This is a genomic window from Amycolatopsis viridis (genome assembly GCF_011758765.1).
In the GTDB taxonomy this organism is placed as follows: Bacteria; Actinomycetota; Actinomycetes; order Mycobacteriales; family Pseudonocardiaceae; genus Amycolatopsis_E; species Amycolatopsis_E viridis.
Genome location: NZ_JAANOU010000001.1, coordinates 2,752,244 through 2,807,415 on the forward strand (window position 1 = coordinate 2,752,244; position 55,172 = coordinate 2,807,415).

General features: G+C 73.1%; 56 protein-coding genes (2 of these 56 running past the window's edge). 36 read left to right on the forward strand and 20 right to left on the reverse strand.

The features are described 5' to 3' along the window. Together FHX46_RS13590 and FHX46_RS13595 are read right to left on the reverse strand one after the other, a co-directional pair. Window positions 1-75, reverse strand: the start of a protein-coding gene (locus tag FHX46_RS13590) for a cytochrome P450 (RefSeq protein ID WP_167114031.1). Its footprint begins 1,158 nt before the window's first position; 75 of the gene's 1,233 nt are visible here — the first part of the coding sequence; it begins with the start codon at window positions 73-75; its stop codon lies off the left edge, out of view. Next, complete coding sequence (locus tag FHX46_RS13595; RefSeq protein ID WP_167114034.1) at window positions 76-1,605, reverse strand: prenyltransferase/squalene oxidase repeat-containing protein; 1,530 nt, start codon at window positions 1,603-1,605, stop codon at window positions 76-78. A gap of 214 nt (window positions 1,606-1,819) precedes the next feature. On the opposite strand from FHX46_RS13595, the gene FHX46_RS13600 reads away from it, so the two are divergent. Beyond that, window positions 1,820-2,728, forward strand: coding sequence for a proteasome assembly chaperone family protein (locus FHX46_RS13600; RefSeq protein WP_167114041.1), 909 nt, complete (start codon window positions 1,820-1,822; stop codon window positions 2,726-2,728). Window positions 2,729-2,749: 21 nt separating this feature from the next. Here the strand turns inward: FHX46_RS13600 and FHX46_RS13605 are convergent, their stop codons facing one another. After that, window positions 2,750-4,081 carry a carboxylesterase/lipase family protein gene (locus tag FHX46_RS13605; protein ID WP_167114044.1) on the reverse strand — a complete coding sequence of 444 codons (1,332 nt, stop codon included), beginning with the start codon at window positions 4,079-4,081 and terminating at the stop codon, window positions 2,750-2,752. Window positions 4,082-4,205: 124 nt separating this feature from the next. On the opposite strand from FHX46_RS13605, the gene hmgA reads away from it, so the two are divergent. The 3 genes from hmgA to FHX46_RS13620 all read left to right on the forward strand — a co-directional run bounded on the left by hmgA (window position 4,206) and on the right by FHX46_RS13620 (window position 7,367). Beyond that, the gene (gene hmgA, locus FHX46_RS13610) at window positions 4,206-5,528 is read left to right on the forward strand and encodes a homogentisate 1,2-dioxygenase (RefSeq protein WP_167114048.1); all 1,323 of its coding nucleotides are present in this window, start codon (window positions 4,206-4,208) and stop codon (window positions 5,526-5,528) included. 118 nt (window positions 5,529-5,646) lie between these two features. Beyond that, entirely contained in the window at window positions 5,647-6,987 is a 1,341-nt protein-coding gene (locus FHX46_RS13615) for a phosphoribosyltransferase family protein (protein WP_167114050.1), read from the forward strand. A gap of 203 nt (window positions 6,988-7,190) precedes the next feature. Continuing rightward, window positions 7,191-7,367, forward strand: coding sequence for a hypothetical protein (locus tag FHX46_RS13620; protein ID WP_167114053.1), 177 nt, complete (start codon window positions 7,191-7,193; stop codon window positions 7,365-7,367). Window positions 7,368-7,386: 19 nt separating this feature from the next. Here FHX46_RS13620 and FHX46_RS13625 read toward each other — a convergent pair whose 3' ends face one another. After that, window positions 7,387-7,962 (reverse strand): NUDIX hydrolase, encoded by a 576-nt coding sequence (locus tag FHX46_RS13625; RefSeq protein WP_313886123.1) that lies wholly within the window; start codon window positions 7,960-7,962, stop codon window positions 7,387-7,389. Between the two features lie 77 nt (window positions 7,963-8,039). Here FHX46_RS13625 and FHX46_RS13630 point away from each other — a divergent pair, with 77 nt between their 5' ends. Continuing rightward, window positions 8,040-10,043, forward strand: coding sequence for an acyltransferase family protein (locus tag FHX46_RS13630; protein WP_167114056.1), 2,004 nt, complete (start codon window positions 8,040-8,042; stop codon window positions 10,041-10,043). Between the two features lie 31 nt (window positions 10,044-10,074). Here FHX46_RS13630 and FHX46_RS13635 read toward each other — a convergent pair whose 3' ends face one another. Together FHX46_RS13635 and FHX46_RS13640 are read right to left on the reverse strand one after the other, a co-directional pair. Then, window positions 10,075-10,488, reverse strand: coding sequence for an STAS domain-containing protein (locus tag FHX46_RS13635; protein ID WP_167114059.1), 414 nt, complete (start codon window positions 10,486-10,488; stop codon window positions 10,075-10,077). A 106-nt stretch (window positions 10,489-10,594) separates the two neighbouring features. Further along, window positions 10,595-11,272: a GNAT family N-acetyltransferase gene (locus tag FHX46_RS13640; RefSeq protein ID WP_167114062.1), complete on the reverse strand. Its 678-nt coding sequence runs from the start codon at window positions 11,270-11,272 to the stop codon at window positions 10,595-10,597. Between the two features lie 158 nt (window positions 11,273-11,430). On the opposite strand from FHX46_RS13640, the gene corA reads away from it, so the two are divergent. Next, entirely contained in the window at window positions 11,431-12,402 is a 972-nt protein-coding gene (corA, locus tag FHX46_RS13645) for a magnesium/cobalt transporter CorA (protein WP_167114065.1), read from the forward strand. A gap of 19 nt (window positions 12,403-12,421) precedes the next feature. Here corA and FHX46_RS13650 read toward each other — a convergent pair whose 3' ends face one another. Further along, window positions 12,422-12,967 carry a L,D-transpeptidase gene (locus tag FHX46_RS13650; protein ID WP_313886124.1) on the reverse strand — a complete coding sequence of 182 codons (546 nt, stop codon included), beginning with the start codon at window positions 12,965-12,967 and terminating at the stop codon, window positions 12,422-12,424. A 521-nt stretch (window positions 12,968-13,488) separates the two neighbouring features. Between FHX46_RS13650 and FHX46_RS13655 the strand changes: the two genes are divergently transcribed. From FHX46_RS13655 to FHX46_RS13675, 5 genes are all read left to right on the forward strand, one after another. Then, window positions 13,489-15,039 carry an APC family permease gene (locus FHX46_RS13655; RefSeq protein ID WP_167114067.1) on the forward strand — a complete coding sequence of 517 codons (1,551 nt, stop codon included), beginning with the start codon at window positions 13,489-13,491 and terminating at the stop codon, window positions 15,037-15,039. After that, a complete protein-coding gene (locus tag FHX46_RS13660; protein ID WP_208400141.1) occupies window positions 15,036-16,247 on the forward strand; it encodes a GNAT family N-acetyltransferase in 1,212 nt (403 codons plus the stop codon). The genes FHX46_RS13655 and FHX46_RS13660 overlap by 4 nt, the downstream gene beginning before the upstream one ends. Window positions 16,248-16,407: 160 nt before the next feature. Further along, window positions 16,408-17,658, forward strand: coding sequence for an acyl-CoA dehydrogenase family protein (locus FHX46_RS13665; protein WP_167114070.1), 1,251 nt, complete (start codon window positions 16,408-16,410; stop codon window positions 17,656-17,658). Between the two features lie 48 nt (window positions 17,659-17,706). Further along, on the forward strand, window positions 17,707-18,552 hold the full coding sequence (locus FHX46_RS13670; RefSeq protein ID WP_167114073.1) for an LLM class flavin-dependent oxidoreductase: 846 nt from the start codon (window positions 17,707-17,709) through the stop codon (window positions 18,550-18,552). A 22-nt stretch (window positions 18,553-18,574) separates the two neighbouring features. Further along, window positions 18,575-19,867 carry an NtaA/DmoA family FMN-dependent monooxygenase gene (locus tag FHX46_RS13675; RefSeq protein WP_167114077.1) on the forward strand — a complete coding sequence of 431 codons (1,293 nt, stop codon included), beginning with the start codon at window positions 18,575-18,577 and terminating at the stop codon, window positions 19,865-19,867. Between the two features lie 32 nt (window positions 19,868-19,899). Here the strand turns inward: FHX46_RS13675 and FHX46_RS13680 are convergent, their stop codons facing one another. Beyond that, complete coding sequence (locus FHX46_RS13680) at window positions 19,900-20,529, reverse strand: LUD domain-containing protein (protein ID WP_167114081.1); 630 nt, start codon at window positions 20,527-20,529, stop codon at window positions 19,900-19,902. Between the two features lie 110 nt (window positions 20,530-20,639). On the opposite strand from FHX46_RS13680, the gene FHX46_RS13685 reads away from it, so the two are divergent. From FHX46_RS13685 to FHX46_RS13705, 5 genes are all read left to right on the forward strand, one after another. After that, window positions 20,640-21,035 carry a winged helix-turn-helix transcriptional regulator gene (locus FHX46_RS13685; RefSeq protein WP_167114084.1) on the forward strand — a complete coding sequence of 132 codons (396 nt, stop codon included), beginning with the start codon at window positions 20,640-20,642 and terminating at the stop codon, window positions 21,033-21,035. A 221-nt stretch (window positions 21,036-21,256) separates the two neighbouring features. Further along, window positions 21,257-21,727, forward strand: coding sequence for a zinc-binding dehydrogenase (locus tag FHX46_RS13690; protein WP_313886125.1), 471 nt, complete (start codon window positions 21,257-21,259; stop codon window positions 21,725-21,727). Window positions 21,728-21,861: 134 nt separating this feature from the next. Next, entirely contained in the window at window positions 21,862-22,848 is a 987-nt protein-coding gene (locus FHX46_RS13695; RefSeq protein ID WP_167114087.1) for an L-threonylcarbamoyladenylate synthase, read from the forward strand. 362 nt (window positions 22,849-23,210) lie between these two features. Further along, window positions 23,211-23,867: a GntR family transcriptional regulator gene (locus FHX46_RS13700; RefSeq protein ID WP_167114090.1), complete on the forward strand. Its 657-nt coding sequence runs from the start codon at window positions 23,211-23,213 to the stop codon at window positions 23,865-23,867. Then, the gene (locus FHX46_RS13705; protein ID WP_167114093.1) at window positions 23,864-24,658 is read left to right on the forward strand and encodes a carbon-nitrogen family hydrolase; all 795 of its coding nucleotides are present in this window, start codon (window positions 23,864-23,866) and stop codon (window positions 24,656-24,658) included. The genes FHX46_RS13700 and FHX46_RS13705 overlap by 4 nt, the downstream gene beginning before the upstream one ends. Before the next feature lie 88 nt (window positions 24,659-24,746). Here FHX46_RS13705 and FHX46_RS13710 read toward each other — a convergent pair whose 3' ends face one another. Then, entirely contained in the window at window positions 24,747-26,003 is a 1,257-nt protein-coding gene (locus FHX46_RS13710; protein ID WP_167114095.1) for a DUF6986 family protein, read from the reverse strand. After that, window positions 26,000-27,397, reverse strand: coding sequence for an NAD-dependent malic enzyme (locus FHX46_RS13715; protein WP_167114098.1), 1,398 nt, complete (start codon window positions 27,395-27,397; stop codon window positions 26,000-26,002). The genes FHX46_RS13710 and FHX46_RS13715 overlap by 4 nt, the downstream gene beginning before the upstream one ends. On the opposite strand from FHX46_RS13715, the gene FHX46_RS13720 reads away from it, so the two are divergent. From FHX46_RS13720 to FHX46_RS13775, 12 genes are all read left to right on the forward strand, one after another. Next, window positions 27,387-27,593 (forward strand): hypothetical protein, encoded by a 207-nt coding sequence (locus FHX46_RS13720; protein ID WP_167114101.1) that lies wholly within the window; start codon window positions 27,387-27,389, stop codon window positions 27,591-27,593. The genes FHX46_RS13715 and FHX46_RS13720 overlap by 11 nt on opposite strands. A gap of 68 nt (window positions 27,594-27,661) precedes the next feature. Next, complete coding sequence (gene uraD, locus FHX46_RS13725) at window positions 27,662-28,156, forward strand: 2-oxo-4-hydroxy-4-carboxy-5-ureidoimidazoline decarboxylase (protein WP_167114104.1); 495 nt, start codon at window positions 27,662-27,664, stop codon at window positions 28,154-28,156. Next, window positions 28,153-28,482, forward strand: a complete 330-nt coding sequence (uraH, locus tag FHX46_RS13730) for a hydroxyisourate hydrolase (protein ID WP_167114107.1) — start codon at window positions 28,153-28,155, stop codon at window positions 28,480-28,482. The genes uraD and uraH overlap by 4 nt, the downstream gene beginning before the upstream one ends. Before the next feature lie 6 nt (window positions 28,483-28,488). Further along, the gene (pucL, locus tag FHX46_RS13735; protein WP_167114110.1) at window positions 28,489-29,394 is read left to right on the forward strand and encodes a factor-independent urate hydroxylase; all 906 of its coding nucleotides are present in this window, start codon (window positions 28,489-28,491) and stop codon (window positions 29,392-29,394) included. 23 nt (window positions 29,395-29,417) lie between these two features. Next, complete coding sequence (locus FHX46_RS13740; RefSeq protein ID WP_167114113.1) at window positions 29,418-30,860, forward strand: nucleobase:cation symporter-2 family protein; 1,443 nt, start codon at window positions 29,418-29,420, stop codon at window positions 30,858-30,860. A 31-nt stretch (window positions 30,861-30,891) separates the two neighbouring features. Then, window positions 30,892-31,716, forward strand: coding sequence for a hydroxypyruvate isomerase family protein (locus FHX46_RS13745; RefSeq protein ID WP_313886126.1), 825 nt, complete (start codon window positions 30,892-30,894; stop codon window positions 31,714-31,716). Between the two features lie 34 nt (window positions 31,717-31,750). Continuing rightward, window positions 31,751-32,635, forward strand: coding sequence for a 2-hydroxy-3-oxopropionate reductase (locus FHX46_RS13750; RefSeq protein ID WP_167114119.1), 885 nt, complete (start codon window positions 31,751-31,753; stop codon window positions 32,633-32,635). 53 nt (window positions 32,636-32,688) lie between these two features. Continuing rightward, the gene (gene gcl, locus FHX46_RS13755; protein WP_167114122.1) at window positions 32,689-34,464 is read left to right on the forward strand and encodes a glyoxylate carboligase; all 1,776 of its coding nucleotides are present in this window, start codon (window positions 32,689-32,691) and stop codon (window positions 34,462-34,464) included. Between the two features lie 18 nt (window positions 34,465-34,482). Next, window positions 34,483-35,619, forward strand: coding sequence for a glycerate kinase (locus FHX46_RS13760; protein WP_167114125.1), 1,137 nt, complete (start codon window positions 34,483-34,485; stop codon window positions 35,617-35,619). After that, a complete protein-coding gene (gene allB / locus FHX46_RS13765) occupies window positions 35,616-36,947 on the forward strand; it encodes an allantoinase AllB (protein ID WP_167114128.1) in 1,332 nt (443 codons plus the stop codon). The genes FHX46_RS13760 and allB overlap by 4 nt, the downstream gene beginning before the upstream one ends. A gap of 38 nt (window positions 36,948-36,985) precedes the next feature. Next, window positions 36,986-37,801 (forward strand): bifunctional allantoicase/(S)-ureidoglycine aminohydrolase, encoded by an 816-nt coding sequence (locus FHX46_RS13770; RefSeq protein WP_167114131.1) that lies wholly within the window; start codon window positions 36,986-36,988, stop codon window positions 37,799-37,801. Between the two features lie 23 nt (window positions 37,802-37,824). After that, on the forward strand, window positions 37,825-38,292 hold the full coding sequence (locus FHX46_RS13775; protein ID WP_167114134.1) for a peroxiredoxin: 468 nt from the start codon (window positions 37,825-37,827) through the stop codon (window positions 38,290-38,292). A gap of 11 nt (window positions 38,293-38,303) precedes the next feature. Here the strand turns inward: FHX46_RS13775 and FHX46_RS13780 are convergent, their stop codons facing one another. Beyond that, window positions 38,304-38,738 (reverse strand): ester cyclase, encoded by a 435-nt coding sequence (locus tag FHX46_RS13780; RefSeq protein WP_167114137.1) that lies wholly within the window; start codon window positions 38,736-38,738, stop codon window positions 38,304-38,306. A 119-nt stretch (window positions 38,739-38,857) separates the two neighbouring features. On the opposite strand from FHX46_RS13780, the gene FHX46_RS13785 reads away from it, so the two are divergent. From FHX46_RS13785 to FHX46_RS13800, 4 genes are all read left to right on the forward strand, one after another. Next, window positions 38,858-41,338, forward strand: coding sequence for an ATP-binding protein (locus tag FHX46_RS13785; protein ID WP_167114140.1), 2,481 nt, complete (start codon window positions 38,858-38,860; stop codon window positions 41,336-41,338). Between the two features lie 85 nt (window positions 41,339-41,423). After that, on the forward strand, window positions 41,424-41,792 hold the full coding sequence (locus FHX46_RS13790; protein ID WP_167114142.1) for a hypothetical protein: 369 nt from the start codon (window positions 41,424-41,426) through the stop codon (window positions 41,790-41,792). Next, the gene (locus FHX46_RS13795) at window positions 41,789-42,397 is read left to right on the forward strand and encodes a hypothetical protein (RefSeq protein WP_167114145.1); all 609 of its coding nucleotides are present in this window, start codon (window positions 41,789-41,791) and stop codon (window positions 42,395-42,397) included. The genes FHX46_RS13790 and FHX46_RS13795 overlap by 4 nt, the downstream gene beginning before the upstream one ends. Before the next feature lie 67 nt (window positions 42,398-42,464). Further along, the gene (locus FHX46_RS13800; protein WP_167114148.1) at window positions 42,465-43,289 is read left to right on the forward strand and encodes a thioesterase family protein; all 825 of its coding nucleotides are present in this window, start codon (window positions 42,465-42,467) and stop codon (window positions 43,287-43,289) included. 281 nt (window positions 43,290-43,570) lie between these two features. On the opposite strand, the gene FHX46_RS13805 is transcribed toward FHX46_RS13800, so the two are convergent. Next, a complete protein-coding gene (locus FHX46_RS13805; RefSeq protein ID WP_167114151.1) occupies window positions 43,571-44,947 on the reverse strand; it encodes a glycosyltransferase family 2 protein in 1,377 nt (458 codons plus the stop codon). Further along, window positions 44,944-45,480: an exosortase P gene (gene xrtP / locus FHX46_RS13810; protein WP_167114154.1), complete on the reverse strand. Its 537-nt coding sequence runs from the start codon at window positions 45,478-45,480 to the stop codon at window positions 44,944-44,946. Before xrtP ends, FHX46_RS13805 begins: the two co-directional genes overlap by 4 nt. Window positions 45,481-45,678: 198 nt before the next feature. Here xrtP and FHX46_RS13815 point away from each other — a divergent pair, with 198 nt between their 5' ends. From FHX46_RS13815 to wecB, 3 genes are read left to right on the forward strand one after another with little or no spacing between them, the layout of a single operon-like run. Further along, window positions 45,679-46,440: a choice-of-anchor P family protein gene (locus tag FHX46_RS13815; protein ID WP_167114156.1), complete on the forward strand. Its 762-nt coding sequence runs from the start codon at window positions 45,679-45,681 to the stop codon at window positions 46,438-46,440. A gap of 13 nt (window positions 46,441-46,453) precedes the next feature. Continuing rightward, window positions 46,454-46,633 carry an LPXTG cell wall anchor domain-containing protein gene (locus tag FHX46_RS13820; protein ID WP_167096142.1) on the forward strand — a complete coding sequence of 60 codons (180 nt, stop codon included), beginning with the start codon at window positions 46,454-46,456 and terminating at the stop codon, window positions 46,631-46,633. A gap of 59 nt (window positions 46,634-46,692) precedes the next feature. Further along, complete coding sequence (gene wecB / locus FHX46_RS13825) at window positions 46,693-47,853, forward strand: non-hydrolyzing UDP-N-acetylglucosamine 2-epimerase (RefSeq protein ID WP_167114159.1); 1,161 nt, start codon at window positions 46,693-46,695, stop codon at window positions 47,851-47,853. 190 nt (window positions 47,854-48,043) lie between these two features. Here the strand turns inward: wecB and FHX46_RS13830 are convergent, their stop codons facing one another. From FHX46_RS13830 to FHX46_RS13855, 6 genes are all read right to left on the reverse strand, one after another. Then, window positions 48,044-48,277: a biotin/lipoyl-containing protein gene (locus tag FHX46_RS13830; RefSeq protein ID WP_167096144.1), complete on the reverse strand. Its 234-nt coding sequence runs from the start codon at window positions 48,275-48,277 to the stop codon at window positions 48,044-48,046. Next, window positions 48,274-49,320: an alpha-ketoacid dehydrogenase subunit beta gene (locus FHX46_RS13835; protein ID WP_167114162.1), complete on the reverse strand. Its 1,047-nt coding sequence runs from the start codon at window positions 49,318-49,320 to the stop codon at window positions 48,274-48,276. Before FHX46_RS13835 ends, FHX46_RS13830 begins: the two co-directional genes overlap by 4 nt. A 33-nt stretch (window positions 49,321-49,353) precedes the next feature. Continuing rightward, window positions 49,354-50,343: a thiamine pyrophosphate-dependent dehydrogenase E1 component subunit alpha gene (locus tag FHX46_RS13840; RefSeq protein ID WP_167114165.1), complete on the reverse strand. Its 990-nt coding sequence runs from the start codon at window positions 50,341-50,343 to the stop codon at window positions 49,354-49,356. 97 nt (window positions 50,344-50,440) lie between these two features. Then, window positions 50,441-51,178: an IclR family transcriptional regulator gene (locus FHX46_RS13845; RefSeq protein WP_167114168.1), complete on the reverse strand. Its 738-nt coding sequence runs from the start codon at window positions 51,176-51,178 to the stop codon at window positions 50,441-50,443. Between the two features lie 119 nt (window positions 51,179-51,297). Continuing rightward, window positions 51,298-52,743, reverse strand: coding sequence for a glutamate decarboxylase (locus FHX46_RS13850; RefSeq protein WP_167114171.1), 1,446 nt, complete (start codon window positions 52,741-52,743; stop codon window positions 51,298-51,300). A 25-nt stretch (window positions 52,744-52,768) separates the two neighbouring features. Next, window positions 52,769-53,638, reverse strand: a complete 870-nt coding sequence (locus FHX46_RS13855) for a class II glutamine amidotransferase (protein ID WP_167114174.1) — start codon at window positions 53,636-53,638, stop codon at window positions 52,769-52,771. A 138-nt stretch (window positions 53,639-53,776) separates the two neighbouring features. On the opposite strand from FHX46_RS13855, the gene FHX46_RS13860 reads away from it, so the two are divergent. Further along, on the forward strand, window positions 53,777-54,886 hold the full coding sequence (locus tag FHX46_RS13860) for a sodium:proton exchanger (RefSeq protein ID WP_167114177.1): 1,110 nt from the start codon (window positions 53,777-53,779) through the stop codon (window positions 54,884-54,886). 6 nt (window positions 54,887-54,892) lie between these two features. Here the strand turns inward: FHX46_RS13860 and FHX46_RS13865 are convergent, their stop codons facing one another. Then, on the reverse strand, window positions 54,893-55,172 hold the final stretch of the coding sequence (locus FHX46_RS13865; protein WP_313886127.1) for an SDR family oxidoreductase. The gene runs 728 nt beyond the window's last position; only the last 280 of its 1,008 coding nucleotides appear in the window; the start codon falls outside the window, past its right edge; its stop codon occupies window positions 54,893-54,895.

Sequence of the window (55,172 nt, forward strand, 5' to 3'; positions counted from 1 at the left end):
CCCGGCCGGGTCGTCGGCGTGTCTGTCCAGGAAGGACAGTGGAGCCAGGGTGAGCGCGAGTTCGACGCGGCGCATTCACGCCGTCCGTTCGGCCGGCGCCGGTTCGAGCTGCGTCAGCAGTGCCGCCACCTGGGGGCGGGTGCGGGCCAGGTACAGAGCCGCGATCCCCTCGGCCCGCACGATCCGGTCGGGGGTGTACAGATCCTTGTCGTGCCACAACGGGGGATGCGCCGCGTTCTCCGGCCAGGACAACAGGAACGCGCACCCGCGGGCGGCGGCCTCGTCCGCCCAGGGCGCACCGGCCCGGATGAGGACCTGGACGGCGTAAGCGGTCTCTTCGAAGGTGCCGGACCACCGGCCCCACGAGCCGTCCGGCCGCTGGGTCCGCGCGATCCACTGCAACGCCCGTGCGCGGGCCGCCGTGGCGTGCCCGCTCGCGGTCAGCGCGAGGAAGCAATGCGCGGTCGCGTAGTACGGCGACGCGTGCCACTTGTCGGTCCAGCTGCCGTCGGCGTGCTGCCGGCCGGCGACCCACCCGGCGAGGCGCCCGGTCACTTCGGACGGTCCGGCGGTGTGCAGCGCCTGCAGCACGTGGGCGTTCGTGGTGACCGAGGGGGTGCGTTCGTCGGGGTAGGTGCAGAAGTGCCGGTCCACCCGGTAGCAGTCGAGGCAGTCCAGCGGGACCGCCCTGCCGTGCGCCGCCAGCGCGCGCAGCGTCGTGGCGGTGTCGTCGGCGTCCGGGGGCAGGCCGGCACCGCCCGCGGCGCCGTCCGCCCCGACCGCGGCGGACAGCCCGTCGAGCACCTCCCCGGGCACGGCGATCCGCAGGCCCGCCCCGGCGAACGCGGACAGCACCCAGGACCGTTCGAACACCGTCAGCGGGGCGGCCACCGGGACCGCACCGCCGTGGCGGGCCTGGATGTTCTCCAGGTACCGCGCCCCGGGGCCGGTGACGATGCCCCCGAGCCAGGCGGCCGTGGCGGCGGGGGAGCAGCCCAGCCCGTGCGGATCCGGACGGACCGGACCGGCGCCGTGCACCGCCGCACCCAGGGCCTCCAGCGAGTGCAGGATCTTTTCCGGCAGCGGCCGCCCGTCCGCGGCCAGGCGGCGCAGTCCGTCCAGCACGTCGGGCCGGGTACCCGGCGGGTGCGGCAGGCGGCGCCCGGCGGTCAGCGCGATGCCGTCGGCCGCGAGCGCGTCCAGGTGCGCGTTGACCGCGGACACCAGCGACGGCACCAGGATCTCCACCGCGACGGTGTCCGGCAGCTCGACGCGCAGCTCCGGGCCCCACCGCGTGGCGAGTGACCGCAGCCCCCGCTGGGCTGCGGCCAGGACCGGGGACGCGCGGCCGCGGCGGAACTCGGTCAGCAGCGCTTCCGTCGCGCTCAGCGTGGGCAGCAGGCCGTAGCCCTCCGGGCCGCCCCAGCTGCCGTCCGGTGCCTGCTGGGTCAGCAGGAACGCGACCCGGTTGGCGTGCCCGGCCAGGTCCGGGATCAGGGTGACCAGGCGGGCGGTCTCGTAGACGGACGGGGAGAAGTCCCCGTCCGGATCCGAGGCCATGGCGTGCACCAGGTGCTGTGCCAGCTCGGCGAGGTCGGCGGTCATGGGCGGTCCCCCGTGGTTCAGCGGTGGCGATGATCACGCTCCGCATACCGGCCGTGACAATGAGGAGATCGAATCTAGCAGCTTTGAACAATGTTTTACAGGGGGTTCGCTCGGGTGGCCCAGTAGCCCGGTGGAAGTAAGCCTGTCGGCGGGATGGATCGCGGCCCTCGCTACGTTGAGTGTCGAGGAGAGGTGGCCAGACAGGCAGGAGGCTGTGGTGTTCGATCCGACGGATCTCTACGAGGTGGACTCGGAGCTCCCGGAGTTGAGCGGTGCGGTGCTGCTGCACCAGCTCGACGGCTTCATGGACGCCGGCCAGGCCGGGGCGCTGGTCAGCGAGCACCTCCGGTCGAACTGGGACAACCGGGTGGTGGCGCGCTTCGACGTGGACCGGCTGCTCGACTACCGGGCGCGGCGGCCGGTGATGACGTTCGACACCGACCACTGGGCGAGCTACGACACCCCGGAGCTGGCGGTGCGGCTCTTCCACGACGAGGCCGGCACGCCCTTCCTGTTGTTGAGCGGGCCGGAGCCGGACGGGTTGTGGGAGCGCTACGCCGCGGCGGTGCGGTCGCTCGTGGAGCGGTGGGACCTGCGGATGACGGTGTCGTTCCACGGGATCCCGATGGGCGCGCCGCACACGCGCCCGCTCGGGGTGACCGCGCACGCCACGCGGCGCGACCTGATCGGCGACTACGAGCCGGTGCTCAACCGGCTGGAGGTACCGGGCAGCGCCCTCAACCTGACCGAATACCGCCTCGGGCGGGCCGGGCACGACGCGGTCGGGTTCGCCGCGCACGTGCCGCACTACCTCGCGCAGTCGCGGTACCCGGCCGCCGCGCTGACCGTGCTGGGCTCGATCACGCGGCTGGCGGGCCTGTCGCTGCCGGACGAGGCCCTGCGGGCGGCCTCCCGGCGCACCGACGCCGAGATCGCCCGGCAGGTGGCCGAGTCGGACGAGGTGGCCGAGGTCGTGCACGCGCTGGAGCGGCAGTACGACCTGTTCGTCGAGGCGATGGACGGCAAGAAGACCCTGCTCGCCGACGAGGGCTCGATGCCCACGGCCGAGGAGCTGGGCGCGGAGTTCGAACGCTTCCTGGCCGAGCAGGATCGCCGCGAGTAACCCGCGCGGGCTCGCCGGGTGCTACGGCAGGCGGTGGGGCGCGCGCCTGGGTGCGTGCCGCGGCCAGCCGGGCTCCGGTGTGCCGGTCCGGGCGAAGGACAGCCACGCCGCCCGCAGCGTCCGGCCCGTCTCGGTCACGGTGCTCCACTCGGCGCCCGCCAGCATCGGCGCGTCCCGCCAGGCGGCTTCGTCGCCGAGCAGGAACGGCAGCTCGATGCAGTGCCCGGCGCCGAACACCGACTCCGGTGCGGCCCAGTCGAACACGTAGCTGTACACCCGTCCGCCGCGCGCGGCGAGCTGGTCGGCGAACGCGCGGGAGGGCCCGGCGAACATCCAGCGCGTGACGCCGGCCTTGACCGCCGCCACCGCGCGCGCGGTGACCGGGAACCGGTCCAGCTGCGCGATCCCCGGCTTGCCGGTGAGGAACGAGTTCATCTCCGCCGCCGTGGTGCCGATCAGCACGTCCACCTCCGGTGCGAACCGGGCGCGCTGCGACAGCCAGTGCGCCACGCTCGGCAGCGGCGGCGCGTCGGCCACCGGGCAGAACGGCGGCACCGAGTACAACCCGCCCGGGCCGGCCGCGCGCACGACGGTCGCCACCTGCGCGCGGAGGATCTCCGCGACCGGCGCGGTGCGCGGATCCGTCCCCAGCGCCGCGGTGAACAACCGCGCGGTGCGGGCGGCCGTGCGGGCACCCGCCAGGCGCAGGCCCAGCGGCGCGCTCTGCAGGATCGCCCGCCGGAACAGGCCGCGCGCCTGCGGCAGCGCCATCAGGCACGCGATGGAGTGCGCGCCGGCGGACTGCCCGAACACCGTCACGTCGTCCGGATCGCCGCCGAACGCCGCCGCGTTGTCCCGCACCCAGCGCAGCGCGGCGAGCTGGTCGAGCAGCCCGAGGTTGCCCGGGGACACCCCGGGCAGGTGCAGGTACCCGAGCGCGCCGAGCCGGTAGTTGGGCGCCACGAACACCACGTCGCCCTCGGCGGCCAGCCGGTGCCCGCCGTAGAACCCGAACGAGTTCGCCCCGGTGACGTACGCGCCGCCGTGCAGCCACACCATGACCGGCCGCTTGCGGTCGTCGGCCGCGGGCGTGACGACCGTGAGGTTCAGGCACTCCTCGTCCTGCTCCGGCAGGTCCGCGGGCACCCCCAGGGCACCGTCCGGGCGCACCGGCGGTTGCGGGCTCACCGGGCCGTGCCGGGTGGCGTCGCGGACCCCGGTCCACGGCTCGACCGGCTCGGGCGGGGCGAACCGGGGCGCGCGGGCGAAAGGCACGCCCCGGAACTCGGCGAGACCGTCGCGGGTGACGAATCCGCGAAGCTTGCCGCCCCCGGCGGCCACCACGGTGTCCACTCCACCACTGTAACGGCGCCCGGTGTCGCATGATCGTGTCGCGGCGGGCGCCGGAGTTGCCCCGCGCCGGGAGCGGCACCACGCTGGAGTGACCTCAGCAGCCGACGAGGGCAGGGTGGGCACGATGACGAGCACGGTCGAGCCGGACGTCCGGACGGGCACCGAACTGGCGTACCTGGCGGGGTTCGGCAACGAGCACCACAGCGAGGCGGTTCCCGGTGCGCTGCCGGTCGGGCGCAACTCCCCGCAGCGCGCCCCGCTCGGGCTGTACGCGGAGCAGCACAGCGGCACGGCCTTCACCGAACCGCGGGCGCACAACCGGCGCAGCTGGGTGTACCGCATCCGGCCCTCGGCTGCGCACCCGCCGTTCCACCCGGTCGAGCACCCGGCCCTGCGCAGCGCGCCGGTCCCCGGTGGCCTGCCGGACCCGAACCGGATGCGGTGGGACCCGGTGCCCTTCCCCGGCGAGCCGGCCGACTTCGTCGACGGTCTCTACACCGTCGGCGCCACCGGCGACGTCCTGCAGCGCGCGGGCATCGGCATCCACGTCTACCGCGCGAACCGCAGCATGACCGACCGCTGTTTCGTCGACGCCGACGGGGAACTGCTCCTGGTGCCGGAGCTCGGCGGCCTGCTGCTGCACACCGAGTACGGCAGGTTGCGCGTGGAACCGGGGGAGATCGCGGTGATCGGCCGTGGCGTGCGGTTCCGGGCCGACCTGCTCGACGAGAAGGCGCGCGGCTACGTGTGCGAGAACTACGGGCAGCCGTTCACCCTGCCCGAACTCGGGCCGATCGGCGCCAACGGCCTGGCCAACGCGCGCGACTTCCTCTACCCGGTCGCGGCGTTCGAGGACCGGGAGACCACCACGGAGGTGGTGCAGAAGTTCGGCGGGCGGCTGTGGGCGGCCGAATACGACCACTCACCGTTGGACGTGGTGGCCTGGCACGGCAACCACGCCGCGTACAAGTACGACACCGCGCGGTTCGCCGTGATGGGCACGGTCAGCTTCGACCACCCCGACCCGTCCATCTACACGGTGCTCACGTCGCCGTCGGAGCTGCCCGGACAGGCCAATGCGGACTTCGTGATCTTCGCGCCGCGCTGGCTCGTCGGCGAGGACACCTTCCGCCCGCCCTGGTACCACCGGAATGTGATGAGCGAGTTCATGGGCCTGGTCAAGGGCGCCTACGACGCCAAGGCCGAGGGGTTCGTGCCGGGCGGGGCGAGCCTGCACAACATGTGGTCGGCCCACGGCCCGGATGCGGCCACTTACGAGAAGGCGAGCACGCAGGAGCTGGTGCCGCAGAAGATCGGCGACACGCTCGCGTTCATGTTCGAGACCCGGTGGCCGGTGGTGACCACGGACTTCGCGGCGTCGGCCGCGCACCGGCAACCCGGGTACGACGAGGTGTGGCGCGGCATCCGGCGTGAGTTCACCCGGTGATCACGGCTCGGTGCGGTGGCCTTCGCCCGCCGGCCGGCCACTGAGGCCCTCCGACCCTCGCCGCGGGACCGGCGGCGCCGTTACGGTCGCCGGAGAACTTCGCGGAGGAGGTGTTCCGATGCCGTTCACCGACCGCAGGGACGCCGGGCGCCGCCTCGCGGCGCGACTGGACCGGTGGCGGAGCCGGGACGTGGTGGTCCTGGCGATCCCGCGCGGCGGGGTGCCGGTCGGGTTCGAGGTGGCCGGGGCGCTCGGCGCGCCGCTCGACGTCGTCCTGGTGCGGAAACTGGGGTTGCCGTTCCAGCCGGAGCTCGCGCTGGGTGCGATCGGCGAGGGCGGGTTGCGGGTGGCCGATGCGGATCTGGTGCGGCGGCTCGGCGTCAGCGCCGCCGACCTGGCCGCGGTGGAGGCGGCGGAACGGTCCGAATTGGAGCGTCGCGCCGCGAGGTTCCGGGCCGGCCGGGAGCGGGTGTCGCCGGCCGGGCGCACCGCGATCGTGGTCGACGACGGGCTGGCGACCGGATCCACTGCGCGGGTGGCGGTGACCGCGGCGCGCGCGGCCGGCGCGGCGCGGGTGGTGGTGGCGGTGCCGGTCGGGGCGGCGCAGGCGGTGGCGGCGCTGCGCACCGGCGCAGGAGGCGCAGCAGGCCCAGAAGGTGCCGATGACGTGGTGTGCCTGGAGTGCCCGCCGGAGTTCACGGCGGTGGGGCAGTGGTACGCGGACTTCACGCAGACCCCGGACGAGGAGGTGACGCGGCTGCTGGCCGGTGAGGACTGCGTCTCCGGCCGGGCACCCGGCGACGAGGACGTCACCGTGTTCGCCGGGGCGGTGCCGCTCGCCGGGCGGTTGACCGTGCCGGAGCGGGCGGGGGGAGTCGTGGTGTTCGCGCACGGCAGCGGCAGCGAGCGGTACAGCCCGCGCGCCCGGTCGGCCGCGGACACGCTGCACCGCGCCGGGATCGCGACGCTGCTGGTGGACCTGCTCACGCCGACCGAGGAGGCCGACCGGGCCCGCTTGTTCGCGGTGGAGCTGCTGGCGAACCGGCTGGTGGAGGTGACGCGCTGGGTGCGGGCCCGGACCGGGCTGCCGGTCGGCTACTTCGGCACCGGCACGGGCGCCGCGGCGGCCCTGTGCGCGGCGACGGACTACCGGGTGGAGGTGGCCGCCGTGGTGGCGCGCGGCGGGCGGCCCGATCTGGCGGGCAAGCGCCTGGGCTGGGTGCGGACGCCGACCCTGCTCATCGCGGGTGCGCAGGACACCGCGCTGCGCGAGCTGCACCGGGACACGTGTGCCCGGCTGTCCGGTGAGGCTCGGCTGGCGGTCGTTCCCGGCGCCACCCAGCTGTTCGAGGAACCCGGTGCGCTGGATGCCGCGGCCTGTCTCGCGCGCGACTGGTACCGGGAGCATCTGACCCCGGTCCCGGTCCAGCGGGCCGCCGGGCGGCATCTGCCGCGGTGATGAACCCCACGCGTGCGGCGGGTCGTCCGGTACTGCCGACGGCCAGCGGTTTTCCCGGCGGCACGATGGTCCAGTGTGGACGATCGAATTTTCCCGGGTGCCGCCCGGCGTGTCGGCTTGCTGTCGTCGAACAGGTGTTCTACTGTGCGCCGTGACCGGTCGGGGAGTGACGGGTCACCACGCACGACAGCAGGGGAGAACCGATGGCCTACAAGATCACGCACGTGTCCCGGGCGCAGGAGATCCGGTTCCCGACCCAGGCGGCGGCCGAGCACTACGCCGACCGGCTCGGTGGCGGCCTGGACAAGTGGCGGGTTCGCGAGGCCGGCGCCGGAGCGGCGGCCCCGGCCCGGCTGCCGGAGCCCGCGAACCGCGGCTGATCACGGGCGCGGGGAGGCGTCACCGCCAGGCGAACACGGGTTGCTCGAGGTGCGCCACCCGCGTCGTGCGGCCGTACAGCGCCGCCTCCCGGAACTGGTAGAGCACCGCGGCGGTCGGGGCGTGCACGAGGTGGCCGGCCAGCGGCAACTGGATCACCGGCCGGTCCGACTCGGGGATGGTCAGGAACCGCGGCTCGACCGCGAGGTCCCGCACGCCGATGACGTGCACGTGCGCGACCTCGGCGGGATTGGGGCGGGGCTCGGCCTCGCGGTCGAGCCGCAGCACGACCGGCGTGATGACGTAGCCGGAGCGGGTCGGGTAGTCGTCGAGCACGCCCAGGCAGTCCGCGCGCGCGGCGGTCACACCGAGCTCCTCCTCCAGTTCGCGCAGCGCGGCGCCCACCGCGTCCTCGCCGGGATCGAGCCGACCGCCGGGCAGCGCGAACTGCCCCGGGTGGGCGCGCATCCCGCTCGCCCGCCGGGTCAGCCAGATCGCCGGATCGTCGCCGGTGACCACGACGGCGACCGCGGCCGCGCGCCGTCCGTCCGGCGGCACCGCCATCCTGGGGAACTGTTCGATCACGTCGGTCCGCACCAGCCGACCCTAACCCGGCCCCCCGCCGGCGCTGGGTAATCTCGGGCGGACCAGGAAGGCCGACCAGGAAGGTGCCGATGACCTCGCCCGACCTGCCTGCCCGGTTCCGCCCCGAGGTCGAGGGCCTGCGTGCGCTGGCCTGCGTCCTGGTGGTCGTCTACCACGTGTGGCTGGGCCGGATCTCCGGCGGCGTCGACGTGTTCTTCTTCCTCACCGGGTTCCTGATCACCGGGCAGCTGTTCCGGGCCGGGCTGCGCGGGCGCATCGAGATCCGCGCGCTGTGGCGCCGCGCGATCACCCGGCTGTTCCCCGCCGCGCTCGCCGTGCTGCTCGTGGTGATCGCGGCCGCGGCCCTGGTGCTGCCGCAGTCCCGCTGGTTCCCCACGATCCGGGAGGTCTTCGCCGCCGCGCTCTACCTGGAGAACTGGCAGCTGGCGGCGAACGCCACCGACTACTTCGCCCGGCACAGCGACGCCAGCGTGGTGCAGCACTTCTGGTCGCTGTCCATCCAGGGGCAGTTCTACCTGGTGTGGCCGCTGCTGGTGGCTGCCGTCGCGTACGCGGCGCGGGGGCGCCTGCGCCGCGCGTTGACCGGTGTGCTGCTCGCCGTCACCGCCGGGTCGCTGGCGTACTCGGTGTGGCTGACCGCGGCCGACCAGCCGGTGGCCTACTTCTCCGCGCTGACCCGGATCTGGGAGTTCGCGCTCGGCGGCCTGCTCGCGCTGGCCATCGACGCCATCGCCCTGCCCCGGCCACTGCGGATCGCAGCCGGCTGGCTCGGCGTCGCCGGGCTCGTCGCCTGCGGGCTGGTGCTGCAGGTCGGGACGGTGTTCCCGGGTGTCGCCGCGTTGTGGCCGGTCGCCGCGGCCGCGCTGGTGCTGCTGGCCGGCACGACCGGCAGTCCGGCCGGTGCGGACCGGCTGCTCACCGCCCGGCCGCTGACCTGGCTCGGCCGGATGAGCTTCCCGTTGTACCTGTGGCACTGGCCGGTGCTGGTGCTCTACCTGGTGTACCGGGGCCGGAGCGAGGCCGGCCCGCTCGGTGGCGCGTTCGTCGTCGGCCTGTCGCTGGCCCTGGCGGTGGTCACGCACCACCTGGTCGAGGCGCCGGTGCGCCGCTCGCCGCTCGCCGACCGGGGCGCCTACCGCTTCGCCGTGCTCGCGATGATCCCGGTGTTCGCCGCCGCCGGGGCCTGGCAGATCACCGGTCTCGCCCGCTCCGGTGCGCCCGCCGCCGGTGGTCTGGACCACCCGGGTGCGCTGGCCCGCACGCCCGGGTTCGTCTACCGCGGTGCCGCCGGTGTGGCACCGGTGCCCTCGCCGCTGGAGCTGCCGCGGGACTGGGCCTGGATCGACCACTGCGCGAGTTCCCCGCGCGGCGGCGAACTCCAGGTGTGCACCAGCACCCCGGACGGCCCGCCGGAGAAGACCCTGGTCGTCGTCGGTGACTCGCACCCCACCCAGTTCGTCGCGGCGCTGGAACCGGTGGCGCAGCGGCGGAACTGGCAGCTCGTGGTCATGTCGCGCGGTGGCTGCCCGTTCTCCACCGAGTCCGAGATCGACCCGGACGACCAGGTGTGCCGCGACTGGAACGCCGCGGCCGCCGACGAGATCCTCGACCTGCGGCCGGATGCGGTGTTCACCACCGCGACCCGCAACGTGCGGGCCGGGCTGACCGAGTGGACGCCACCCGGGTTCGTCGCGCAGTGGCGGAAGATCTCCGCCGCCGGGATCCCGGTGCTCGCGGTGCGGGACAACCCGCGCTACGACTACGCGCCGTCGGAGTGCGCTGAGCTGCGCGGCGCGGACGCACCGGAGTGCAACCCGCCGCGTGCCGAGTTCTACGCGGACGATCCGCCGTGGCTCTTCCTCGACGACGTCCCGCCGGACGTGAAGTTCGTGGATTTCAGCGACTACTACTGCGACCGGGCCGTGTGCCCGCCGGTGATCGGCAACGTGCTGGTCTACCTCGACGACAACCACGTCGGGGCGACCTACCTGAGGACCATGGACACCATCGTCGAGCAGGCGATCGACGCCGCGCTGGGGCCGCCGGACCCGGAGCCGCCGGCGCCTGCCTGATCCGTCGTCCGGGTGATCGGCTGCGCCCCGCTCAGCAGGCGCTGAGGGCTTCGTCGCGGCTGGCGTAGACCGGCAGGAGCTGGTCGAGACCGGTGATCGAGAACGGCCGCGCCGTCCGCCGCGTGGGCGCGACCACCCGGACGTCGGCCCGTTCGCCGGCGTGCGCCAGCGCGGCCAGGCCGGTGGAGCCGAGGAAGTCCACCCCGGACAGGTCGACCACGGCAACGCGCGGCCGGTGCGCGGTCAGCTCCTCCAGCGCGCGGTTCAGCGGCGCCGCCGTGGCGGCGTCGATGTCGCCCGCGACCTTCAGCACCGCGACCCCCGGGACCGGCCAGAACACCTGCAGGCGCAGGGCTCCCGGCGCGGCGCGTGGCGCGGGCACCTGCGGCCCGTGCTGGGCCGCCCTGCTCGCGGCACCGGTGGAGTTGCGCGCCGGGTGAGTCATGACTCTCCTCCCGTCGGCCGGTCTGGCCAGGTCTCTTCTCGTAGGGTAATCACCCTCGCACGGAATGCACCAGATCGCAGGTGGTCACGCGGGTGGGCGAACTGTGTCAGCCGGGCACCCGCACGGAGACGAAATCCACGTCGCGGCGGAGCCGGAAACCCAGCGCCCGGTAGAGCCGGACGGCGCCGGTGTTCGCCGCGGCCGCGTGCAGGAACGGGGTCTCCCCGCGTGCGGCGATGCCGTGTGCCACCGCCAGCACCAGCCGGGTGCCCAGGCCCTGCCCGCGGAACGCGGCGTCGGTGCAGACGGCGCTGATCTCGGTGTACCCGGGCGGGTGCAGGCGCTCGCCGGCCATCGCCACCAGCCGTCCCGCCCGCCGGAACCCGAGGTAGGTGCCCAGCTCCACGGTGCGCGGCAGGAACGGCCCGGGCCGGGTGCGCGCGGCGAGGGTCAGCATCTCGGGCACGTCCGCCTCGGTCAGCCGCACGGCCTCCGGATCCGGCGCGGTCCGCACCGTCTCCGCCACCAGCTGCACGCCGGGCACGACCCGCTCGACGGTCCAGTCCACGGGCGGCGGCAGCGGCGGTGCGGGCAGCGAGAGCACCCCGCCCGGCCCGGCCAGCTCGGCGAGGTCCTTCCACGCGGTGTCGTCCGCGGTGCCGGGCACACCCGCCCACGGCGAGACCGCCGGCTGGTACCGCACCGCGCCGCCGTGGGTCTCGGCGAACCGGGCGTGCGGACCGGTCAGCGACGCGTACGCCGGGTTGTCCAGGGGCAGATCCACGCTCCCGACGGTACCGGTCACGGCCCCGCTCCCGGCCGTCCACGTGAGCCACGTCCCGTTGCTGCACGCGCGGCCCGGAACCCCTGGGCGGTAAGCGGTTTCCGGCGCGGCGGCAGGCTGGTGCGCGGCCGCGGCGCGCACCGCCTAGCGTGAGCGCCATGGCCCGCACCCGCGTCTACCGCCACGGCGTTCTCGAAGCCGAGAACTTCCCCGCGGCCGAACTGTCCGACTACCTGCAGGATCCGGCGACGGTGGTGTGGCTCGACCTCGCCGAGCCGACCGCGGCCGACCTCGCCACCATCAGCGAGGAACTGGGCCTGCACCGCCTCGCCGTCGAGGACGCCGTGTCCGAGCACCAGCGGCCCAAGCTGGACCGCTACTCCAGCCACTCGTTCCTCACCGCCTACGCCGTGCGGCTGGACACCGGAACCGGGACCCTCACCGAAAGCGAGCTCGCCGCGTTCATCACCGACCGTGCTCTGGTGACCGTGCGCAAGGACGACCGCTTCGACATCGAGGAGGTGGTGCGGCGCTGGGACGGCTCGGACGATCTCACCAAGAGCGGTACCGGCTTCCTGGTGTACGGACTGCTGGACTACATCGTGGACACCCACTTCGATGCGGTGCAGGCGATGGACGACCAGATCGAGGAGCTCGAGGACGGCGTGTTCGCCGACCACGTGGACCACACCGGCATGCAGCGCCGGTCCCTGCGGCTGCGCAAGAGCCTGGTGTCGCTGCGGCGGTTCGTGCTGCCGATGCGCGAGGTGGTGAACTCGCTCATGCGGCGCGACCACCACCTCGTCGACGAGGCGCTGATGCCGTACTTCCAGGACGTCTACGACCACGTGCTGCGCGCGTCGGAGTGGACGGAATCGTTGCGGGACCTGGTGACCACGATCCGCGAAACGCAGCTGAGCCTGCAGGGCAACCGGTTGAACATGATCATGAAGAAGGTGACCAGCTGGGCCGCGATCATCGCGGTGCCGACCGCGATCACCGGCTTCTACGGTCAGAACGTGCCCTATCCCGGGTTCGGGCAGCCGTGGGGCTTCTGGCTGTCCACCGCGGTGATCGTGGTGCTCTCCGCTGCGCTCTACGTCATGTTCCGGCGGCGGGACTGGCTCTGAAACCGGATTCCGCGGAGGGTCAGAACACGGCCACCTGAGCGCCGACCGGGAGGGCGTCGTAGAAGAGGGCCGCATCCCGCGCGGAGAGGTGGACGCAGCCGTGGGACGGGGTGTCCAGACTGCCTTCGTGGAAGGCGATCCCGCCCGGGGCGAAGAACACCGCGTGGTTCATCGGGTCGCCGAACTCGGCGCTGACGTGGTCGGCGTCCTTCCACGAGACGCGGAAGACGCCGCGCGGGGTGGCCACCGAGTCCGGCGCGTCGGCGGTGCCCGGCATGACGGGCACCGGGCCGTGCGTGATCTCACCGTCGCGCTGCAGCCAGCCGACCCGCCGGTCCTCGTCGACGCAGGCCCGGGCGGTGTCGGGGCACAGCTCGGTGCGCGGGCCGGGGGAGAAAGCGCTGACCGCCGGCAGCGGCCGTGGAACCGGCCGCGGCGCGGGCGACAGGACGGTCCCCGCGGGCGCGGCCGCCAGCACCGCCCAGCCGGACAGGACCGCGACCGCGGCGATCACCGCCCAGCATGCCGCGTACCGCCGGCCGCCGGTGATCCGGAGCGAAGCCACGGACGCACTGTATCGGCTGCGGCCCGGTTCGTCCGTGATTCACCTGATATCCACGACTTCGGGTGAATTTTCACCGAAGGGTGTGCGGGCCGGGCACCTCCGTCGCGTGCGATCGGCGTCGGCGACGGCCGGGGCCTTGACGGCCGGACGCAGTGCCGGAGGCCCGGCCGCCCGCCACGGACAGCGGAGCGGAAGCCAGCCCGGCACGGTCCGTGGACAACGCCTGTTTCACCCAGTGGGCGCCTGGCCGGATTGCTGGTCGATCCTGGTGCCGTCAACTACTGTCGCGATCATGTCCCAGGCAGTCGCCCTGGCCGGCAGGCGGTACATCGACCTCTGCCGGCTCTTCGGTTCCCTGTGTCACTGACCTGCCGAGTGCTGCTGAGCGCGCACCGGTTCTTCGTGGCGTAGCTGCCAGTTTCCTTTTGTCCCACACGTTTTTCGCCGGGCGCTTCGTCCTTCCCGGCGAAACCCGCCAGGTTCCCCCATGTCGTTTTCCCCACCAGGAGGCGGTCTTTTCCATGACTGCAGAAGGATCCATCCCGAGAACGTTGCACAGCCCCGCCGTTCTCGATCCCCCGGAGCGCGAATTGCGCGCCGGTGCGGTGTCGGGACTGGGAGTTTTCGCTCAGGGGCTGGCCGCCGCGGCACCGAGTGTCGCGATCGCGAGCGTGCCGGGTTCCCTGTTCCTCGTCGGCGGCAAGGGCGCCCTCTGGGCGGCGATCATCGGTGGTGCACTGGTGTACCTGGTCGCGACCGTCATCGCGCTGCAGGCGCGCCGGACCGTCTCGTCCGGTTCGCTCGGCACGTACGCGGGCAACGGTCTCGGCCCGGTCGCCGCTTTCGTGACCGGGTGGGCGCTGATCCTCGGCTACATCGGTTTCGCTGCGGGCGGTGTACTCGGTGCGGTCCTGTACTTCAACTCGTTCCTGCAACAGGTCGGGTTGCCCACCGACCACCTGCTGTTCAAGATCCTGCTCCTCGTGCTGGCGACCGCCGCGGCGTTGTACATCCCGCTCCGCGGCGTGAGCGTCTCGGTGAAGCTGGGGCTGGGATTCGAAGTCGTCTCCCTCCTGGCGATCGCGGTCATCCTGGTCGCGTCGTACCTGACCTACGGCGCGCGCATCGATGCCGGGCAGTTCGACCTGGCACATCTGGGGCAGAGCAGCACCCTGATCGCCGCGGTCACGGCCGTCGGGTCCTACGCCGGATTCGAAAGCGCCGCCGCTCTCGGGCACGAAGCACGCGATCCGCACCGCAACGTCCCGCGCGCGATTCTGCGCCTGGTGATCGGGCTGGCGGTGCTGTACCTGCTGGCCACCTACCCCGAGGTGCTCGGTTTCCAAGGGCCCGAACAACTCGGCACCGACAGCACTCCGTTGCCGGTGGTGGCCCGCAACGCCGGGGTCGGGTGGGTGACCTACGCCGTCGACCTGTCGCTCGGCACCGCGATGATCGTGTTCTCCTCGGCGGTCCTCAACTCCGGCGCCCGCAGCCTGTTCACCCTGGCCCGGGAGGGTGCGCTACCGCGCGGGCTGGGCCGCGTGCACCCGCGGTTCCGCACGCCGCACACAGCCATCGCGCTCCTCGGACTGGTCGGGTTCGTGATCGGGCTGATCGGCACCGTGACCTCCATCGGCCGGTTCCAGTGGGACGTCTACGTCAGCGTCGTGTCCAGCTACGCATACCTGTTCGCCTATCTGCTCGTGGCGATCGCCACGCCGCTGTGGCTCCGCCGGATCAGGGCGCTGACGCCGGGGAGTCTCGTGCTGTCGGTGCTCGCGACCCTCGGCATCCTGTACGTGATCTACAAGAACCTGGTTCCGGCGCCGGCGGGCGCCTACCGGTACCTGCCCTACGTCTTCCTCGTGCTGTTGCTGGCCGGGCTGGTCCGCTTCCTCTGGTTGCGGGTGGCCCGTCCCGAAGTCGCCGCCAGGGTGGGGTCCATCCAGACGCTGTCGGAACCGGAGCAGGCGCGGCTCGCCGGGCTCGGCATCCTCGGCACGGTTCAGCCCGGTCCGGCCACGTCAGGTGGCGTCGCCGCGGCCCCCGAGACTGGGACCGGCCGGTGAACGGGCGGCACGACATCGAGATCCGGCCGCTGACCAGCGGTGACGAGGTCACCGCCGGCTTCCGCGTCTTCCTCAGGGCCATGGTCGGGCTGCCGCTGCGCGAGGTGGACGCCATGGAGGTGACCGAGCGGGGACGCTACCTCGGTGCCCTGGACGGCAGCGAGGTGGTCGGCGGCGCCGACTCGTACCGGAGCTGGCTCGCCGTGCCGGGGTCGGCTCGCCTGGCCCACGCGGCGGTCACGCACGTCGGTGTGCTGCCGACCCACCGGCGGCGCGGCATCCTCAGCAGACTCATCGCGCGGCAGCTGGAGGACATCGCCGCGCGGGGCGAGGTGGTCGCGTCGCTGCGCGCGTCCGAGGCGGTCATCTACGAACGGTTCGGGTACGGGGTCGCGACGTCGGCGCGGTCCGCACGGGTGGACCTGCGCCGCGCGGAACTCCGCCCCGAGGTGCCGCCGGGCGGCCGCGTCCGGCTCCTCGACGAGGCGGTGACGACGGAGGCGCTCGCCGGGATCTACGACCGTGCATCGTGGACGGGGGCGATCGGCCGTCCGGCCGGCTGGTGGAGGCTGCAGGAGATCGGCCGGGCAGCGGACGCGGTCCGGCACTACGTCGTCGTGCACAGCACGGACGGCGTCGACGACGGGTACGCGGTCTACCACCCCCTCGACACCGGTGGCTGGTTCACCAGCCGGCAGAAGACGGTCAGCGTGACCGATTTCGTCGCGCTCACCGGTTCGGCACGGGCCGGGCTGTGGCGGCACCTGCTGTCCCTGGACCTGGTGGATGTCATCGCGATCGAATCGCTGGCGCTCGACGACCCGCTGCCGCTCGCCGTCGTCGATCGCCGGTCGGTGGAGCTGGGGCCCGAGCGCGATGAAACCTGGCTGCGCCTCGTCGATGTGGAAACCGCGTTGCGCGAGCGCGCGCGGGGCGACGAGGAACCGGTCGTGCTCCGGGTCAGCGACGCGCTCCTGGAGGCCAACAACGGCACCTTCGAGGTGAGCCGGAAGACCGTGGCGCGCACCGATGCCGCTCCGCATCTCACTGTCGACGTCGCGACGCTGGCCGCCGTCTACCTCGGTGGCACCCGGTGGCGGCACCTGGCCGCCGCCGGCCGGGCCGCTGTCCACGATCCGGATGCGGTGCGGCGTGCGGACATCCTGTTCGGCACCACGACATCGCCGTTCTCCGGCACCGTGTTCTGAGTGCGGATGCCAACGTGTTTCCCACTTCCTGAGCGTCCTCGGCAAAGTTCCGCCGAGGTATTACATTCGGATCGACGGCACGGTCCGTTGTGGACCGATTCTCCGGATCTCCTCAGTTCGCCGCGATCCCGATCGCATCCGCCCGCGCCAGAGAGGCATCATGACCGCAACCAGTGAACGCATCGCACTCACCTACCTGCGCCCCGCCACGGCGTCGGGTGCGCAGCTCTCCGCCCGTTTCCAGCCGGTCTTCGACCGCGTGGCGGAGGGCAACGTCGAGCGCGAGAAGAACCGCGTGTTTCCCCACGAACAGGTGCGGTGGCTCAAGGAGGCGGGCCTGGGCCGGGTGCGGATCCCGGTCGAACACGGCGGTTTCGGAGCTTCGCTCGAGCAGACCTTCGCCCTGCTCGCCGACCTGGCCGAGGCCGACGCGAACGTCGCCCACATCTGGCGCAACCACCTGGCGTTCGTGGAGGACCGGCTGAACGCGGCGCCCTCGGCGACCAACGACCGGTGGATCCGGCGGTTCCTCGACGGCGACTTCGTGGGCGGCGGGTGGACGGAAGCCAACAACGGCACCTTCGCCGACCTCAAGACCACGGTGCGCGCGGACGGTGACCGGTGGCGGGTGGACGGCGCCAAGTTCTACGCCACCGGAAGCCTGTACGCCGACTGGCTCGACGTGCTCGGGAAAGGCGAGGGGGACAGCGTGCTGACGGCGCTGGTGCGCCGGGACGACCCGGGTGTCGAACTGATCGACGACTGGACCGGCTTCGGCCAGCGCACCACGGCGAGCGGCACCGCGAACTACCGGGACGTCCCCGCCGAGGACGGGGACGTCTTCCCGGCGCGGGAGCGGTTCGTCTACCAGGGGCAGTTCTACCAGACGGCGATGCTGTCGGTGCTGGCCGGGATCACGCGCGCGGTGTTGCGGGACGGGGTCGCGGCGCTGAAGGCACGCGCCCGCAACTACCCGCAGGCGCTGTCGCCGAAGCCGGCCACCGACGCGCAACTGTTGCAGGTCGTCGGCCAGGTCTCGGTGCACGCGTTCACCGCACGGGCCGCGTTGAACGAGTCGTCGCGCACGCTCGATCTGGTGGCCGCGGCGCATGCGGCCGGAGACGAGGCGGCACGGGAACGGCGCGTGCTCGAGGCCGAGGTCGCCACGGCGCAGGCCCAGCTGGCGATCATCGATGCCGCGCTCCAGGCGACCACGACGGTCTTCGACGCACTCGGCGCCTCCGGGGTGTCCGAGAACCTGCTGCTGGACCGGCACTGGCGCAACGCGCGCACGCTCGCCTCGCACAACCCGCGCGTGTACAAGGCGCGCATCCTCGGCGACTGGCTGGTCAACGGCACGGACCCGGTTCCCGACCTGGCCGCACTCGGCCGCGGCGGCCAGGGCGATTGACCCGTCGCCGGCGTCCGCACCGAAACGTGCCTGGAGAAAGGAACACCGATGCCCGCTCCCTATCTCGCCCTCGGCCTCACCGGGCCGCACCTGGTCGAGCTGACCAGCAGCGCCGCACTGCTCGCCCGCTGGGACGCGCTGCCGGCGGCGTTCACCGTTCTGGGCGTCGAGCGGGTCGACGGCAGCCCGCCGGCCGCACGGACGTTGGACAGCAGTGCCGTCGGCGCCGCCCTGGCCGGCCAAACCACCCGGGGGCGGTTCCTGATCGTGGCGAGCCCGCAGCGCGACCACCCCTACAACCTCGCTCGGCGCGTCGCCTCCCTCGGACACCTGTCACGAGGCCGCAGCGGACTGCTCGTCGGTGTCCGCGACGCCTACGCGGCGCCGGACCGGGCGACCGCGGCCAGGGCGCGCGACGCGGCGCGCGCCGTCCGGGCGCTCGAACAGAGCTGGCCCCACGAGTCGATCATCGGCGACCGGGAGACCGGGATCCTGGTGCGGTCGAACGAGATCGTGCACGTCGACATTGGTGGGGAGTTCCCGATCGCGGGACCGCTGACCGTGCCCGAGCCGCCCACCGGTGCGTCGGTGATCGCGTGGTCCGGCAGCGCGGACGCCCCGGACGCCGTCGACCTGGTCATCGGCGAGGGTGGGGCCGTGGCCGTCGCGGTGCTGGGTGAGCGGCCACCGCGCGGCACCGCCGGTGTGCTCCTGCGCGCGGAGGCCGAGCACAGCGTCGACGACGTGCTGACGGCCGCCGAACGGCTGCTGGCGGGCGACTTCCGGCCCCTGGCCGCCGGTCCGTTGCGTGCGGCCCTCGGGCTCGCGGCGCCACCGCCCCGGGCGAACGGGCGCGCTGCGTTTCCGGTGCCCCAGCCCCACCCGTCCCTGTGAACCCGACCCGGAGGAGCTGCTCATGACCGACCGACGTACCGGACACGTGATCCTCGGCATCAACGCGCTGGTCCTGGGATACCTGCCGGCCGCCTGGCAGTCGCCGCTGCTGGGCAAGGACTCCTTCGTGGACCCCGCGTACTGGGAGACGATCGGCCGGACCGCGGAACGCGGCACGCTGGACGTGGTCTTCCTGGCCGACGCCCCGGTGCTGGGTGATCCGGCGCACGACGCGAACCCCATCCGCCTGGAGCCCACCGTGACGTGGGGCCACGTTGCCGCGGCCACCCAGCGGATCGGGCTGGTGGCGACCGCGTCCACGACCTTCAACGACCCGTTCGAGCTCGCCGAGCGGCTGCTGTCGTGGGACCACCTGTCGGGTGGCCGCGCCGGGTGGAACATCGTGACCACCCGCGGGGCGGATGCGGCGCGGAACTTCGGCCTGCCCGACGTGCCGCTGCGTGACGACCGGTACGACCGCGCCGCGGAGTTCGTCGACGTGGTGCGCGCGCTCTGGGACTCGGCCGCCACCGGTGCGGACATCCGCCACCACGGCGACCTGTTCCAGCTGGAGGGGCGGCTGCGCGTGCCGCCGTCGCGGCAGGGCCGGCCGGTACTCCTGCAGGCCGGCGGCTCCCCGAAGGGACGAGAACTGGCCGGACGGGTCGCCGAGGGCGTGTTCGCGGCCGAGCTCACCAAGGACAAGGCCATCGAGCACTACCGCCTCGTCAAGCGCCTCGCCCGGGGCAACGGCCGGTCACCCGACGACGTCAAGATCCTGCCCGGTCTGCTGCTGAGCCTGGGCAGCACCGAGGAGGAGGCGCGCCGCCGCAACGACGAGCTCCACGACGCCGGTCCCGCGGCGTACTCGGTGCAGTGGCTGTCGCAGTCGATCGGGTACGACGCCTCGAAGCTCGAACTCGACGAACCGTTCCCGGAGGAGGTGCTCGCCGCCCCGGCAGACCCCCAGACGTTCCAGGGCAGCATGGGCTTCCGGGAGTCGATCGTCGCGCAGATCCGCCGCACCAACCCGACCGTGCGCGAATACCTGCGGCAGACGCGCTCCACCGGCTCCGGGCACGCGGGCTTCGTCGGCACCCCGGAGCAACTGGCCGATCACATCGAGGACTGGTTCCACTCGGGCGCGATCGACGGGTTCAACCTCCAGCCCGACGTGCTGGCCGACGGGCTCGCGGTGATTGCCGACGAGCTGGTGCCCATCCTCCGCCGGCGCGGGCTCTACCGGCACGAATACCAGACCGACACCCTGCGCGGGCACTTCCGGGCGGCCGCGGCCACCCCGGATTCCGCGTAGGGCGGGGCGGCCGCGCCGGCAGCGGCCCGTCCTCAGAACCCGATCGTCTCGCGGATCAGGACCACCGTGCCGCGTTCCGGTAGCGCCTCGCGCTCGACGATGAGGATCTTGCCGACGAACGAGGTCTGGCCCGCGAGTTCGTCGAGCCGCCGCCACTCCTTCGGCAGGCTGTACTCGTGGATGCGGCGCAGCGCCGTGTCCAGGTCCGGCACCACCTTCTGGGCGCCGGCCACCCAGATCACGCGCCGTGCGCCGGACGCGTAGGGCGCGAGCTGGCTGCCGCTCGCGGAGGCGATCGCCAGCCGGCCGTCCTCGGTCACCGCGTGCACACTGCCGACCACCACGTCCGGCGTGGCACCGAGGCGGATCGCCGCGTGCACGTCGCGCACGTCGGCGCCCGACTCGCGCCGCACGGACCGGTAGTCACCCGACTCGTCGATGTCGGCGGCGATCCCGGAAATGCGCAACGTCTCGCTGGAGGCGGTGAACACGGTCTCGTCGGCGGTCAGCAGCGTGCGGACGAGGGCGCGCGCCTGCTCGACCGTGTCCACGACGTGCACGGCGAAACCGCGGTCCAGCAGGGACTTCGCGGCACGCTCGAGCTGTTCGGCCGGCGCGGGGCCGGCGAAGGCGGGGTCGAGGGGAGGGGCCTGCACGGTCATCGGTGTCCTTTCACCCTGTGGACCGGGGTGGTCCTGGAACGAATTCTGGGGAAGGCTGGGCACCGGCGGAAGACGGCACCTTTTCCTGCCTCAGTGAGCCGGAGGTAACGATGACCGTGCACGAGCAGGACCGTGCCACGCCTGCCGGCGTGTTCGAGCGGCGCGACGACCGGACCTGCCGGGTGCGCGACGTGCTCGACCGCGTGGGCGACAAGTGGTCGCTCACGGTGGTCGCCGAGCTCGGGCGCGGCACGCTGCGGTTCGGCGAGCTCAAACGCCGGATCCCCGGCATCAGCCAGCGCGTGCTGACCTCGACCGTGCGTGCCCTCGAACGCGACGGCCTGGTCAGCCGGACCGTCCACCCTGTGGTTCCCCCTCGTGTGGACTACGAGCTGACGCCGCTGGGCCACACCCTGCTCGACACGGCGTGGGCCCTCATGAACTGGGCACTGGAGCACACCGACGACATCGATCGCGCCCGGGCCGCCTACGACGCACCATCCTGACGCCGGGCCCCGCGGGACGGATGTCGGTCCACTGTGGACACCTGCTGCCGGGTCGCTCCCGCACGCCCACTTCGTCCACACGGGACTCGGTGATACACCGCCAGCTGTCGTGCCCCAATTCATCCGGGCTCACCCCGCTGTGATCGTCTCGGCGGTGGCCGCCCAGCCGGCCAGCAGCCGGAGCCGCGCTGCGGAGGGAGAGTCCGGTTCACTTGGTGCCGGTGCGGCTCGGACCTGTGGCCCTACCCGGGGGAAGCCGCCACGAGCCGCGGCAGAAGCTGGCCGCCGGGTTCGGCGCGACCGACATCGTCACCGCACGAGGTGACGAGGGTGTGGCCGCGGTCAAGGAATTGACCGGCGGGCTGGGTGCGCACTCGGTCATCGAGGCCGTCGGCACCCAGGAGTCGATGATGCAGGCCATCCGGTCGGCCCGGCCGGGCGGCTCGGTGGGCTACGTCGGCGTCGGCCACGAAGTCAGCCTGCCCGGGGAGGAGCTCTTCTTCTCCCACGTCCGCCTCCTCGGCGGCCCGGCCCCGGTGCGGCGCTTCCTGCCCGACCTCGCCGACCGCATCCAGCGCGGCACGATCGACCCGGGCAAGGTGTTCGACCTCGAACTACCGCTCGACCAGGTCGCCGAGGGCTACCGCGCCATGGACGAGCGCCGTGCCGTCAAAGCTCTCCTGCACCCCTGACCCGGAAACCAGCGCCGGCCGGGCGGCGCGAGTGCGGCCTGCGGGACCTCGACGACCCGGGCTCCCCGCCGCGGTCCCGGCGTGCTACCGGAGCCCGGCTGGCCGGCCGGCGCGCCGGTGAGAGGATTGGTCCCGTGACGGCGAGTACCAGTGACATCGAGAAGGCGGCCGGGCTGCTGCGTGCCGGCCGCCTGGTGGCCATCCCCACCGAGACGGTCTACGGTCTGGCGGCCAACGCCGAGGACCCCGCGGCCGTCGCGCGCGTCTTCCAGGCCAAGGGCCGCCCGCCGTCGCACCCGCTGATCGTGCACCTCGGTGGCGCGGACCAGCTGGGCGACTGGGTCAAGGACGTGCCCGCCACGGCGCGTCTGCTGGCGGAGCGCTTCTGGCCGGGTCCGCTGACGATGGTCCTGCAGCGTGCGCCCCGGGTGCCGCTGGAGGCGACGGGCGGCCTGGAGACCGTGGCCGTGCGCGTGCCCGGCCATCCCGTCGCGCTCGCGCTGCTGTCGGCCTTCGGCGGAGGTGTTGTCGCCCCCTCCGCCAACCGGTTCGGCTCCGTCAGCCCCACCACCGCCGAGCACGTCCGGGCCGAGCTCGGCGACGCGGTCGACTTCGTGCTGGACGGCGGTCCCTGCGAGGTCGGCGTCGAGTCGACCATCATCGACGTCACTGGCGTCACCGGCGGCACCCCGAGCGTGCTGCGGCCCGGCGGGGTGACGCGCGAGGACCTCGAGGAGGTGCTGGGGCGCCCGCTCGCCGTCCCGTCGGCGAGCCCCATCCGGGTTCCGGGCCAGCACCCGTCGCACTACGCGCCGCGGGCGCGGGTCGTGCTCGTCGAGCCCGGGCAGGTCGTCGCCGAAGCGGAGCTCGCGCAGGAACAGGGGCACCGGGTCGGCGTGCTGCTGCCCGCCGCCGTGGCCGGCGCTCCGGTGCGGGCGCACGCGGTGGTGGCCGTTCCCGGGTCGATGTCCGCCTACGCGCGCACGCTCTACGGGTTCCTGCGCGAACTCGACCAGCGGGGGTGCGACGTGATCGTCGCGTCCTTGCCGCCGGAGCAGGGGCTCGGGCTCGCCATCGCCAACCGGCTCCGCCGCGCCGCCGGGCCCCGATCCGCGGACTGACCGGCACGCTCCGGACGTCCTGAGGCGGTCGCGGCGCCGCCGTGCCGTGGCGTAGCCCCAGGTCGTGGAAGATCTTCGGCTGGGTGCACCGGCCACGGCGTGGGAGGTGTGACGCGGGGTCAGCCGATGCACGCCTGCGGTGTCCGGTGATCGCCGCGCAGGGCACGACCGGATCTCGCCGCCGGCGACCGCGGAGGAGTGGTTCCAGACGTTGGCCGGAGTCCGGCTGGGGCGGTGATCGTCCGCGTCGCGGGTGGCGCAGGAACCACCGCGCACCGGGCGGCTGCTGTCGTGCCAGCTACCCGCCGATCATGCCGCACGTCGTGCTTGTCACCGTTGTGGACAAGATGTATACATCTTGTATGACGAGCTTACGAGAAGGTGGGCGGCGGCGTTCGGCCCAGGACGTCACGTACCGCTTCCTGAAGCAGCGCATCGCGGAGCTCCCGAGGGACGGCGGCACGTTCCTGACCGAGTCCGAGGTCGCGCAGGAGGCGGGCACCTCGCGGACGCCGGTGCGGGAGGCGCTGCTCCGCCTGGAGGCGGAGGGCTTCCTGGAGATCGTGCCGAAGAAGGGCGCGTTCGTGCCGCCCATCTCCGATGCCGAGGTCCGCGCCGTGATGGAGGCGCGTGAGCTCGTCGAACACTGGTGCCTGCGCCGCCTCCTGCCGGCCGGCGAGGACTTCCTCGGCGAGCTGGACCGGCTGGTCGAGCGGCAGCGGGAGCTGATCGAGGACCCGGTCGGCTTCATCGACTGCGACCGGGCCTTCCACCGCGCGATCGTGCGCAGGGCCGGCAACGCGGTGCTCGCGGAGTTCTACGAGGGCCTGCGTGACCGGCAGGTGCGGATGGGCCTGCGTGCCGTGCGCACCGGGGATGACCGGGCGGCGCGGGTGCTCGCCGAGCACGCCGCGATCGTCGACACCCTGCGGTCCGGTGACCCGGCGAAGGCCGGCGAGGCGCTGTCGGCGCACCTGGCGAGCACGATGGCCGCGCTGCGGCTGGAGGAGCAATCATGAGAATCGCGATGGTCCAGCTGGCCAGCCCGCCCGAGGAGTCGCCGGAGGACCGGCGCGTGCGCGCGGGTTCGCTGGTCGCCCAGGCGCGTGGTGCCGACCTGGTGGTGCTGCCCGAACTCTGGGCGGCCGGCTACTTCGCCTTCGACCGTTATCCCGAGCGTGCCGAGCCGCTGGAGGGCCCCACCGTGGCGGTGGCCCGCGAGTGGGCGCGTGCACTGGGCGCCTTCGTGCACCTCGGCAGCATCATCGAACGCGACCAGCACGGCCGCCTCGCCAACACGGCCGTCCTGCTCGCCCCGGACGGCACCATCGCGCACACCTACCGCAAGATCCACGTCTTCGGCTACGCCTCCCGGGAGGCCGAGCTGCTCACCCCCGGGGACCGGCTCGAGATCGCCGAGACACCGTTCGGCAGGTTCGGTGCCACCACCTGTTACGACCTGCGCTTCCCCGAACTGTGGCGCGGACTCGTCGACCGGGGTGCGCAGACCGTGGTCGTGCCCGCCGCGTGGCCGGCCGCCCGGCGGGAGCACTGGCGCCTGTTCACCACGTGCCGCGCGGTGGAGGAACAGGTGCTGGTGGTGGCCGTCAACGCCGCGGGCCGCCAGGACGGCGGGGTGGAACTCGGCGGTCACAGCCGCGTGGTGGACCCGTGGGGCACGGTGCTGGCCGAGGCGGGCGCGGGCGAAGAGGTGCTGTGCTGCGACGTCGACCCCGCGGTGGTGGACAGGGTGCGCGCGGAATTCCCGGTGCTCGCCGACCGCCGCTGGCCCCTGGCCGGGGTGCGGTGACCGGGCCGTCGTGACCGGGCCGTCGTGACCGGGCCGTCGTGACCGGTACGCCCGGGGCCGGTACCGCCCCGGGCGTACCGGTGCCGCCTCACCGCGGCCGGGGGTGGGCCAGGACGGTGAGGCGGTCCAGGTCCAGGCCGGTCCGCTCGGTGACCTCCGCGGCGCTCACCCCGCCGCAGTCCACGCCGCGCAGGACGAAGCGTGCCAGTGCGGCGGCGGTGGCGGGTTCGTCCAGGTAGGCCGAGTCGCCGCCGCCGGTGTAGGCGTGCAGGCGGGTCAGCGCGTCCGGCAGGCCCTGCCGGTAGAACGCGTACGTGGCGAGGTAGCGCGTCGGCAGTTGCGCGGGGTGGAGGTCCCAGCCCTGGTAGAAGCCGCGCTCCAGGGACCGGCGGACGAGCCGGGTGTGCAGCCGCCAGGCTGCCTGCACCTGGGACGGGCCGCCGACGGGCAGCACGTTCGTGGAACCGTCGGACAGGTGGACGCCGGTGCCGGCGGCAGCCACCTGCATGACCGCCTTCGCGTGGTCCGCGGCGGGGTGTTCCATGCTCTGGTAGGCCGCCGCGATCCCGCAGGACGCGGAGTAGTCGTAGGTGCCGTAGTGCAGGCCGGTGCACCGGCCGTCCGCCGCGTGCAGCATCCGGGCGATCGGCACCGAGCCGTCCGCGCCGACGACGCACTGCGGGGTCTCGACCTGGATCTCGAACCGCAGGCTCCGCGTGGCCAGGCCGAGCGCGGCTTCCAGCCGCTCGCACACCAGCACCATCGCCTCGACCTGCTCGGCCGACGTCACCTTCGGCAGCGTGACGACGAAACCCTCGCCGAGGCCGCCGGCCCCGTGCAGCGTCTCGACGAACCGGACCAGCGTCCGCAGCCCGCGCCGCCGGGTGGGCGCCTCAAAGCTTTTGAACCGGATACCGTGGAACGGGGGTGCGGTTCCGTCGCGGACCGACTCCGCCAGCACCTCCGCGGCTGCGGCCACGGCGGCGTCTTCCGCGTCCCCGCCCGCGGTGAACCCGTCCTCGAAGTCGATCCGCAGGTCCTCGATCGGCTCCCGGGACAGTTTCTCCCGCACCCACGGGTACACCTCGGCCGCCGCCTCCGCGGCGGCACCGGTGATACCGGCGAGCTCCTCCGCGGTGGGGGCGTGCCGGTCCAGGGCCGCCAGCGCCTGCTCGCCCCAGGTACGCACGGTGCCGGCGGTGTACCGGTCGCCCGGCACGTAGACGGTGTGCACCGGCTGCCGCACGCCCCGCTCGCCCGGGTACCGCCGGGCGAGTGCGGAGTCCGCACCGGCCAGGCGCTCGTCGAGTTCGGCGCCGATCGCGTCCAGCTCGTGGTCCCTCACGTCCGGTCCCCCTCCCGGCTCGCGGCCCGCTGGACCGCGGCGGCGACCTCGGGCGCGACCTGCCGGTCGAACACCGACGGGACGATGTAGCTGGCGTTGAGCTCGTCCGGCCCGACCCGGTCGGCGATCGCGGTGGCGGCGGCGAGCATCACCGCCTCGGTGATCTCGTGCGCTCCCGCGTCCAGCATCCCGCGGAAGAAGCCGGGGAACGCGAGGACGTTGTTGATCTGGTTGGGGAAGTCCGACCGGCCGGTCGCGACGACCGCGGCGTGAGCGCGGGCGGCGAGCGGGTCGACCTCCGGGTCCGGGTTGGCGAGCGCGAACACGATCGCGTCGTCGGCCATCGCCGCGATGTCGTCTCCGGTGAGCAGGTTCGGCGCGGACACGCCGATGAACACGTCGGCGCCCCGCAACGATTCGGCGAGCGTGCCGGTGAGCCCCCGCGGGTTGGTGTGGTCGGCGATCCACTGCCGCGCCGGGTCCATCTCCCCGCGGCCCCGGTGCACCACCCCGCGCCGGTCGCACGCCACGATGTCGCGCACCCCCTGGGCGAGCAGCAGCTTCACGATGGCGTGCCCGGCGGCGCCGACACCGCTGACCACCACCCGGATCTCCGGCCGCTGCTTGCCCACCACGCGCAGGGCGTTGGTCAGCGCCGCGAGCACGACGATCGCGGTGCCGTGCTGGTCGTCGTGGAACACCGGGATGTCGAGCTGTTCCCGCAGCCGCCGCTCGATCTCGAAACAGCGTGGCGCGGCGATGTCCTCCAGGTTGATTCCACCGTAGACAGTGGACAGTGCGAGGACGATCTCGACGATCTTGCCGGTGTCCTGCGTGCCGAGGCACACCGGCCACGCGTCCACCCCGGCGAACTGTTTGAACAGCGCCGCCTTGCCTTCCATGACCGGCAGTGCGGCGGCCGGGCCGATGTTGCCCAGCCCGAGCACGGCCGAGCCGTCGGTCACGACCGCGACGGTGTTGCGTTTGATGGTGAGCCGCCGGACGTCGGCGGGGTTCTCGGCGATCGCCCGGCACACCCGGGCGACACCGGGGGTGTAGGCGCGGGAGAGGTCGTCGCGGTGCTTGAGCGGGACCTTCGGGTTGACCTCGAGCTTGCCGCCGAGGTGCATCAGGAAGGTGCGGTCGCTGACCTTGCGCACGCGGACCCGCGGGATCCCGGTGAGCGTCTTGGTGATGGTGTCGGCGTGGGCGGCGTCCACGGCGTCGCACGTGACGTCGACGACGAGGCGGTCGGCGTGCGACTCCACGACGTCGAGCGCCGTCAGTTCGCCGCCGGAGCGGCTCACCGCGGCCACCAGATCACTGGTGGCGCCCGAGTGGGAGGGCGTCTCGACCCGGACGGTGACGGCGTACCCGGGGCTGGTGTTCGGCATCGAACCTCGCTTGACGCGAAAAGGGAAAAGGGGAGAGGCGGAGAAGTTCCGCAACGCGAACACTAATGTCTGCATAGCGGAACAGCAAGCCCCGCACGAGCCGATGATCATCATCGAGCCGGATGGCCGCTGGGACGGAAATCCGGTCCGCTGCCGGATCAGGTTATCACCGATTTTCAACAAACTGTTGACGTGACCCGGGTCGCAGGACCACCATCTCTCATGTCACGAAATGCCAATTCCGCAATGCGGAAGGAGTGCAGGATGACGTTGGAGGAGTTCAACTCCGCAGCCCCCGGCCCCCTCACCACCGCGCTACGCGCGTGCTGCGACGTGCCCGCGTGGGCGGACAAGGTCCGCGCCGGCCGCCCGTACGCCGATGCCGGCGCGCTCGCCGCGGTCGCGGACCAGGCCGCGCGCGAGCTCACCGCGGCGGAGGTCGACCGGGCGCTGGCCGCGCACCCCCGCATCGGGGAACGCGCCCAGGGCGAGGACGTCGAGTCGGCCTGGTCGCGACAGGAACAGTCGGCCGTCGGCGGCGACCCCGGCACCACTGCCGCTCTGATCGAGGGTAACCGCGCCTACGAGGCGAAGTTCGGCCGCGTCTTCCTGATCTGCGCCACCGGCCTGTCCGGTGAGCAGATCCTCGCGAACCTGCGGGAGCGCCTGGGCCACACGCCGGAGGAGGAGGCTCCGGTCGTGGCCGGGGAGCTGCGCAAGATCGCCGTCCTGCGCGTGCGGAAGCTGGTGGACGGATGAGCGCGATCACCACCCACGTGCTCGACACGGCGCTCGGCCGTCCCGCCGCCGGCGTCCGCGTCCGGCTGGAGCGGGCCGGGAAGCCGGAAGTGCTGGCCACCGGCGCGACCGACGACGACGGCCGCGTGCGCGACCTCGGCCCGGACCGCCTCGACGCCGGTGCCTACCGGCTGGTGTTCGACACCGCCGCCTACTTCGCCGCCACCGGCCAGACCTGCTTCTTCCCCGAAATCACCCTCACCTTCGCACTCGCCGATCCCGGGCAGCACTACCACGTCCCGGTCCTGCTGAGCCCGTTCGCCTACTCCACCTACCGAGGGAGCTGACCCCCCATGGCCATCGTCCTGGGCCCGAACCAGTACGGCAAAGCGCAGAACCACCTCGTCCGCGTCTACCGCGACACCCCGCGCCACGAGATCCGCGACCTGACCGTCTCCAGCGCGCTGCGCGGCGACTTCGCCGGCGCGCACATCGAGGGCGACCAGAGCGACGTCCTGCCCACCGACACGCAGAAGAACACGATCTTCAGCTTCGCGAAGGAGAAGGGCATCGGCGCGATCGAGGACTTCGCCGTCACCCTCGCCGACCACTTCCTCGACCGCACTCCGGCCGCCGACGGGGCGCGCATCGAGATCGACGAGACGCCGTGGCAGCGGATCCCGGTGGGCGGCAAGGGCCACGACCATTCGTTCGTGCAGACCGGCGTCGGCACGCGCACCACCGTGGTCAACGTCGACGGCCGCGGCGGCGAGCGGCGCGCCCACGTCGTCTCCGGCATCAAGAACCTCACGGTCCTGAAGTCGACCGGCTCGGAGTTCCACGGTTTCCTCAAGGACTCCTACACGACACTGCCGGAGACCGACGACCGGATCCTGGCGACCTCACTGGTCGCCAGGTGGCGCTACGACCACACCGACGTGGCGTGGGACGAGTCCTACGAGTCGATCCGCGACCTGATGCTCGAGCAGTTCGCCGAGATCCACAGCTACGCGTTGCAGCAGACGCTGTACGGCATGGGCCACGCGGTGCTGGAGAAGCACCCGGAGGTCGCCGAGATCCGCCTGTCCGCGCCCAACAAGCACCACTTCCTGGTGGACCTCTCGCCGTTCGGGGTGGACAACCCCCACGAGGTGTTCTACGCGGCGGACCGCCCCTTCGGGCTGATCGAGGCCAGTGTCCTGCGTGACGACGCATCGGACCCGGGCTCGGCCTGGCACGCCGTGCCCGGCTGGGTGTGAGCCGACCTGACGAGGAGACAGCAATGAGGCTGTTCAACCGATCTTCCCAGTACCGCGGCCGGCCCGAGGACGAGACCCATTCCTTCCTGCGGTTGCTCGCCTACGGCACGCAGCACATCCTCACCATGTACGGCGGGGTCATCGCGCCGCCGCTGATCGTGGGCGGTGCCGCCGGCCTCTCGGCCGGGGACAAGGCGCTGCTCGTCACCGCCGGGCTGTTCGTCAGCGGCCTGGCCACCCTGCTCCAGACGCTGGGCCTCGGCCCGTTCGGCAGCCGCCTGCCGCTGGTCCAGGGCGTGTCCTTCGCGAGCGTGTCCACCATGGTCGCGATCGCCTCCGACGGGGGCGTGCGGCCGGTGTTCGGCGCCATCATCGTGGCCGGCCTGATCGGGCTGATCGCGTCGTCGTTCTTCGCGCAGCTCGTGCGGCTGTTCCCGGCGGTGGTCACCGGCACGGTCATCACGGTGATCGGCCTGTCGCTGATGCCGACCGCGTTCACCTGGGCCCAGGGCGGCGACGGCGCGAAGGACCTCGGTTCGGTGTCCAACATCGGCCTCGCTGCGCTGACGCTGGTCGTCATCCTGCTGATCAGCAGGCTGTTCCAGGGCGCCCTCTCGCGGCTGTCGATCCTGATCGGCATCGTGATCGGCACGGTCGTCGCGGTGTGCACCGGCAAGGCGGACTTCTCCCGGGTGGGCGAGGCGAAGATCTTCGCCCTCCCGCCGGTCCTGCACTTCGGGTCGCCCACGTTCGGGGTCGCCGCGATCGTGTCGATGACGATCGTCGTCTTCGTCATCATGACCGAGACGACGGCGGACATCCTCGCCGTCGGCGAGATCGTGGGGACCACAGTGGACGCCAAGCGGGTCGCCGGCGGCCTGCGCGCCGACATGGCCGCGTCCACGGTCGCCCCGCTGTTCGGGTCGTTCCCGGCGAGCGCGTTCGCGCAGAACGTCGGCCTGGTCGCGCTGACCGGGATCAAGAGCCGGTTCGCGGTGGCCGTCGGCGGTGGCGTGCTGCTGCTGTTCGGGCTGCTGCCGGTCGTGGGTGCGGTGGTCGCGGCGATCCCGTACCCCGTGCTCGGCGGCGCCGGCATCGTGCTGTTCGGCACGGTGATGAGCAGCGGGATCCGCACCCTGGCCCGGGTGCGGTACCAGAACAACCTGAACATGCTGATCGTGGCGGTCGCCCTGGGGATCGGGATCATCCCGGTGGCGGCACCGAAGTTCTGGCAGGCGTTCCCGTCGTGGTTCGGCGTCATCATGCACTCCGGCATCAGCGCGACGGCGATCGTCGCGGTTGTGCTGAACCTGCTGTTCAACGAACTGCGAGCGGGCAACAAGCCGGGTGCGTCGGTCTTCGAGGCCGGGGAGAGCTCGCTCGACCGGTTCGGCGACACGCTCGAGGACGATCTGGAGACCCGGGAACGCCATGCCAGGGCCGGACATCGCCCCGCGGAGACCTGACCGCGGGGACGCAAAGGAGCGAGGAACGAACGTGACACACGCACTGCGCTACGAAGTCAACTGCTCCATCCTGTTCACCGAGCTGCCGCTGCTGCAGCGACCCGCGGCGGCGAAGGAGGCCGGGTTCGACGGCGTCGAGTTCTGGTGGCCCTTCGCCGAGGCGGTGCCGGGCGACGCGGAGATCGACCGGTTCGTCTCGGCCGTCCGCGACGCCGGCGTCCAGCTGGCCGGGCTGAACTTCTTCGCCGGTGACATGGCAGGCGGCGACCGCGGCCTGGTGTCGTGGCCGGCCCGGTCCGCCGAGTTCCGCGACAACATCGACGTCACGATCGGCATCGGCGAACAGCTGGGCACCAGGAGCTTCAACGCGCTCTACGGCAACCGCACCGGTGATGCGCCGGAGGAACAGGACGAGCTGGCCGTGCAGAACCTGGTGCTGGCGGCGCGGGCGGCGAACCGCATCGGCGGGACCGTGCTGGTCGAGCCGGTCAGCGGTGCGGCGCGGTACCCGCTGCTGACCGCGGCCGACGCGCTCGCCGTCCTGGACCGGGTCCGGCAGGCGGGCGCGGACAACGTCGCCCTGCTCGCCGACCTCTACCACCTCGCGGTCAATGGGGACGACGTGGACGGCGTCATCGCCGCGCACACCGGCCGCATCGGGCACGTGCAGATTGCCGACGCACCGGGCCGCCACGAGCCCGGCACCGGCCGGCTCCCGCTCCAGCGCCAGCTGGCGGACCTGCAGGATCGCGGCTATTCCGGATGGGTGGGCCTGGAGTACCAGCCCTCGGGTGCCTCGGCGGACAGTTTCGGCTGGCTGCCGCGGGACCGCCGCGCGGCGGGCGCCCGCGCCTGATGACCAGCAACCTCCAGGGAAGGACGACAGGAACATGAGCAGCATCGCGTTCATCGGTCTCGGCATCATGGGCAGCCCGATGGCGGTGCACCTGGCCGGGGCCGGGCACGACGTGACCGGGTACAACCGGACGCCGGAGAAGACCAAGCCCCTGGTGGACGCCGGCGGCCGCGCCGCGAAGTCGATCGCGGAGGCGGTCGAGGGCGCCGAGGTGATCTGCGTGATGGTCCCCGACTCGCCGGACGTACGGGCGGTCCTCGCCGGCGAGGGCGGTGTCTTCGACCACGCGCGGCGCGGCGCGCTGGTGATCGACTTCTCCAGCATCCGCCCGGACGTGACCGCCCAGCTGGCGCGCCAGGCCCGCGAGCGCGGTCTCCGGTTGCTGGACGCGCCGGTGTCCGGCGGTGAGGCCGGCGCCCGCAACGCCGCACTGTCCATCATGGTCGGCGGCGAGCCGGCCGACTTCGCGGCCGCCAAGCCGATCTTCGACGTGCTCGGCAAGACCGTCGTGCACGTCGGTCCGAGCGGTTCCGGGCAGACCGTGAAAGCCGCCAACCAGCTGATCGTCGCGGCGAACATCCAGGCGCTCGCGGAGGCCGTCGTCTTCCTGGCGGCCTACGGGGTGGACACCGCGGCCGCGCTGGAGGTCCTCGGCGGCGGGCTGGCCGGGTCGACGGTGCTCCAGCAGAAGAAGCAGAACATGCTCACCCACTCCTTCGAGCCCGGCTTCCGCATCGAACTGCACCACAAGGACCTGGGCATCGTCACCGCCGCCGCCCGCGAAGCCGGCGTCGTCATCCCCCTCGGCGCGCTGGTCGCCCAGCTGATGGCCGCCGCGAAGGCCGCCGGGGACGGCGGGCTCGACCACTCGGGCCTGCTGCGCGGCGTCGAGCGGCTCAGCGGCCGCGCCGACACCTGATCTCCGTCCGGGCGGCACGTCCCGGACCTCCCGCATCGGAAGGAAAACCAACCATGGCACGCATGAGAGTCGTCGACGCCGCGGTGCTCATCCTGGAGAAGGAGGGCGCCACCCAGGTGTTCGGCCTGCCGGGTGCGGCGATCAACCCGTTCTACAGCGCCATGAAGGCCCACGGCGGCATCCGGCACGTGCTGGCCCGCCACGTCGAGGCGGCCTCGCACATGGCCGAGGGCTACACCCGCGCCGCACCGGGCAACATCGGCGTCTGCGTCGGGACCTCCGGCCCGGCCGGCACCGACATGATCACCGGCCTGTACTCGGCGTCGGCGGACTCCGTCCCGATCCTGTGCATCACCGGGCAGGCACCGGTCGCGAAGCTGCACAAGGAGGACTTCCAGGCCGTCGACATCTCCGCCATCGCCGCGCCGGTCGCGAAGATGGCGGTCACCGTCCTGGAGCCGGCGCAGGTGCCGGGCACGTTCGCGAAGGCGTTCCAGCTGATGCGGGAGGGCAGGCCCGGCCCGGTGCTGATCGACCTGCCGCTCGACGTCCAGCTCGCCGAGATCGAGTTCGACATCGCCACCTACGAGCCGCTGCCGGTGGCCAAACCGGCGGCGACCCGCGCGCAGGCCGAGCGGGCCCTGTCGATGCTGGGCGAGGCCGAGCGGCCGCTGATCGTCTCCGGCGGCGGCGTGGTCAACGCCGACGCCGCCGAGCTGCTGGTCGAACTGGCCGAGCTGACCGGTGTCCCGGTCGTGCCGACGCTGATGGGCTGGGGCACGATCCCCGACGACCATCCCCTGATGGCCGGGATGGTGGGCCTGCAAACGTCACACCGCTACGGCAACGCGACGCTGCTGGCCAGCGACTTCGTGCTCGGCATCGGCAACCGCTGGGCCAACCGGCACACCGGCGGCCTGGACGTCTACACCGCGGGCCGCACGTTCGTGCACGTCGACATCGAGCCGACGCAGATCGGGCGGGTGTTCGCACCGGACTACGGCATCGTGTCCGACGCCAGGGCCGCGCTCGAGGTCTTCGTCGAGGTGGCGCGCCAGTGGCGGGCCGCGGGCCGGCTGCCGGACCGCTCGCGGTGGGCGGCGGAGTGCCGGCAGCGCCGCCGGACCCTGCTGCGCAAGACGCACTTCGACACCGTGCCGATCAAGCCGCAGCGCGTCTACCAGGAGATGAACCGCGCCTTCGGCCCCGGCACCCGCTACGTCAGCACGATCGGGCTGTCGCAGATCCAGGCCGCGCAGATGCTGCACGTCTACCAGCCGCGGCACTGGATCAACGCCGGGCAGGCCGGCCCGCTCGGCTGGACCGTTCCCGCCGCGCTGGGGGTGGCCACCGCCCACCCGGACGCCACGGTCGTCGCGCTGTCCGGTGACTACGACTTCCAGTTCCTCATCGAGGAGCTCGCGGTCGGCGCGCAGTTCGGCATCCCGTACGTGCACGTCCTGGTGAACAACGCCTACCTCGGCCTGATCCGGCAGGCGCAGCGCGGGTTCGACATGGACTACTGCGTGCAGCTGTCGTTCGAGAACATCAACGCACCGGAGCTCGGCGGATACGGCGTCGACCACGTCAAGGTCGCCGAAGGGCTGGGCTGCAAGGCGATCCGGGTGTTCGAGCCCGACGACATCCTGCCGTCGCTGGAGAAGGCCAAGACGCTCGCGGCGGAGCTGCGCGTGCCGGTCGTCGTCGAGATCATCCTGGAGCGGGTCACGAACGTGTCGATGGGCGCCGCGGCCATCGACGACGTGGCCGAGTTCGAGGAGCTCGCCGAGCGGCCCGGGGACGCGCCGACCGCGATCGTCCCGGCCTGAGGGGCCCCGGTGCCGACAGTGCCGACGGTGCTTGTCGCTTCCGACAAGTTCAAGGGCTCGCTGACCGCGGCGCAGGTCGCCGACGCCGTGGGTGCCGGCGTGCGCCGGGCCAGGCCGGACGCGCGGGTGCGCGCGGTGCCCGTCGCCGACGGGGGCGACGGCACGCTCGCGGCGGTGCTGGACGCGGGGTTCACCGCGGTGCCGGTCACCGCGTCCGGGCCGACGGGCGAGCCGGTGGACACCCGGTACGCCAGGCGGGGTGATGTCGCGGTGGTGGAGCTGGCCGCCGTGTCCGGGCTGGTGCGCCTGCCCGGCGGCCGGCTCCGGCCGCTGTGCGCCACCAGCCGCGGCACGGGCGAGGTGATGGCCGCGGCGATCGCGGCCGGGTGCCGGGAGATCGTGCTGGGCGTCGGCGGCAGCGCCGGCACCGACGGTGGTGCCGGCCTGGTCGCCGCGCTCGGCGCGCGCCTGCTCGACGCCTCGGGCGACGACATCGGCGACGGCGGGGTGGCGTTGCCCGATGTCGCCTCGATCGACCTCACCGGCCTGCGGGCGGCGACACGGGGCGTGGCCGTGACGATCGCGTCCGATGTGGACAATCCGCTGACCGGCCCGCGGGGTGCGGCGGCGGTGTACGGTCCGCAGAAGGGGGCCGGCCCGGCGGAGGTGGCCCGGCTGGACGCGGCCCTGGCGCACTGGGCGGACGTGGTCGCCCGCACCACCGGCCGCGACCTGCGGGACACGCCCGGCGCGGGCGCGGCGGGCGGCGTCGGCTTCGCCGGGCTGGCCCTGCTCGGCGCGGCGCTGCGGCCGGGCATCGAGCTGGTGCTCGACCTGGCCGGGTTCGCCGGGGCCCTCCGCGGCGCCGACCTCGTCGTCACCGGGGAGGGCAAGCTGGACGAGCAGACGTTGCACGGCAAGGCACCGGCCGGGGTCGCGCGGGCGGCCGGGCGCGCCGGCGTGCCGGTGGTCGCGGTGTGCGGCAGCACGACGCTGCCGCCCGCGCGGCTGCACGACACCGGCATCCGGGCGGCCTACGCGCTGACCGACCTCGAACCGGACATCGACGTCTGCCTGCGTGACGGGGCGCGGCTGCTGGAAACACTCGGCGAGCGGATCGCCGCCGAACACCTCGAGGGAGGCGAAACCGAATGAGCGAGCGAACGCTGGTCATCCGGGCCCGCCGGACGGTCACCCCGTCCGGGGAACGGCCGGCCGCTGTCGTGGTCCGCGGGGGTGCGATCGCCGCCGTCGAGGCGTTCGACGCGGTCGTGCCGGGCGCCGAGGAGGTGCACCTGGCCGGCGACGAGGTCCTGCTGCCCGGGCTGGTGGACTCCCACGTGCACGTCAACGATCCCGGCCGCACCGAGTGGGAGGGCTTCCGCAGCGCGACCAGGGCAGCCGCGGCCGGCGGTGTGACGACCCTGGTCGACATGCCGCTCAACAGCATCCCGCCCACGGTCGACGTCGCCGCCCTGGAGACCAAGCGCAAGACCGCGCGGGACCAGATCTGGACGGACACCGGGTTCTGGGGCGGGGCCGTGCCCGGCAACGTGCCGGACCTGCGGCCGCTGCACGAGGCCGGGGTGTTCGGGTTCAAGTGCTTCCTGTCGCCCTCGGGTGTCGAGGAGTTCGGTCACCTCGACCGGGCCCAGCTGGACGCGGCGATGCGGGAGATCGCCTCGTTCGGCGGGCTGCTGATCGTGCACGCCGAGGCCCACGACGCGGTCGGCGCCGCCCACGGCCGCGACTACCGCGACTTCCTGGCGTCCCGTCCGCGGGAGGCGGAGAACCGCGCGGTCCGGGAGGTCGTCGAGCTGTCCGGCGCGACCGGGTGCCGGGTGCACATCCTGCACGTGTCGAGCGCGGAGGTCGTGCCGATCATCGCGCAGGCCCGCGCCGGCGGGGTGCCGGTCACCGCCGAGACCTGCCCGCACTACCTGACCCTCACCGCCGAGGACATCCCGCCCGGGGCGACCCAGTTCAAGTGCTGCCCGCCGATCCGGGAACGGGACAACCGCGAGGAGCTGTGGGCGGCGCTGCGCGACGGGGTGATCGATCTGGTGGTCAGCGACCACTCACCGTCCACAGTGGCCTTGAAAAGACTGGACTCGGGGGACTTCGGCGAGGCGTGGGGCGGTATTTCGTCGCTCCAGCTCGGTCTGCCGCTGGTGTGGACGCACGGGCGGGCGCGCGGGTTCGGCCTGTCCGATGTGGTCAGGTGGATGGCGCAGGCGCCGGCCGCGCAGACCGGGATGCGCCGCAAGGGCCGGATCGAGCCCGGCTGCGACGCGGACTTCTGCGTGCTCGCGCCGGACGAGGAGTTCGTCGTCGCGGCGCGGTCGCTGCACCACCGCAACCCGATCACCCCGTACGAGGGGCAGCGGTTGCGCGGTGTGGTGCGCAGCACGTGGCTGCGGGGCGAGCGGATCGACCTCGGCGCGCCGCCACGGGGCCGGATGCTGGTGCGGGACGAGACGTGAGCGGTGACGGGTTTTCCGAGGAGAACGGGAGAGATGGCATGAACGGCCGGTACTACGCACCCACGGGCGGCCTGCCCCCGCAGACCCAGCTCACCACCGACCGGGCGGTGTTCACCGAGGCCTACGCCGTCCTGCCGCGCGGCACGATGACCGACATCGTGACCAGCAACCTGCCGTTCTGGGACGGCACGCGGGTGTGGATCCTCGCCCGGCCGCTGTCCGGGTTCGCCGAGACGTTCGCCCAGTACATCGTGGAGGTCTCGCCCGGTGGCGGCTCGCAGCGGCCCGAACCGGACCCGCGCGCGGAGGGCGTGGTGTTCGTGGTCGGCGGCGAGCTGGTCGTGTCGATCGACGGCACCGCGCACACCCTGGGCGAGGGCGGTTACGCCTACCTGCCGCCCGGGACCAGCTGGAGCGCGCGCAACGAGGGCGGCGAGCTGGCCCGGTTCCACTGGGTGCGCAAGGCCTACGAGGCCGTCGAGGGCCTTGCCGCGCCGGAGGCGTTCGTCACCAACGAGCGCGACATCGAGCCGGCGCCGATGCCCGGCACCGGCGGCGCCTGGACGACCACGCGGTTCGTCGACCCCGCCGACCTGCGGCACGACATGCACGTCAACATCGTCAACTTCGAGCCCGGCGCGGCGATCCCGTTCCCGGAGACGCACGTGATGGAGCACGGGCTGTACGTGCTCGAGGGCAAGGCCGTGTACCTGCTGAACAAGGACTGGGTGGAGGTGCAGGAGGGCGACTTCATGTGGCTGCGGGCGTTCTGCCCGCAGGCCTGTTACGCCGGGGGACCGGGCCGGTTCCGCTACCTGCTGTACAAGGACGTCAACCGGCACCCGAAGCTGTGAACTCACCGACGAGGAGGTCCGAGATGGACGTGCACCTGGACGCGGGCGATGCCGCCCCCGATTTCGCGTTGCCCGGTGCCGACGGCGCGACGGTGACGCTCGAGTCGCTGCGGGGCCGGCGCAGCATCCTCTACTTCTACCCGGCCGCCGGCACTCCCGGCTGCACGACCGAGGCGTGCGACTTCCGGGACAACCTGGCTTCCCTGCACGCGGCCGGGGTGACGGTCGTCGGCATTTCGCCGGATCCGCCGCAGCGGCTGGCGGAGTGGGCCGGTGCGGAGCGGCTGACCTACCCGTTGCTGTCCGATGTGGACGGATCGGTGCACCGCAGCTACGGGGCGTGGGGTGAGCGGACCGTCAACGGCACGACCGGTACCGGCCCGCTGCGCTCGACGTTCGTCCTGGACGCGACCGGTCGCATCGAACACGCCCAGTACGCGGTGCAGGCGCAGGGGCACGTCCGGAAGCTGCGCGCGCTGCTGGGGATCTGAGCCGCCCGTCGTCAGGGGGTGCCCGGCGCGGCGGTCAGGCCGAGTTGCGTGCGCACCGCGTGTTCGTCCCAGAGGGTCCACCGGTGGGTGAACCGGCCATCCGGGTCGAAGCGGTACACGTCGACCATCGGTACGCACAACCGGGCTCCGGTGGCCGGGGGCAGCCCGGCGAAGGCATCACCCTGGTGGGTGCCGGTGAGGATGAGCCGCTGCACGAGGGTGTCGCCCTCGACGATCTGCTCCTCGGTGTGGACCCGCAGGTCCGGGAACGCCCGGCGGGTCCCGGCGACGAACGCGGCGAGCTCCGCCGCGTTCGTGGTGCGGTCCTCCGCGGCGAGGTACTGGGTGTATCCGGGGGCGAGGAGGTCGTCGAGGACCGCGACGTCGCCCTGGTTGAACACCTCTTCGCTGATGCGGCGTGCGCGGATCTTGATCTCGGCGGTCATGGTCGTTTCCTTCCGTCGGTGACTGCCCGTCCAGCATGGGCGCGGGAGGCGGACGAGCCCACGACGAACGCTCACCGCACACCTGACACATCCGCGCACCCCGCGGCGATGTCCCTGGTGTGCGCACCTCGGGTTTCGGCGCCCTGCTCAAACAGCTGCGGCTGGCCGCGGGGCTGACCCAGGAGGCCCTGGCCGAGCGGGCCGGGGTGAGCCCGCGCGCGGTCAGCGACCTGGAACGGGACCCGCACCGCAGCCCGCGGCTGGACACCGTGCGGTTGCTGGCCGACGCCCTGGAACTGGACGCGGACCAGCGTGCGCACGTGCTGGCCGCCGCACGCCCGGGGGCCGTCGAGCCGGTGACGGCCGGGCCGCTGCTGCTGCCGCCGTTGATCGGCCGCGCCGGGGTCGCGGCGGCGCTCACCGAGCTGCTCGAGCGCGGCGAGACCCGGTTGCTGACGCTGACCGGGCCCGGTGGCGTGGGCAAGACGCGCCTCGCGCTGGACGTGCTCGGCGCACTGGGCGAGCAGTACCCCGGCGGCGCCGTGTTCGTCGACCTGTCGCCGGTGCGCGACCCCGGTCTGGTCACCGCGGCGATCGCCCGGCAGGTGGGGCTGGACGAACGCGGGCCGCTGCCGGTGTCCACCCGCCTGACCGCGGTGCTGCGCGACAAGCGGGTGCTCCTGCTGCTGGACAACTTCGAGCACGTGGTCGCCGCCGGGACCGAGGTGCTGGGCCTGCTGACCGCCTGTCCCGGGCTCACCGTCCTGACCACGAGCCGGGTGCCGCTGCGCCTGCGCGCCGAGCGCGAGTACCGCATCGCGCCCCTGGAGTCGCGCGACCCGGACTCGCCGGCGGCCCGGTTGTTCACCGAACGCGCCGCAGCAGCCGGGGTGCCACCGGAGCCCGGTGATGCCGAAGCCGTGGCGGAGATCTGCCGTCGGCTGGACGGGCTGCCGCTGGCGATCGAGCTGGCCGCGGCGCGCGTGCGGTCGCTGCCGCCGCGTGTCCTGCTCCACCGGCTGGAACAGCGGCTGCCGGTGCTGGTCGGCGGCCCTCGCGACCTGCCCGACCGGCAGCGGACGATGCGGGACGCGATCGGCTGGAGCTACCAGCTGCTCTCCGGTGATGCGCGGGCGGCGTTCCGGAAGCTGTCGGTGTTCGCGGGCGGCTGTTCCCGGCACGCCGCGGAATCCGTCGCGAGTGGACAGTCGCTGGACGAGCTGGCCGAGGCGAGCATCGTCGACGTCCGGCCGGACGGGCGCATCCGCATGCTCGAAACGATCCGCGAGTACGGACTCGAGCGGCTGACGGCGGCGGGGGAGGCGGAGGCGGCCGTCCGGGCGCACATCCGCTACTACGCCGGGCTGGCGGAGCGGGGGACGCCGGAGGAGCTGGCGCCCGAGCTCGACAACCTCCGCGCCGCGCTGGAGCGGGCGCTGGCCGCCAGGGACGCGGCACACGCTCTGCGGCTGTGCGCGGCGCTGCCCGCGTTCTGGCTGGAACACGGCCTGCTCGGGGAAGGTGTCCGCGTCGTCCGCGCGGCCCTGGGGCTGGGCGGCGTGGAGCGGGTGCCGGTGCCGACCCGGGTGGCGGCACTGGCCGGAGCCGCCCGGATGGCGATCGAGGTGTCGGCGCTGGCGGACGCCGGGGCCTGGTGCGAGCAGCTGGTCGGTCTGGCCCGGCGGGAGGGGACCGCCGCCGACCTGGTCACCGCGCTCAACACCCGCGGCGTGTTCCGGCGCGTCACCGACCGGTACGCGGAGTCGGCCGCCGACCACGACGAAGCCCGCGCGCTCGCGGACCGGATCGGTGACCGGGCCGGGCACGCCGCGGCGCTGCTCGGGCTGTCCTACGACCTGATGTTCACCGGTGACACCGCGCGGGCCGGTGAGCTGGCCGACCGGGGACTGGCCGAGACCCGCGCGACCGGTTCGGCGCGGGATCTCGGGGAGGCACTCCTGTTGCTCGCCTGGCAGGCCACGCAGGCCGGCCGGCCCGGACGGTCGCGCCGGCTGGCCGGGGAAGCGCTCGAGCTCGCCCGGGCCCGGCGCGACGGCAGCCGCATCGCCGACGCGCTGCGCATCCTGGGCACGAACGCGCAGCTCGACGGCCGGTACGAGGACGCGGCGCGGTGGCTGGGGGAATGCGAACGGCTCCACCGCGCACGCGGCGACGAGCGGAGTGCCGACCAGCTCCTGGCACACCTCGCCCACGTGGCGCAGCTGACCGGCGACCTGCGGCGGGCGCGGGAGCTCGGGGAGGTCGCGCTCGCCTCCGCCCGGCGGTACGGGGACCTGTGGGCCACGGCGATGTCCACCACCCAGCTCGGCCACACCGAGCTCGCCGCCGGCCGGGTCGGCGCGGCGCGGGGGCTGTTCGAGGAGAGCCGGGAGCTGTTCGAGCGCATCGGCAACCCGATGTACCTGTCGTGGTGCCTGGAGGGTCTGGCGGCGGTAGCGGTCGCCGGGGGCCGCCTGGCGGACGCGGCCCGGCTCTGCGCGCAGCGGGACGACGTGGCGGCCGGGCTCCCGCCGATGAATCCGGAGGGGCACCGCGCCACCGTCGCCGCGGTCGGGAGGTTGGCGCGGCCGGAACGGTGACTGCTCGGTGAGTGCGCGTCGTGGCCGCCGCCGTCGTCCGCCGCGCAGGCTGGAGGCCCGTTCCGACCTTTTCGAGGAGATCGTCATGAACCGTCACGTCACCTTCACCACCGGCCTGGTCCTGTGCGCGCTGCTCGGCCTCGCCGACCTCGCCGGCGCCGCCGGTCTCGGCCGGGACGGCGCCCCGCCCGTCGCGGTCGTCGTCATCGGGGCCGTGCTCGGCCTCGTCACGCTCGTCGCCGTGGCTCCGGCGTGGCGGCGCGTCCGGGGCGGGGTGATCACCGTCGTCGTGTCGCGGGCGGTGGCCGGCCTGCTGGCGATCCCGGCGTTCTTCGTCGACGCGCCCGGCTGGGCCCGCCTGCTGGCCGCGATCACGCTGGTGCTCACCGTCGCCGGGGTGGGCCTGCTCGCCGGTGCCGGCCGCGACCGGGTGCCCGCCGGGATGCCGCGATGACGACCGGCAACGCCGCCCCGCCGGTGCCGCGGACCCGCTCCGCCGGTCCGCTGATCGCCACCGGCGGGCTCGCCGGCCTGACGTGGGCGGCCGCCCTGCGCGGCGTGATGGCCGAAGTGTCCGGGCCGGACTCCACCGTCACCTGGTACGGCACCTTCGGCCAGATCCTGCTGCCCGGGGCCGTCACCGGTGCCCTGCTGGCGTGGGCCGAGCACCTGCGCCGCACCGGCGGACGGCGCCGGTGGCGGCTGCTGGCGCTGGCGCCGCTGACGTTCCCCGCTGCCGTACTCCTCTCCCCGGAGACGGTGGCCGCTCTCGGCGGCGGTCAGCCGCTGTTCAGCGGCGGGATCGGTGGCGGCGCGCTGGCAATGCCCCTGTTCGGCATGGCCGGCGGGTACGCGATCGCCGGCCGCGGACGGTGGTGGGCGCGCCTGGCGGCCGGTGCGTTCGCGGTGACGCCGATCCCGGTGTGGGTGCTGGTTTCCGGTGCCTTCGGCCCCGAGTTGGCCGTCACCACCCCGCGCGGGGCCTGGGTCGCCGTGTTGTTCTCCGCCTGCGTCGCGACGCTGGCGCTGGCGTGCGCTGTTCCGCATGGGCGGGTGTGACGTGGGGCGGTGCGGATCGTGTGCGACGCTTCCCCCGGCCCTGCCGCTCCAGCGAACGGATTCGAGTGTGACCGAGCACGCCACCACCACCTTTGCCGAAGCCACCCGCGTCGAGGAGGTGTCCCCGGGACGTTTCACGGCGGAGGCACACCCGGCCTGGACCGTGCTCGGCAAGCCCAACGGCGGCTACCTGCTGGCGATGCTGGGGCGTGCCGCCGCGCGGTCCGGCGCGCACCCGGACGTCGTCGCGGCGAGCGCGCTGTACCTGCGGTCCCCGGAGCCGGGGCCGGTCGCCCTGGACGTGGAGGTGCTGCGCGCCGGCCGGTCGGCCAGCCAGGTGCGGACGCGGATGACGCAGGACGGCACGCCCTGCGTGGAGGCGCTGTTCACGCTCGGCGCACTCGATCCGGAGGCGAAGCCGTACTGGAGCGACGGCCTGCCCGAGCCGGTGCGCGGTGAGCCGGCGGACTGCGTGCGGGTGACCGGTCCCGCCGGGGGTGGCCCGGGGCCGGCGATCATGGACCAGGTCGAGCTGCGCATCCAGCCCGGGGACCTCGGGTTCAGCCGCGGCGCGCCGAGCGGCGCGGGCGTGCTACGGGGCTGGCTGAGCCTGCCCGGCGGCGCGGACCTCGACCCGTTCGCCCTGCTCTACGCCGTCGACGCGTTCCCGCCGGCGTCGCTGGACGTCGCCGTCACCGGGTGGGTGCCCACTCTGGAGCTCACCGCGTACGTGCGGGCGCTGCCGGCGCCCGGCCCGGTGCGGGTGCTGCAGAAGGCGCAGCTGATCGAGGGGAACCGGGTCGACCAAGCCTGCTTCGTCTGGGACAGCCGGGGCCGGCTGGTGGCCCAGGCGACCCAGCTGGCCGGGATCCGCCTCGACCCGCCCGCCTGAGCGGCTCGCGCGCCGCGTCCGCAACGGTCAGCGCTGGACGGGCCGCCGGCCCGCCCCGGTGGCCGGGCGGCAGGCCGCGCACCGCGGATCCCGCCGCCACCGCCGGGCCGCGGCGCGCAGGTCGCGGCGGCACCGCCGCCGCCCGGGCCGGCCGTCCCGCCGCGTGCCGAACACCCGGAGTTCGGTGCGCCGGCCCCCGCACCTGGGGCAGCGCACCCGGCGGAACGCGCGGAGTACGGTGACCGCGGACATGACGCTCCTCGAGGGCAGGGCGACCGCTGCTAACTGTCGATCGCGACAGCGGCGGGCTCGGTGTTGCGGCGGGTCTTCGTCCACCCGTTGCGTCCCCGGACGAGCCGGACGAGCGCGCGCCAGGACGTGATGTAGAACGTGTAGATGTACACCGCGTAGGCCAGGCCCATCCCGATGCCGCGCAGGAAATTCTTGCTGCGCAAGCACTTCCACTGGTAGATCGGTCCCCACACGACGAACGGGGCGAGCCCGAACGTGCCGTAGACGGCGAACAGGATCCAGCCGCCGCCGGTGAACCAGCCACCCATCCGGGACGGGTCGGTCACCGTGGCACCCAGGAACACCAGGAACGGCACCGGGTAGATGAGCGAGCCGAGCAACTGCATCCACGGCTGCGCCAGGTAGTACATCATCTCGGCGGCGCCGAAGGTGCTGACGTGCACCGAATCCCAGATGCGGCGCAGATAACGGCCGCACTGCATGGTTCCCTGCCCCCACCGCGTCCGCTGCGTCAGGAAGCGCCGCAAGCTGTACAGCGCCTCCTGCGACACGTGGGTGTCCGGGGTGAACTCGGTGCGCCAGCCCGCGATGAGCAGGTGGACGCCCAGCTCGAAGTCCTCCAGCAGGGAGCCCCGCCACGGCTTGAGCTCCGCGCCGCCGATGGACGCCAGCGCGGACATCCGGGTGAACTGCCCGTTGCCGCCCAGCGAGATCGTGCCGGTGTACCGGCGCGAGGTCTGGATCGCGGCGATGGCGGTGCGGAACTCGAGATCCTGCAGCTGGGCCAGTTTCAGCCCGAACACCCGGCCCGCCCGGGATCGCGACGGTGGCGGGGTGTCCCGGTTGCTCATCCAGACGTCGACCTGGACGGCGCCTACCGTGCGGTCCCCGAAGAGGTGGCCGGCCGCGCACACGTCGAGGCAGCCGGGGGCGGGCCGGCCGTCCGCGTCGACCACCACCACGATCACCCGGTCGTAGTCCTCGCGCAGTCCCTGGAAGGCGACCAGCTGCGCGTAGGCCGCGTTGAGCGCGTCACCTTTGCCGGTGCGGGCCTGCGGCCGCCGGCGGCGCACGAGGTGCAGGCGCGGGTCGGGGGAGCCGCTGCGGTACTGCAAACCGGTGACGATCTGCGCGGTCCGGTCGTCGGAGTCGTCGTCCACGATCCACACGTGCGCCTGCGGGAACGTCGAGCGCAGGTAGTGGATGGTGTCGCCGATCACCGCCTCCTCGTCGCGGCAGGGCACGAAGAAGTGCCAGCTGAACGCGCTGCTGTCGCCGGCGGGGCGCGGCTTGTGCCGCACGAACGGCACGACGATGACGGTGACGTAGACCAGGAACGCCACGCTCATCATCAACGCGAACGCCTGGGTGATACCCAGGACGACCTGGAAGGACTCGTCGCTCATGCGGTCCGCTCGCGGCGCAGGCCGATCCGGACGAACAACACGAGGGCGAGGGCCCCGCCGATCACGCTGACGAGTGACCCCATCAGGGTGTGCCCCCAGTAGTAGCCGGTGGAGATCCCGAGCCAGTTCACCAGGCCGACGATGAGCAGCATGCGCAGCTGGTTGACCGCGGCGACGACGGCACCGAAGACCAGGAGGGACAGCAGCAGCCGGCGCGTGTTCGCGGGCCGCAGGTACCCCAGCACGGCCGTCACCAGGACCAGCGGCACGACCAGGAACAGGGACGAGCACTCCGGTGTCATCTGCAGTCCCAGCGGCCGGTCGCCGCCCAGGCCGAAGTAGACGGTGTGCCGGGCGCCGGCCACGTACACCCCGTGCTCGCTGATCAAGCGCAGGACGGCGCCGGTCACCTGCACCTCGGCGGTGCGGTACGCCCCCTGGCACACCACGAGCAGGCCGACCACGGCGAGCATCGCGATGACGAGCCACCGGACCGGTAACCGGCTGGACAACGGCGCAGCGTTCGCCGACATCGACCCTCCACAACAGACTCTCCCCAGAGCCTGGCTGACATTACCCAGCGTTTCCGCGAAACTCCTAGGAGTGCTACCCGCCAGGGGGATATTTGGGCCGAACGCGTGACGCTGCGCGAACCGCGCCGATAGCAAGATCACGAGCCGGCGCGGCGCCGATGGGGTGCCCGCGGCCGTGGAAGAAATCGGAGTGTCTCAATGCGAAGAGCAAGGCTCGGGCTCGCCGCCGCGATGGCGGCGGGCGTGGTTCTGCTGGGTGCGGTACCCGCGTCGGCGGCCCCCGGGGACGGGTCGGCCTACGGTGCGGACGTCGACGTGACCCTGCTCGGCAAGCCGGCCGTGCACGTGGGACCGCTCGCGCAGGCGTCCACGGAAGGACCCACCAGCGGCACGCTGGTGGGCATCGACGTGCCCGGCATCGCCCACAGCGGCACGGTGCAGACAACGGCCGTGCGGGACGAGACCACGGGTGCCGTCGACAGCAAGGCGACGGTGGAGAACCTGTCGGTCGGCGTCCTGGGTGCGCTCGGCACCATCAAGGCCGACGCGGTGACCGCGGAGTGCCACGCCACCCAGGACGGCAACGCGGGTGCGGCCACGCTGGCCGGGCTGAACCTCGGCCCGCTCGGCGACGTCAGTGCCACGCCGGCGGCGAACACCGTCGTGAACGTGGGCGCGCTCGGGGCCAACGTCGCGAAGATCACGTTCAACGAGCAGATCGCCAACCCGGACGGCAGCCTGACGGTCAACGCCATCCACGTGCGCCTGCTCGGCGGTGTGCTCGGTTCCCTCGGCTCGGGCGACGTGATCGTGTCGTCGGCGACCTGCGGCCCGGCCGGGCTGCCGGTGCCGCTGGCGTCCGGTGCGGGCATGTGGATCGGGCTCGGTCTGCTGGCCGCGCTCGGCCTGCCGGCCGGGGTCTGGTTTAGCCGCCGCCGCGCCACCGCGCAGGCCGTCTGACGGGCGAGGGCGGATGTACCGGATGCCCGGCGCCGGGATCACCACCGCGGGCGGCACCGCGGGCACGCTCGCCTATACCGGTGCCGATGTCGGCTGGTGGATCGCGCTCGGCGTGATCCTCGTGCTGGCCGGGATCGCGGCACTCGTCGCCGCGACCCGCCGCAGCAGGAGACTCGCCGGTTCCCGGAAATGAGGTTCGCGGCCGCCGCCGAGGCCGGCGGCCGCGGACTCCCCACTCGTCAGGAGACTCACGTGGACATCATGCTGCTGGCCGGAACTCGCCCGGAGGCGGTGAAGCTGGCGCCGCTGGCGCTCGCGCTGCCCGGGCACCCCGTCCTGCGCCCCGTCATAGTCCATAGTGGACAACATGACGGGATGGTCGAGCAGGCGCTCGCGCCGTTCGGTCTGCTCGTGGACGACCGGCTGCCCGCTCCGGTGCGGCGCAACGGGGGACAGGCCGAGCTGGTCGCGGGTCTGCTGCCGTCGCTCGACGGGTTCCTGCGCCGCAGGAGCCCGGCCGCGGTGGTCGTCCAGGGCGACACGACGACGGTGCTGGCCGGCGCGCTCGCCGCGTTCTGGCGCGGCATCCCCGTGGTGCACCTGGAGGCGGGCCTGCGCACCCACGACCTCGCCGCGCCGTTCCCCGAGGAAGGCACCCGGCAGATGGTCTCGCGCCTGGCGGCACTGCACCTCGCGCCGACCGGTGCCGCCGTCGCCGCGCTGCTGGGCGAAGGGGTGCCGGCCGAGCGGATCGTCCTGACCGGCAACACCGTCGTGGACGCCGTGGAGCACATCGCCGCTCGCGGCCGGCCTGCTCAGGACCGGGCACTCGCGGCGGCCGAACTGCGGCTGCTGGAGCAGGGGCGGCGGCTGGTGCTGGTGACCTCCCACCGGCGCGAGTCGTGGGGAAAGCCCTTGCAGCGCGTCCTGTCCGCGGTGCGGGACCTGGTGCGCCGGCGGCCCGATGTCGAGGTGCTGTTCCCGGTCCACCCCAATCCGGCGGTGCGCGACCAGGTCACCACGGCACTGTCGGGAGTACCGCGGATCACGGTCACCGGGCCGCTGGAGTACCCCGACCTCGTGCGCGCGCTCCGCCTGGCCACGGTGGTGCTCACCGATTCCGGGGGGATCCAGGAGGAGGCACCGAGTTTCGGCACGCCGGTGGTCGTGCTGCGGGACACCACCGAGCGGCGGGAGGCGATCGCCAGCGGGCACGCCCGTCTGGTGGGCACGGACCCCGCCGCGATCGGCCGGGCCACCGAGGACGTGTTGTCGGGGCGGTGGCGCCCGGCGAGCCCGGCCAATCCGTACGGCGACGGCAAGGCCGCGCTGCGCGCGGTGGCGGCCATCGGCGAGCTGCTCGCCGTGCCGTCGCGCAGCCGGGTGCTCGCCCCGCCCGAACCGGTGCCCTGAGCGGCCGCCGTGACCGAACTGGCGAGCACCGATGACGGACAGCTCGTCCCGTACCTGGCGGCGTGGTGCGCCGACATCGACAGCGTGCCGTTCCCGCCACCCGGCGACGGTGTGCTCGCGGAGATCACCGCGATCATCGCGGGTCGGCTGCCGCCGGCCCCGGGGCATGGGGCCGGCGGCAGCCTGGCTCCTACTCGATGCGGGCGATCACCTCGCCCTGCTTGACCACCTCGCCCTCCTGCACCAGCAGCCGCAGCACGCCCGCCGCCGGGGCGGGCACCTCCACGTCCACCTTGTCGACCGCGACCTCCGCGATCAGGTCGCCCTCGCCGACCCGGTCGCCGTCGCCGGCGAACCAGGTGGCGAGCACGCCTTCGGCGTCGGGCTCGTTCTCCGAGACGCGGGGGAAGGCGATGTCGGTCATGCGTTCACCAGGCCGAGGACGGCCCGGCGGATCCGGTCCGGCGTCGGCAGCACGGCGTACTCGAGCGGGCGGGCGTAGGGGATCGGGACGTCGGGCACCGCCACCCGGGCAGCGGGCGCGCGGAGCAGACCGGGATCGCGCTCGGCGACCCGGGCGACGATCTCGCCGGACACCCCGAACGAGAGGTAGTCCTCGTCGACGACGAGCAGCCGGCCGGTGCGCCCCACCGAGTCCAGGATCGTCTCGGTGTCCAGCGGGACCACGCTGCGCAGATCCACGACCTCGCAGTCGACGCCCTGCTGCGCGAGTTCCTCGGCCACGTCCAGCGCGTGGTGCACCGACAGCGACAACGTCACCACCGTGACGTCGCTGCCCGGCCGCACGACGTTCGCCTTCCCGATCGGCACCAGATGCTCGCCTTCGGGAACCGGGCCGACGGACCGGCGGTTCTTGGCCATCCAGGGCAGGCCCATCACTCCCTTGTGGAACAGGTACACCACCGGGTTGTCGTCGCGGATCGCGGCGGTCATCAGGCCCTTGGCGTCGGCGGGGTTGCTGGGCGCGACCACCTTCATCCCGGGCAGGTGCGCGAACGTGCCCCACAGGCACTGCGAGTGCTGCGCGCCGTCGGAGTAGCCGCCGCCCACCGCGGCGGTGAGGACCATCGGGACGGTGACGTTGCCGCCGGACTCGAAGTGGATCTTCGCCATGTGGTTGTAGATCTGGTCCATGCACACGCCGAAGAAGTCGACGAACATCAGCTCGACGACCGGCCGCATGCCTTCCACCGCGGCGCCGATGGCCGCGCCGATGAACGCGGTCTCCGAAATGGGCGTGTCCAGGACACGCCGGGGCCCGAACTTCTCGAGCAGTCCGGTGGTGGAGCTGAAGATGCCGCCGTAGGCACCGACGTCCTCGCCGAGCACGAAGACGTCCTCGTCGCGCTCCATCTCCTGCGCGATGGCCTCGACCATGGCCTTGGCGGTGCTGAGCTTGCGCTGGGCGGGTGCGGAGGAGGATGCCGAAGCGTCCGTGAGCGTCATTGCTGCTTCTCCTTGCTTGCTGCGGTGGTGGGTTCAGGAGCGCGCGAAGACGTGGTCGAGCGCGGTGGCCGGGTCGGGTTCCGGGCTGCGCTTGGCGAACTCGATCGCCGCCTCGACGCGGTCGCGGGCCTGCGCGGCGATCGACGCCACCGTGATGTCGCCGCTGTCGTGGAGAACACCGGCCGCCCGCAGCTGCTTTTCGTAGGTGGGCAGCGGATCCCGGCCCGGCACACCCTCCAGGTCGGACCGGTAGCCCTGCGCGTCGCCCTCGAAGTGCCCCCACAGGCGCAGCGTGTGCACCTCGATCAGGCTCGGCCCCTCGCCCGCGCGGGCCCGCGTGATCGCCGTACCGGCCGCCGCGTGCACCGCCTCCACGGAGTTGTCCTCGACGCGCTCGCCGGGAATGCCGTACCCGCCGGCCCGCAGCGCGTTCGAGGTGACGCAGGTCGAGGCGCTGCGCGGCACCGAGATGCCCCAGTCGTTGTCCTCCACGACGAACACCACCGGCAGCTTCCACAGCGCCGCCAGGTTGAGCGCCTCGTGGAAGGCACCCTGGTTGGCTGCGCCCTCACCGGTGACGGCGACCGCGACCCGGTCGGTGCCCCGCCGCTGGAACGCCAGCGCCTGGCCGACCGCGGGTGGGTAGCCCTCGGCGATGATGCCCGAGCAGGAGAAGTGCGTGGCGGGGTCGAACAGGTGCATGTGCCCGCCGCGGCCCCGGCCGAGCCCGTCCACCCGGCCGAAGATCTCGGCGGTCATCCGCTCCAGGTCCACCCCGTGCGCGATGGCGAAGTGGTGGGGCCGGTGGGTGGCGGTGACGGCGTCGTCGGCGGTCAGGTGCGCGCACACCCCGGCGGCCACGGGTTCCTGCCCGGCGGAGAGGTGCATCTCGCCCGGGATGAGCCCGGCGCCGATGTCGAAGGCGGGCTTCTTGTCCGCGTGGTACTCGCGGAGGATCGACTCCTCGTAGGTGCGGATCAGGACCATCGTGCGGTACAGGCCCAGCCGCTCGTCCGGTTCCATGTGACCTCCCAATCGGTGTGGGAGTCACTGTCGCGGGGCCCCGCAGCGCGGGCAACGGTGCGGATTTCAGATGGTGATACCGGCCCGTTCCCGCTGGTCAGGACAGCAGTGCGAAGGCGCGGGAAACGCGCCGCGAAGCCCGTTGCAACGAGACCGGCTCGACCGAGGGCAGCCGGCGCGCGGGCAGCGAGATCGCCACCGCGCCGACCACCCCGGGTGCCCGCACGGGCGTGGCCAGGCAGGCCGTGCCGAGCAGGTACTCCTCGCGGTCGTTGAAGACCCCGCCGCCCTCGGCCAGGCGCTGCTCGAGCAGCCGGGTGTCGGTGATGGTGTGCGGGGTGAGGTCGGCCAGCCGGTACCGCGACAGGTGATCGCGCCGTGCCCCGGGATCCAGGCACGCCAGGATGCACTTGCCGAACGCGGTGGCGTGCGCGGCCTCCTGCACGCCCACCCACAGATCCACCGGCGGGGTGTCCGGAGCGTCGGCGATGTCGACCAGCTCGATCTCGCCACCGGAGTACAGCGACAGGTACGCCGCGCCACGGACCTCGTCCCGCAACGCACGCAGCACCGGCCGGATCTTCGGCAGCAGCGCGTGCCGGGTGTCGTGGCGGCGCAGCGCACCGAGCTGCTCGCCCAGCACGTAGCCGTCGTCGAGCTTGCGGAGGTAGCCCTCGTGCAGCAGGGTGCGCAGGAGGTGGTAGGTCGTGGGCAGCGGGAGCCCGACGCCGCGGGCGAGTGCCTTGGCCGTGATCGGCCGTTCGCTCGCGCCGACCGCGTCGAGCAGGTGCAGTGCGCGCTGTACGGATCCGATCAGCGTCGGTCCAGCAGCCATCGGTCACCTCCACCGCCCGTTGCCGCGCACCCAGAATGCCGGGTGACGCACGTCACCGGCAAGGTTCGCGGCCCGACCCGGTGACGCCGGGCGGCCGGCCGCGGCGGTGCCGGTGGCCCTCAGCGCTCGGCCTGGTGCCGGGCCGGCGCGTCCTGGGTGTGACCGGATTCGGCGCCGTGGGAGAAGGTGCTGGATTCGGTGCCGTGCTGGGGTTTGTCCTGGCCGCGCAGGCGGGGGAGGGCGCGGCTGAGGTCGCCGAGCAGCAGGTCGGCCATGTCGTGGGTGAAGCCGTTGCGCACCACGATCCGCAGGACCGCGAGGTCGTCCCGGTGCGCGGGGAACGTGTAGGCGGGCACCAGCCAGCCGTGTTCGCGCAGGGCGGCGGAGACGTCGAACACCGAGTAGCCCTCCTCGCCGTCGGCGAGGGTGAACGCGAACACCGGCAGCTGCGTGCCGTGGGTGAGCAGCCGGAACGCGCCCAGGTCGGCGATGCGGCCGGCCAGGTTCGAGGCGACCTCCCGGCAGTACTGCTGCACCCGCCGGTAGCCCTCGAAGCCGAAGCGGATGAAGTTCAAGTACTGGGCGGCGACCTGCGCGCCGGGGCGGGAGAAGTTCAGGGCGAAGGTGGGCATTTCGCCGCCGAGGTAGTTGACGTGGAACACCAGGTCCTCCGGCAGGGCCTGCGCATCGCGCCACACGACCCAGCCCACGCCGGGGTAGACGAGCCCGTACTTGTGCCCGGAGGTGTTGATCGAGGCCACCCGCGGCAACCGGAAGTCCCACTCCAGCTCCGGATCGCAGAACGGGGCGATCATGCCGCCGGAGGCGCCGTCGACGTGCACCGGGATGTCCCAGCCGCGCTCCTGCTGGAGCTGGTCGAGTGCGGCGCAGATCTCGGCGACGGGTTCGTAGCTGCCGTCGAACGTGGACCCGAGCACCGCGACGACCCCGATGGTGTTCTCGTCGCAGTAGCGCACCGCTTCCTCGGCGGTGAGGTGGAACCGGTCGCCGGACATCGGCACCAGCCGGGCCTCGACGTCCCAGTAGTTGGCGAACTTCTCCCAGCACACCTGCACGTTGATGCCCATCACCAGGTTCGGGCGGGCCCCGCTGCGGCCGTCCCGCGCGACCCGGTGCTGCCAGCGCCGCTTGAGCGCCAGGCCGGCCAGCATGCACGCCTCGCTCGATCCGGTGGTGGAGCAGCCGGTCGGATGGTCCGGGTCGGGAGCGTGCCACAGATCGGCCAGCATCCGCACGCACCGCTGTTCGAGTTCGGCGGTGCGCGGGTACTCGTCCTTGTCGATCATGTTCTTGTCGAAGCACTCGCTCATCAGCGTGCGCGCCTCGTCCGACATCCAGGTGGTGACGAAGGTGGCGAGGTTGAGCCGGGCGTTCCCGTCGAGCATCAGCTCGTCGTGCACGATCTGGTAGGCCGTCTGCGGATCCAGCTCGCCCTCGGGCAGCCGGTCCCGGGGGATGCGCAGCGGTTCGCGGGTGAAGACCGGGTTGACGCCGATCTCCTCGCGGCCGGTGCGGTCCGGGTCGGCGGAGTGGGCCAGCGGCATGGTGGGGCTCCTCGTTCTCGTGCGGTCACTGCCCGGTCTGCGACGCCTTGGCGTGCGCGCCGAGGTCGTCGAGGGTGAGCTGGTGGCGGGGCGGGTCGTGGAGGATCACCCGGCGGGTGACGGTCAGGCCGGGGCCGACGTGCAGCAGCTCGCCGGACCGCAGGTTCTGCCATCCGGGGTCCTCGTCCATGCGCTCGCTGGCGACGATCACGGCCGGGTGGCCGGCCAGCGCGCCGGAGCGGGCGCGGATGCGCCCGGCGGTGCTGGCGTGGTCGAGGTGCCGGTCGCCGTGCGGGCCGCCGGCCGCGCGTTGCAGCACGAACAGGTCGTGTGTGCCGGGGTAGCGCAGCGCCCACAGTTCGTCCGGGGTGGTCAGGATCAGGTTGATCGCGTAGACGGGCAGGTGCTCGGCGGCCCAGTAGGTGGCCCCGGTGATGCCGGCGGTGACGTCGCCGCCGTGCCGGTCGATCTGCTGGGTGACGAGCGCGAAGAACCGCTCGGAGTCGGTGTCGCCGTGCACCAGGTCCCGGTAGTCACCGAGCTCGCGCTCCAGCGTGTCCAGCCCGCCCAGCACCCCGTTGTGGGCGAAGAGCCGCCCGCGCTGCACGAACGGGTGGGTGTTGCGCGTGTCCAGGCCACCGGTGGAGGCGTAGCGCACGTGCGCGACGAACGTCGCGGACTCGCACTCCTTGGCCTCCTCGGCGAACCGCCGGTCCTGGTAGGCCGCGAGCGGTTGCTTGTCGACCACCGGTGTGCCGCCGGGGCCGAACGTGCCGAGCCCGGTGCCGTCCGGTTCGCGGCGGCTCTGCTCGGCGAGGCTGTCCGGCGCTTCGAGCAGCCAGAAAGTGGCCCGCACCCGGTCCGGGCTCGCCGACAGTCCGAACAACCGGCACATTCCCGGTCCCTCCTCCCCGTGGCTGCGGGTGGGCTACCACCGCTGGAGGCCGGGAAACGGCCGCACCCGCATTGTCCACTGTGCCCGGTTGGCAACCGTGGCCGTTTACCGCGAGGGCCACCGGGTAGGCGCCCTCGCATGGTGCGAGGCGATGCCGTGGCGCAGCGCACGGACACCGGCCGGCCGGGCCGGGCCGGTCCCTCCCGGGCCGACTACCTGCTCCTCGGCGGGTCGGTGGCCGCGGTGGTGGTCACCTTCGCCCTCCGGACGGCCGGCCTGGCCGGGACGGTCGTGTTCGTGCTGAGCGCGATCGCGCTGGCGCTGCTGGCCCGCGTGGTGGGCCGCGGGGTGGACGCGCTGGGGGACCGGCTCGGTCCCTCGCTCACCGGGATCGTGCAGAGCGCGCTGGGCAACCTGCCCGAGCTGTTCGTCTCCCTCTTCGCCCTGCGCGCCGGGCTGGTGGGGGTGGTGCAGTCGGCCATCGTCGGGTCCATCCTGGCGAACGTGCTGCTGGTGCTGGGGCTGGCGTTCCTGGTCGGCGGTCTGCGCCGGGGACGGCTGACCTTCGCCGCCGGCACGGCGCGGATCATCGGGCTGATGCTGCTGCTGTCGGTGGCCGCCCTGCTGGTGCCCGCCCTGACCGCCGAGCTGCACAGCCCCGCCGCCGGGCACGAGAACCTGTTGTCCCGCATCGTGTCCGGGGTGCTGCTCGTGTTGTTCGCGCTGTCGCTGTTCGCCCCGGCCCTGCGGGAGCCGGCGGCGAGCGGCGAGGAGGCCGAGCGGCCCGCGGAGTGGCCGCTGGCGGCGGCCCTCGCCGTGCTCACCGCGGGTGGGGTGGCGGCGGCGTTCGTGTCGGACTGGTTCGTCGAGGGTTTGCAGCCCGCGATGACGGCGCTGCACATCTCGCAGGCGTTCGCGGGGCTGGTCATCGTGGCCATCGCGGGCAACGCCGTGGAGAACGTGGTCGGCATCCAGCTCGCGGCGCAGGGCCGGACGGACTACGCGCTGTCGGTGATCCTGCAGAGCCCGCTGCAGATCGCGCTGGTGCTGGCCCCGGTGGTCGTGCTCGCCGCGCCGCTGCTGGGCGCGTCCTTCACGCTGGTGCTGCCGCCGCTGCTGATCGCCGTGCTGGTGATCGCCGTGGTGATCGTGGTCCTGGTGGTGCTCGACGGAGAGGGCACCTGGTTCGAGGGCGCCGCGCTGATCGCCTTGTACGCCATCATCGCGGCCGCCTTCTGGTGGGGCTGACGCGCGTCAGCGCTTGCGGGTCAGTGCGGCCAGACCGGCCGCTGCGGCGGCGGCCGCGGCCGCGCCGAGCACCCCGTGGTGCAGGGACGCCCACAGCTGCGGGCTGCGGGTCTTGGCCGCGCGGTCGAACCGGCCGTGCGCGCCGAAGTCCGTGCCCGTGGTGTCGTCGGCCGGTGCCCACAGGTTCACCGGCTGGTCCGGGTCGCGGGGCTGCTCGGCCTGCTGGGACTCGAACCCGGTGCGCGCCAGGTAGCGGTCGAGCAGGCCGGCGGCGATCGAGTTGGCG

Bases quoted from the DNA above. Each gene is read 5' to 3' on its own strand.
- FHX46_RS13595 (WP_167114034.1), bottom strand. From the start codon at position 1,605: ATGACCGCCGACCTCGCCGAGCTGGCACAGCACCTGGTGCACGCCATG.
- hmgA (WP_167114048.1), top strand. From the start codon at position 4,206: ATGACGAGCACGGTCGAGCCGGACGTCCGGACGGGCACCGAACTGGCG.
- FHX46_RS13615 (WP_167114050.1), top strand. From the start codon at position 5,647: ATGCCGTTCACCGACCGCAGGGACGCCGGGCGCCGCCTCGCGGCGCGA.
- FHX46_RS13620 (WP_167114053.1), top strand. From the start codon at position 7,191: ATGGCCTACAAGATCACGCACGTGTCCCGGGCGCAGGAGATCCGGTTC.
- FHX46_RS13630 (WP_167114056.1), top strand. From the start codon at position 8,040: ATGACCTCGCCCGACCTGCCTGCCCGGTTCCGCCCCGAGGTCGAGGGC.
- FHX46_RS13635 (WP_167114059.1), bottom strand. From the start codon at position 10,488: ATGACTCACCCGGCGCGCAACTCCACCGGTGCCGCGAGCAGGGCGGCC.
- corA (WP_167114065.1), top strand. From the start codon at position 11,431: ATGGCCCGCACCCGCGTCTACCGCCACGGCGTTCTCGAAGCCGAGAAC.
- FHX46_RS13655 (WP_167114067.1), top strand. From the start codon at position 13,489: ATGACTGCAGAAGGATCCATCCCGAGAACGTTGCACAGCCCCGCCGTT.
- FHX46_RS13665 (WP_167114070.1), top strand. From the start codon at position 16,408: ATGACCGCAACCAGTGAACGCATCGCACTCACCTACCTGCGCCCCGCC.
- FHX46_RS13670 (WP_167114073.1), top strand. From the start codon at position 17,707: ATGCCCGCTCCCTATCTCGCCCTCGGCCTCACCGGGCCGCACCTGGTC.
- FHX46_RS13675 (WP_167114077.1), top strand. From the start codon at position 18,575: ATGACCGACCGACGTACCGGACACGTGATCCTCGGCATCAACGCGCTG.
- FHX46_RS13680 (WP_167114081.1), bottom strand. From the start codon at position 20,529: ATGACCGTGCAGGCCCCTCCCCTCGACCCCGCCTTCGCCGGCCCCGCG.
- FHX46_RS13685 (WP_167114084.1), top strand. From the start codon at position 20,640: ATGACCGTGCACGAGCAGGACCGTGCCACGCCTGCCGGCGTGTTCGAG.
- FHX46_RS13700 (WP_167114090.1), top strand. From the start codon at position 23,211: ATGACGAGCTTACGAGAAGGTGGGCGGCGGCGTTCGGCCCAGGACGTC.
- FHX46_RS13705 (WP_167114093.1), top strand. From the start codon at position 23,864: ATGAGAATCGCGATGGTCCAGCTGGCCAGCCCGCCCGAGGAGTCGCCG.
- FHX46_RS13715 (WP_167114098.1), bottom strand. From the start codon at position 27,397: ATGCCGAACACCAGCCCCGGGTACGCCGTCACCGTCCGGGTCGAGACG.
- uraD (WP_167114104.1), top strand. From the start codon at position 27,662: ATGACGTTGGAGGAGTTCAACTCCGCAGCCCCCGGCCCCCTCACCACC.
- uraH (WP_167114107.1), top strand. From the start codon at position 28,153: ATGAGCGCGATCACCACCCACGTGCTCGACACGGCGCTCGGCCGTCCC.
- pucL (WP_167114110.1), top strand. From the start codon at position 28,489: ATGGCCATCGTCCTGGGCCCGAACCAGTACGGCAAAGCGCAGAACCAC.
- FHX46_RS13740 (WP_167114113.1), top strand. From the start codon at position 29,418: ATGAGGCTGTTCAACCGATCTTCCCAGTACCGCGGCCGGCCCGAGGAC.
- FHX46_RS13750 (WP_167114119.1), top strand. From the start codon at position 31,751: ATGAGCAGCATCGCGTTCATCGGTCTCGGCATCATGGGCAGCCCGATG.
- gcl (WP_167114122.1), top strand. From the start codon at position 32,689: ATGGCACGCATGAGAGTCGTCGACGCCGCGGTGCTCATCCTGGAGAAG.
- allB (WP_167114128.1), top strand. From the start codon at position 35,616: ATGAGCGAGCGAACGCTGGTCATCCGGGCCCGCCGGACGGTCACCCCG.
- FHX46_RS13770 (WP_167114131.1), top strand. From the start codon at position 36,986: ATGAACGGCCGGTACTACGCACCCACGGGCGGCCTGCCCCCGCAGACC.
- FHX46_RS13775 (WP_167114134.1), top strand. From the start codon at position 37,825: ATGGACGTGCACCTGGACGCGGGCGATGCCGCCCCCGATTTCGCGTTG.
- FHX46_RS13780 (WP_167114137.1), bottom strand. From the start codon at position 38,738: ATGACCGCCGAGATCAAGATCCGCGCACGCCGCATCAGCGAAGAGGTG.
- FHX46_RS13790 (WP_167114142.1), top strand. From the start codon at position 41,424: ATGAACCGTCACGTCACCTTCACCACCGGCCTGGTCCTGTGCGCGCTG.
- FHX46_RS13795 (WP_167114145.1), top strand. From the start codon at position 41,789: ATGACGACCGGCAACGCCGCCCCGCCGGTGCCGCGGACCCGCTCCGCC.
- FHX46_RS13805 (WP_167114151.1), bottom strand. From the start codon at position 44,947: ATGAGCGACGAGTCCTTCCAGGTCGTCCTGGGTATCACCCAGGCGTTC.
- xrtP (WP_167114154.1), bottom strand. From the start codon at position 45,480: ATGTCGGCGAACGCTGCGCCGTTGTCCAGCCGGTTACCGGTCCGGTGG.
- FHX46_RS13815 (WP_167114156.1), top strand. From the start codon at position 45,679: ATGCGAAGAGCAAGGCTCGGGCTCGCCGCCGCGATGGCGGCGGGCGTG.
- FHX46_RS13820 (WP_167096142.1), top strand. From the start codon at position 46,454: ATGTACCGGATGCCCGGCGCCGGGATCACCACCGCGGGCGGCACCGCG.
- FHX46_RS13830 (WP_167096144.1), bottom strand. From the start codon at position 48,277: ATGACCGACATCGCCTTCCCCCGCGTCTCGGAGAACGAGCCCGACGCC.
- FHX46_RS13835 (WP_167114162.1), bottom strand. From the start codon at position 49,320: ATGACGCTCACGGACGCTTCGGCATCCTCCTCCGCACCCGCCCAGCGC.
- FHX46_RS13840 (WP_167114165.1), bottom strand. From the start codon at position 50,343: ATGGAACCGGACGAGCGGCTGGGCCTGTACCGCACGATGGTCCTGATC.
- FHX46_RS13845 (WP_167114168.1), bottom strand. From the start codon at position 51,178: ATGGCTGCTGGACCGACGCTGATCGGATCCGTACAGCGCGCACTGCAC.
- FHX46_RS13850 (WP_167114171.1), bottom strand. From the start codon at position 52,743: ATGCCGCTGGCCCACTCCGCCGACCCGGACCGCACCGGCCGCGAGGAG.
- FHX46_RS13855 (WP_167114174.1), bottom strand. From the start codon at position 53,638: ATGTGCCGGTTGTTCGGACTGTCGGCGAGCCCGGACCGGGTGCGGGCC.
- FHX46_RS13860 (WP_167114177.1), top strand. From the start codon at position 53,777: ATGGTGCGAGGCGATGCCGTGGCGCAGCGCACGGACACCGGCCGGCCG.